This window comes from Neolewinella xylanilytica (genome assembly GCF_002934605.1).
Lineage (GTDB): Bacteria > Bacteroidota > Bacteroidia > Chitinophagales > Saprospiraceae > Neolewinella > Neolewinella xylanilytica.
In genome coordinates, this window is the sequence record NZ_PTJC01000005.1 from 1268774 (window position 1) to 1326444 (window position 57671).

A 57671-nucleotide genomic window follows, 5' to 3' on the forward strand; every position below is an offset into this window, starting at 1 on the left:
GGCTGGTCCGTAGCCCACAACTCCGATATCTGGGCCATGAGCAACCCGGTGGGGGAGAAGTCGGGCGGCGTCAACTGGGCCAACTGGAACATGGGCGGCACCTGGCTGGCGACCCACCTCTGGGAGCACTACCTCTATACCCTGGACACCGCTTACCTGCGGGAGGAAGCCTACCCGCTGATGAAGGGGGCCGTGCAGTTCTGCATGGACTGGGTGGTGCGCGACTACCAGGGGCACTGGGTCACATCGCCGTCTACCTCCCCGGAGGCGAAGTACGTGACCAAGTCGGGTTACGTCGGCTCCACCATGTACGGCGGCACGGCCGATCTGGCCATGATGAAGGAACTCTTCGATGATTTTATCGGCGCCTCGCTGACCCTGGGCATTCAGGATTCTTTCCTACAGGAAGTGTACAACGTCAAAGCGGAACTGCATCCCTACCGCCTGGGCCGGAAGGGAAACATCCGCGAATGGTTCTACGACTGGAACGACGAAGATCCCCGCCACCGGCACCAGACCCACCTTTTCGGAGTGCATCCCGGCCACCACATCGCTCCTGACCTGACGCCCCAGTTGGCACAGGCGGCCCGGGTTTCCCTGGATCTGAAGGGCAACGAGAGTACCGGATGGTCCAAGGGCTGGCGCATCAACCTCTGGGCCAGGCTGTGGGACGGCGACCGCGCCTACCAACTGTACCGATCCCTTCTGAAATACGTCCCTCCTAAGGGGAACGTACACGGCGGTACCTACCCGAACCTCCTCGACGCCCACCCGCCCTTCCAGATCGACGGCAACTTCGGCGGAGCGGCGGGCGTCATCGAGATGTTGGTGCAGTCGACCGAAGACCATATTCGGTTCACCCCCGCACTCCCCAAAGCCTGGTCCCGCGGCAGCATCAGCGGCGTGCGTACCCGCGGCGGGTTCGAGGTTTCCCTGGAATGGTCGGAAAACCGGCTGCGGCGAACCACCATCAAGGCCCTGAAGGACGCCCGGACGATCGTCATCCACGGCGACCGGGAACTGCCGTTACGGCTGAATGCGGGGGAGGAGCGGGTGATGAACTGGTAGGGCGAAATAGAGGGATACGATCAGGGCAGTTCGGCCCGGTGCTGCCAGAACACATTCGAAATGCCCCGCGCCAGGAGAGCCCCCAGTACCGCCGAAACGATCAACGCGAGCCAGAAACCGGGGTGCTCGGTGGAAGGTTGATAGTCGAGCAGGTATACGCCCAGCATCAATAGGGCCGGAAGGAGGATAAGCGCGGCGCCTATGTACAGACGCCGCAGCGTCGCATTCCGAAAGAAGGTGTCGCGCACCCGCCAGTCGAACAGGGCGGCGACAAAGCCGGCGACCAGGATCAGAAAAACGAATAGCAGGGTGATCAGGATCGGGTGGCGGTATGCGTAAACCCCCGTACCCGCTGCCAGCCAGGTCCGGTTCGGACTTACGTACACCAAGGTATCACTAGCCGGGGCGAATTTGCGTTGAAGGAGCGACCACAGTTCGGTGCCGGGCTGATCGTAGCCCAGGGCCCAGATCCCGACGCCGCCTAACCCTTCCTCCAGTACCCAGTCGTACTTCACGTTCAGGGTAAGGCTGTCGTCGCACCAGATGGTTTCCAGTAGCGGGTCGGTACCTTCGGGCCCGCCCCCTACACTGCTTCGGTCAAGCTTCACCGACCATCGCGTAGGATCGTAGGCGGTGTTGTCCAACCCGCGGAGGCGCGCGCGTACCGATCCGTAGGTGACGTGATCGAAATAGGTGGTGTCGCTTCCATCCGCCGCTTTGGCCCGCGTCCACTTTCCGCCGTAGTAGGGGAGTCCCACGACCAACTTTTTCCGGTCCACTCCCTCGTCCAGGTAGGCGTAGACGACCTCCTCGATGCTACCGTAGCCGGTCCGTTGGGCGCGCGGCGCATACAGAGGCGCGATGGGACCCGGCAGATCGCGGCCGGTGACGAAATCGTAGGCGGTAAGGATGAAAAAGTCAACGTGTGGTTGCAGGTCGTCCAGTCGGAATATAGGGCGCTGGCTCCGGTTGCGATTCATCTTCGGTAGCACGACCGATAGTTCTGCGGCGGCATTCGCGGTCCGTAGGCGCTCGCTCAACGCGACGATAAAGGCGGTGAAGTGGTCTTCAAAACCCTCGGGGATCAGTTCGAAGTCCACGTTGATGCCGTCCGCCCCCATCGCCATCACCCGGCCGACGATGTCCCCGATCAGCCGGTCCTGGAGGTCCAGGTCGGCTAAAAAGATCCGGTTGTTACGCGTTCCGAAGCTGGTCAGGGTGAGCTGGACCCGCGTTCCCCGCGCGTGGGCGCGATCGACCAGGTCGAAGTCGTCGGCTTCCCACCCCCGGACGACGTCAGGATTGGTATACAGAGCCCCGTTCTCTTCTACATCGATGTCGTAAGCAAACAGTCCCACGTGACTCAACAACTCGTAACGGTATTGCTGGTAGGCCGTGGCCATCCAATGGGGGTGCCATCCGAAAACGCGGATGTCCTTGGCCAGGACGACGGTGTCTCCCGCAGCATAAGCTACCGGCCGGTAATCTGCGTAGCGCAGTTGGTCCGGCGTCAGGAGCATGGAATCGCTTAGCCGCCGGTAGCGGGCGTGCTGTTCCCGGTGGACCAAATTGTACACGTAGCCGTAGCGCTCGGCCGGTTGGAGGTCCGGTCGGTCCGTATTGAAGGTGCCGGTGCTCGAATCCGCGGATGATTGGACGAACAGCTGCAGGAAGCGATCGATACGCGACGGCTCTTCCTGTCCCGTAACACTGGCAAGGGACGCGATCAGGAACAAGGTGAGGAGCAAGCGGGTGAAGCGCATAGGGCGATGACGTTCAGGGGTGGACCGACACCCACCGGATGCCCCGTCCCTCGGTTTGGTAAATGGCTACGACGAGAAGTTGCAGGGGATAGGTATTGCTCTCGTGGCGGTTCTCCAGGCGTAAAGTCAGGCGCAGATCGCCCTCCCCCGTTAGCCCCCTTAGCGCTTCGCCATCCAGCACCCCGAAGGGGTATCCGCCGTCGGAGGAGGTAATTTTCCGCTGGGAACTATCTTCCACCAGTTGGTAGGTGATCCGGTACCGGTCTGCCATCCCTCCCGGCGACCGCACCGCGGGTAAGACCACCGGGTGGCCGGAGGCAAAGGCCGCCAGCGGTGCGCTCACGCCGGGTTGGCTCCAGGCGGGTGGTATCTCCCCGGCCAGTGCCGCGTAGGCCGCCAGCAATTCCGGTCCGGCGCCGATCCAGTACGCCACCGCCAACAGGGAATCCCGGTTTTCGGGTGTTTCCTCCCGGATTTGCTTCGGTATCCGCACCGGGATCCGGACGCGGTGGCTACCCAGGGGATTGCGCAATCCCACCACCGTTTCGGTCTTATCGGCTGCCTGAAAAAGGAGGGTGTCTTCCACCAACCAGTCCGGGCGGGCATCGAACTCGTGGAGGCGAGAAAAATCGTAGGAGCCAGGACATGCCTGTCGCGAGAGGGTGTCCAGGCGCAGGGTCGGTACCGGGCCGAGGAGCGCAGCTTCCCGGAGGGTGTAAAGGATGGTCGAATCTTGCCGGAGGGCGGCGACGCGCAGGAGCGAAGACCGTTCGTTACCGACGGTGTCCAATTCCACCCGATTGACCAGGCTATCTATTGCCACCCGGTTGCTGCGGGGCGGCGGATCGTACCGTTGGTAAGGCCGGGGTTTTCGCACCACGGAAACGGTAGCGAACTGCTTTACCGGAAATACCAGGAACCTCCGCTGGGCCTGCATGGATAAGGCGAAGTATGCCGGCACCCCGGTCAAGACCTGCGTGAACTGCAAGGGAGCGGCGTCCTCCGCGGCCGCCAAAATCTCCCCCTCCCCCCGCAACAGCATCCGCCGCAGGGGGCGTTTGCCTACCGTCGAAACGGTAATTTCGACGGTATCGCCGGGGCGTGCGGGACTATCGGTAGCGCGGTTTCCGGTCCACTTTTTGCGCGGTGGGGTGAAGCGGATATCAGGGTCCGCGTCGTCGGACGGCGAAAAGGTGAAGCTCAGTGCGCTACAGCGGTCTTTCCTCCAGCCGGCAAGCAAAGGAATACGGGGAAGACCGAGAAACTCCCTACAGCTGCGCGAACTGATGCGCACGGGCGCGGTGGGCCCCAGCTCGACCGGTCGTTCCTGATACGTTCGTACCCGACGGGTAGCGGCGAAAGTGGTGACTTTACGGGCGGTACTATCCGTCCAAATCAGACAGGTGTCCGACCCGGAGGCAATAAGCGCGGGCCCCTGCGCGAGGAGGAGGTGTACGGGCAAAAGCGTCACCAATCCTACCGGTACCCAGGTCAGTGAAAGTCGCTGGAATAAATCGCCCATCATGCCGCTGGACCTTGCATTAGGATCGCCCATTAAACCAATATACTATTAATCACCCGAAATTGCGTGTATAAACTTATAAACTATTACCTTCTACCGCCGCTAGTTGCCGGCTCGTCACCTTATCGGGAAAGAATCGAGTATGAACACGAAAGCACCGGTGGATTCCAAGCTGGAACTTGCCCTGGATTTACCGCCCCAGTCGATCGATGTACCCCGGACGCAGAGTATTCAGGATTTAATCCGGCAACTTGGGGGCCCACGCCGTTTCGTACTGCTGCGGGGCTCGGGCAGTGTCGGTACTCGCTACTTTATTTTCCGGCAGTTCATTCCATACCTCCAGGATGCGGGTCCGGAATGGCGGACGGTGACGCTGGTGCCCCGGCAGGACCCCATCGGCAGTCTGGCGGAGGCCCTGGCGGAACCGGGTGTGCTACGGGCCAGAAAAGTATTTGAGCCCGCCTACGCCCGGGAAATCGAGCGGGAGCTACGGGCTTCGTACGACGGGCTTATCCGCCTGTACCGAAAAGCTAGGCAGCGGGATGGCAAGGCGTTTAAGTTGCTGGTCGTTGCCGATCAACTCGAGGAACTGTTTAGCTACCGGGAGCTGTCGGAACGCTGGCGGCAGCTCTTTCCACACCGCCAGCTTCCCGTGCGAGCCGGTGACGACGCTCTCTTCTTCGGGCTCCTGATGAACGCCCTACGGAGCGATCTCCCGATTTACGTCCTCTTCGGCAGCAATTCCGATCACGTTATCCGGCTCAACAATTATCCCGGCTGGGCGGAGATGATCACTACCCTTACCCAGCGGCTGCCCCCCCTCTATCCCCACGAGATCCGTTCGGCTTACGAACGAGCGTCCGCGGGGGAAATGCCCGCCGTGCTGGTGCGACAAATCAGCGAGGACTTCGCCGCAGCCCAGGGAAAGTTATCCAATCCGATCGCCCGGGTGAATATATCCCTCTACCTTCTGTGTCACTTTGGCGGGCAGTGGCTGAAACAGCAGCCGACGGACGAGCCGCTTACCCGCACCGCGTTTCACCGAGCATTACAACAGGAATACCAGCGCTTCCGGGGGCTGACGGGCTGCGCCGACCGCTTGTTCGAGCAGACCTACCGGGCGCTGTCGCCCGCCGATCAACTAGTGGCGAGGCGGTTATTCCAGTCGGTCACTACGAAGGATAGCCGGCCGGAGCGCGTCCTGACATCCTACCCGGATACGTTCGGGGAATGTCTGGAAAAATGCTTTCGCACCGGCGCGGAATACGCGGATACCCTGGCACTCTTCCCCCAGGCAGCAGCAGCGGAATCCGTGCCGACGGAGCTGAACGCGACGCAAAAAAGGAAACTTTTGCTGACGGTCATCGAGGCATTTTCGTTTCCGGGAACTTCCTTGCCGGCCGTGATTTTACCGGTTGGCAAGTACGGTGTAGTCGAATCGATGACGGACATCGACGACGCCACAATTCTGGATCTCGACCCGGGCTTGTTACTGACCGACTGGAAGCGGCTGCGAAGCTGGATCAACCGCGAAAGCGACGGGGCCACCCTCTACCGGTCGCTGATCGACGAAGCACGGTCGAGTACCGACCCCAAGGGGGAGGATGATGCGGATACACCGACCGCCAAAGCCCTCGCGCCCCACCAAAACGAGGTATTCGGCTTATGGGCAACGCTCAAAACCGTCAGGTTTTCGTTGCTGACCCTGCCGAAGGAGCCCGGTGCCATTGCTTCCCGGCACTATACCATGATCACGAGCCGCACCGAACTGGCCGGGCGATTTTTACACGAATGGTTACCCAACGAGGCCTGGACGCGGCGATACACCCCGCTTGCTGATCCCGTGGCGAAGGATGAAGCCGGATCCGTTCCAACGGAAGGCCCCAGCGTGCACCCGGCGGCCAGCCCATTGCAGCGGGTACTACGCCTGATCCGTCGCAGCAAGCAACACCACGATGCGGAAGCCGCGGCGAAAGCAGCCTTTCGCCAGGAAATGGGGCAAAAAGCGAAGTCGTTCCGCAGCCGGCTCATCATTGCCCTGCTAGCGATCGTCGTGGCCGTGATCGCGATGGTTTTCGGTACCATATTTTATCGGATGGAACGGGAAACCCAGAATAACCTGAGATTACTGGACTACGTCGACAATCTGAACAAGGCCAGGCTGATCCCCGCCTCGGTGTACCATAGTTCCGATTATCATGACCTCAAACAGGCGATACAGGACTCCTCCACCATTGCCGATAAGCAGGATGTAACGGCGTATCTCGCGGGAAGAGATGTCCTGCACATGGCGCCCCCGGGGTCCGCACACTACCGCGTATCCACCGCCGGGCTGCTGGCCCTCGACAACTTCGTTGACGGCGGGGACGACGGGGACTTCACCTCGGAGGAAGCCATCGCGACAACCTTCACCGCCTTGACCACCGCCTTCTCCGCCATGACGTCGGGCGGCACGGAAAAAAGCTACCAGTACCCCTTCGTGTATAGTGCCCAGCGGGAAGCCCGAACCGCCCTGCTGGCCCTGCGGGATGCCGATAACGTACAACAAAGATTTTCTTCGGCGATCCGCCAGGTAGTCTCCAATCCTACGGTCGAGGACCAGTTTGTGGTGGGAGATGCCAGCGGTAACCTGTGGTTTTACGACCAAACCTCCTTCGCGCCTTCCGATACGATAGAAGTTGGCAGCGAAATTTCCGCCCTCCGCTACGTCAACCGGGGCCGGGAATTGCTGGTGGGAACGTACGGTGGGAGCCTTTTTCGCTACGGCGTACCTCCCGATCGGGACCCTGGTCCGCCGACTTATCTACTCGGCACCTCGACGGTTCGGGGAGCCATATTATCGTTGGACCCCGTAGCCGACCGGGATGATCTCCTGGTAGCCCGTAGCGATCAGGCCTTTCTGTTGCTCCGGCAGGACGCAACGGGGCAATACCGGGAAATTAGACGGGTAGATTTGGCAGGCCGCATTAAATCCGTAGCGGCGGTGGCCGCCGCCGCCGATGGCCGGGTCTTCCTGTTGGGTGGCGCGGACGCTACGGCCATCGTCGAGCTGGACGCTGAATCGTTGCGACTGCGCATACGTTCCGTAGTGCACCATCCCGCCGTATCGGTTTCCGCACTGGCCCTTTCGGCCCCCACCACCGGCAACGAACAACGGGTAGCCATCGGCACCGAGATGGGAGACATTTGGCTTAGCACCCTCGGGGATATCGTGCGCCTGGGCGACGACCCGGAAAGGGCTACCGAAATCCTGGCCCAGATCAATCGGACGGAAGCATTTCAGGAAGCTAAGATCACCGGTCTGGTCTTCAATGACACCTACCGCGAAGGAAACCGGCAACTGATCTCCTCCAGCCTGGACGGGACCGTCTGGCTGTTCAATCTGGATCTGCTGCCACCTTGGGAAGACTACGTTCTTCAAAAGCACGATGGTTTCCCCAATTACGACCATATTGCCATCGAAACCGACGGGCACAGCATTACCGGGGTTACCCGCGTAAATGCCGATAGAATCGTGGCCGTCGAAAATAACCTGCTCTACAACTGGCCCACGAATATCCGGACATTGCAACGGGACATCGAAAGCCAGCTGGCGAAGCCGGAATGAATACCCGGCTACCGGCTTATTCTTCCAGCAGGTCGATACACGCTCGCAATTTGTTGAACTTGGGTTTCATTTGAACCTTAACAGTCGGGTCAGATAAGCGGCCGACAACCGCTTCCAATCGCTTCAGAGTAGCCAACAAAGCTTCAATTAATTGTCTTTTTTGGCCCATCTCGTAGGTTCCACCCATTTGGCCGGAAATGATACGGTGGTGAAGCTGAGCTAGCCAATCATCCAAATGGAATTTTGCCAGCAAAACTTCATAAAACAGGTAGCCTTCGGTCGTGTTCTTCAAATCGTTTTTAACGAATTGGTCCAGTACGTACAGTTGCTCGTTCATTTTTAGGATATCCCTTATAATATCGCTGGCTGCTGTTCGGACGATTTGCACCCACATCCGCAGAAATGACCTTCGCTGAGGGTCGTCGCCCTCCCTGATCTGCAGGCCTGCTCTCAGTTCGGAAGAAACCGCGCCGGGCACGGTTCTTTGCATATCTGTGGGAAGCTGAATTTGCTTGGTTTCCCGGAGGAAATTCGCGGTATAGTCATCATCCTTATGTCCTTCCGGTGCGGGAGTGGCGTGTAGCGTGGTTGGATCGGTAAAGGTTACGATATCCAGCGGGGCCACTTTTTCGCCCTTGATTTCGGGTTTTCCTTTCTTGTCGGGAGCTCCCCTTCTTATCCGCCTGATGTTGCGGGCCAGGCGGCCGGGAAATTGGTTCTCCCCACCGAAATGTTCGTCCAGCATATCCTGGTCGGTATCGGATAAAAAGCTCAGGTCGGAGATCGTTTCCGGTCCGAGTTTTTCCCGCTGGGCGAAGTCGTTGTAGATTAGGTTAGTAAAGAGCGTTTCGCCGGAAGAATCCATGTGGAAGCGGGTTCGCCCCCGGTCACGGCTGTAATAAAAATCGACGTCCACGATCACCGACCATTCCTGGTTGATCAGCAATTTCCGGTTCCTGCGCAGGTAATCCCACTGCCCGGATTTTTTGAGGACTTTTTCGACGAGCCGCACAACAGCCTGCTGTTCCGCCTCCGGCAACGGCTCCTCCAGTGGCCTCATCGCCCCGGCATCCCGGATTTTTCCGGTGGAATGCAACTCGATCCCGTCTTTACCTACCCGGATCGCCATGCTGAGAATGCCCTTGTTTGCGTCGCGTATACCCCTGCCTTCGAAAGTACGGTCCAGGCTACCGAATAAGGCGGCTTGCGATTCCCGCTCCGCACCATCCAAAGCGAATTTTTTCGGTCGGGTTAATCCGGCCCTGTGCAGGGATCGGTACGACGACTTCCTGCGGCGCCTGGGTTTTTTACTCCGCGCTCGATCCGGAAGCCGGTCCGCTACCTCCGGCCGCGGGGGCGCTTCCGGCGTGGCGTTTTCCGGTGGCGCATCCGATTCTTCCACTTTCCCCTTGTCCAGCCAGGCGACCAGCTCCGCCAGGGTACCGTAGGTCACTTCCCCGAAGGTATACGTATCTGCTTCCGGCGAATACGTGAATACGATAGAACCCGACGGAAGCTGGATGGAATACAACTGCTCCGTAGCGTTTTCACCGACGAAGTCGAACAACAGATCATCCTCCCGAAAGCGGTTGCCTTTCACCCGGATGGGGGCCCGCTGGACGACGCCAGCACCGCCGGAAATGCCGCTCCGCTCCAGCAGGCGGAGCTGGCCGCTCGATTCCGCGGAACGCAAACCGGGACGTTTAGGCCGTCCGCCCTGTCTTCCCGCAGCGGCGGCCTGAGCGTTACGCTGGCGGTCGATTTTCTTTCCTTCCATATGTTGGTTGTTGATCCGTTGTACACTTGGATCGGTAGATCCTTTTTGATTTAAATCGTTTTGCCTTCCTTCCGGTATTCCCGGCGGATGGCATACACGATATCCCGCTGGTGGATGCAGGGCTCGCTCCGTCGGAAGGCCAGCATGCTGCAGTAGCGGAGAATGTTGACGATGCTTCCACCCGTAAGCTCGTAGGTTTTACCCAGTGCGGCGAAATCTACATCTTCACCGAGGGGGAGCTTGTCGCCGAAGGCTTTCTCCCAGAGGCTGATCCGCTGCTCGACATCCGGAACGGGAAAGTGGATGATACTCTGGAAGCGGCGGGTAAAGGCTTCGTCCAGGTTCCGGATCTGGTTCGTAGCCAGGATCACCATGCCCGCGTATCCCTCGATGCGTTGCAGCAGGTACGAGGTTTCCTGGTTGGCGTAACGGTCCTGCGCGTGCCGCGCTGGGCTCCGTTTTCCGAACAGCGCATCGGCCTCGTCGAAGAACAGGATCCAGTCGCGGTGCTCGGCCATCGCGAACAGGGCGGATAAGTTTTTTTCCGTTTCGCCGATGTATTTAGACACCACCTGGCTGAGGTCGATCCGGTACACCGGCCGGTCCACTTCCTTGCCGAGCAGGCTGGCGCATAGGGTCTTTCCCGTTCCGGGCGGACCGTAGAACAACGCCCGGTAGCCCGGTTTCAGCAGCCATTTCAGGTCCCATTCCCCCAGGATCGTGCCTTCGTGGTTTATCCACAGGCAGAGGTCTCCGATCTCTTCCTGCAGCTGAGCGGAGAGGACCATGTCGTCCCATGTCAGACTCGTGTGCAGGGGTTCGGCCGGAAATTGCGTAGAGTAAGTGGGCGCGAAGGGCCGGTCGGTGGTGAGCCGGGTGAGGGCCTCGTCACTAAGCAGCAGCGCGCCACTGAGGGCGGGCTCCGGGCGCTGCACGGCCTGTAGTCGCAGTAAATTCCGTTGCGACAGCACGCCGTCTTCCCGCAAGTATTCGGTCACCGCCAGCCGCTTTGCCGTATCGGTTCCGGCCAGGAGGAAGGCAGCCGTCTCTCCGGAGGGAAGAAAGCCCCCGTGCTGTCCGCTGGTTAGTCCGCCGAACTCCGTAAAGCCCCGGTCGAAGAGCTCGTTCTTGGTGAAAAAAATATCGAGGGCGGCGGGGCGCAGGTGCGGGCAGAGGGCCAGGGCGATGAGTAAACGGTGGTCCGTCAGCTTCTCCCCTAGGTCCGACCGCCTGGCCGTTTCCCGTAGGGATGCCTCCAGCCGGCGTACGGCGCCCGTATAGGCCGCATCGGGATGGATCAGTTTCGGAGGGGCGGGCGCTGCCGTCGGCTCCCCCCGGAAGTGTACGGCAAAGCGCCATTCAATTCGCTGGCTTAGCCAGTCCAGTTCCCGGTCGATCGCCTGCGCGTGGTCAGTGCTTTTTCCCATTTATCCGTTTTTGGTGCCCCATTCCGTGGTGATCCGCATCGGCATCCAGGGGAGCTGGACGGTAGAGATCGTCCAGGGGAGGAAGCGTAGCAGAATATCGTAGCCCGCCGGGGCCACCGTCAGCGACCAGTCGGATTCCCGCTCGACGAGTACGCCCTCCCGTAGGAAAAAAGAGGCCCGCAGGTTCTCCACGGACGAAGCCCGCAGCGGTTCCCAGTTGTAGCGCACGCCGTCGAGCAGCTGACCGGAGATTTCGATCTCCTCCCGGGTCGGTTCGAATGACTCGGGTAGGGGCATTTCCGTTGGAAGGCCGCAAATCACCTTGTTGAGTACCGTATACGGCTCGGGGCACTCCGTCTGTCCCGTCACCAGGTAGTGGAGCAGCAGGCAGGCGCGGGAAGCATAACCGGGTTTCAGGAAGGCCGACCGCCCGGTCATGCCCAACCGGTTAAAGTACCGCCCGAGAAAGGGTGCCAGCAGGATCATGCCCGCGTTACCCAGGTAGTGCGCGCCATCGAGCGGGTGCCCGGCCTTTCCGCGATCGGTAGTCGGGCCGGGCGTGGCGTTGCCGGTAGAGCCGCCGGTGACCCGTAGTGGGTTAGCTAGTACCGGCAAGCGGTCGTCTCCCTGATTACTCCGCCCGCGCCGCCATTCCCGGTACAGGTCGCCCGCCGATAGATCGTGGTGCCTCACCAAGCAGCGGAACAAACCCGCCACGTACGCCCCCTCCTCGAAGCTTCCTTGGCGGTCGTTCAAATGCGTCAGGGCGGCAAGCACAGCAGTGCGTCCGTAGGCTGCCGGGGTCACGCTTTTTAGGGATTCGGTCAGCGCTTTTTGTACCTCCACCCATAGATTTACCACCCGGCGGTAGGCCACGGGAAAAAGCAGGTAAAGCAGGGTGCGGAGTTGCTTGGTCGGTGAAAGAAGGAACAAGTACCGCCGACCGCCGCGCAGCCCCAGCACTTCCCGGTAGATACCGATTGCCTGGCTGGCGTGCTCCCGCAAGACTTCCTCCTGGATGGCAATCAGTCGCGCTTTCGGGCGCATGTATTCCCCGGGCGGAGGGGCACCGAGCAACAAAAAATACCGCAGCGCGCGGAAGCGGGCGGCGAAAGAATCCTCCGTGTCCGTGGGGCCGTTGCTTCCGAGCAAGCGCGGCAGGGTGGGGGCTACCGCCTCCGCTACCGGTGGTTTTTCCGATGGCATATCCTCCAGTACGGTCACCAGTCGCATGAAGGTGACATCCCCTTCGCTGACAAGGGCCCGGGCTATTGCCGATAGACGCAATCGAAGTTGACCGGCAGCGGCTCCTGCGCTCGGCGCCCAATTTTGGATGCCGAAGCCGACAAACCCGCTGCTGCTATACGTCCCTTGCCGCAGCACGTAGTTCCAGCCGATGGCCAGTCCGGCGCTCCCGGCTTCCTTGTCCTTTTCCGGCTTCGGTAGGCCTCCCTCGGCTCGAAGGATATCCGCCACGCGGGCAAATTGAATAATGAATGCCGCCAGATCAGCCGTCCGACGCCGGATGAACTCCGTGACGACCTCCGGAGTAAGGAGGGAAAAAGCGGCATCCGCCAGTTGTGGCTGGTCGCGGAGCAGCCGGTGTACCGTATCGCTGTCCGCCGCCGTGGCCCGCCGGAAGAGTTGCTCCTCGGATAACGCTTCCCCCTCCCACCAGCCCCGTTCCCGACGGGCTAATCGGTGGCGGAATACGGCCATCAGGGCAATAGCCGCTGCCCTTTCGGGGTGCTCCCGGATACGCGCCACCTGCCGTAGCACGGGCTGCCTCAGTAACCGGACGCCCGAGGTTGGCAACCGGGATTCCAGGCAGGTCAGTAAAAGGCGAAGGGCGGTAGCTTCGTCCGACGAAACCGACGCAGCCAAATTCCGGAGCAGGGCGTGGGAAGCCAGCCCGTATTCGGCCGCCAGGCACTCCAGTACGTGCGCCAGCGCTCGAACGACCCCCAACCGGCCTGGCTCCGCATCATAAATTACCGTGAGGGTATACCAGAAAAACCGCTGCCGTATTCCGTCCCGGTGACCGACGGAGCTGGCCCGTTGCAGAAAGTGCAGGAAGTCGGTTACAACGGAAACCGGCACCCCTGCTTCGGAGTCCAGGGCTTGCGTGATCCGCTGCAGGAGCTCGGGGGCATCGTACTTTTTAAGCGTTTTCGCAACGCGCGCTGGCACACCCCCGTCCCCCCGGATCGGATGTTGCCGCTGGCTTTCCCACTTTCGCAGGTAGGCCGTCAGCCCCGCGGAGTCGAGCGTGGCCATATGTCGCAAGGCATCGTCGGTCCAGTATGCCCGCAACCGCTGGCGGCCCCCCGGCCGAGCTAGTAAGTCGCGGAAAAACTCCGCCGCCCCGGTACCGGATTCACCCAGCAGCGCCGTCAGCAGATCGGAGCGCCCTTCGACGGGCGGGGGCGGGAAACGCTCCGGTACCGGGGAAGCGACGTTCCCCGATAAAGTAGTTGCCACTGGCGTGCCGGCGCCTTCCTCCGACCGGAGCAACCGCCACGCCAGGCTGCCCACGGGGATGGCCGTAAGGGGCTTGTCTCCCTCGGCCTGCTGGACCGCGCGCCGTAGCCACCGAATGTGTTGCTCGGTAAATACCGGCCGTATTCGGGTAAATAGCTCCGCCGATAGCTGCAGGGTTGTCAACACCTCCAATGCTTCCCGCCCGCGGTAGGTAAGCATGAGGTCCAACCACTCCCGCTGCCGAACCGTCGGTGCCTCCCCCCGCAAGCCGGAGGCCAGGAATCGGTTCAGGCGCTCCGCACTCAGCCAATGCTCCCCGACCTTTCGGATGCGGTCAACAACGTGCCGCCCGGGCGTACCGGGACTACCCCGGTGAACGGAAGGCAGTACGTACTCCACCAAGGCGCCTATTTCCAAATCCGAAAGGGCGGCGAGCAACTTCGCCCGTCCACCCGGCCGGCCGAGGAACCCCACCATCCAGGCTAGCAGGGCGCGCGGACCGGACCGCGGCGGTGCGGCACCGTCCGTTTCCCCTATCAGGGCTTCGAGCCGACTTTTCCAGTCCGCCAGGTGGGTGACCCCGGCTTCATCCGGTGACCGGTTCCCAGCGGCTCCCTCCTGTACCGATCGACTAGAATCGGGCTCCGGCGGGGTGGACTCCGTTTTTCCCGCTTCCGGCTCCTGGCGGGGTGGCGCTAACCTTAGCGAATCCGTTTGTTTCCCCTCATCCGCGGTACCGACGGGCCAGGAGGTAGGCGTTACTCCGGTTTGCCCCCGCGGGGATGCCGCCTCGCCGGAGCCAGGGTGCCAACTGGTTTGCGGCCGTTCGATTGCCCCGCTTTCCGTGCCTTTTATTTTTGCGCCGGGGCGCGGGTCCGATGCCAACGGGTAAAACCAGGGGTAACTCCCCGTCAACAAATACTGCCGGTGGGCGGAGATATGCCGCGCTTTGGGAGCGATCGGCGTTAATTCAGGGAGCAAGTCCGTCAATTTTTTAATTAATGCACTGGCGATCCGCCTGACCAGCACCCGCTCGAAATCGTCGCGAGGTAGTTGACCGATGTCGAGAGAAAGGGATTCGATGCGGTAGTAATCCGCGCCGGGAAAAAGCCGATCCAGCGCTTCGGCGACCAACGGTATCAGTCGGTTGCGACATATTTCACCGGTATGCGCCAGGATGTAGTCCGCATCCCGTCGGGAGGAGACGGCGATCCTTATCCGTTGCCGGCCGATGACGTGGGTGCTCATTCCTTGGGGGGGTATTCTCCTGCCGCCCTGGCGCTAATCCACCGCAGCACGGCCTGGCGAAGGGGCACCTCCGCTGTGGGAGGGGGGGCTTGCCGATCGGCGTTGGTTCGCTGCAAGTCGAGGAGATCCTGCCAGGCTCCGCTGGCCGCTAGGGCCGCCTGGTTTTGCCAGTAGGTGAGCAGTGCCTCCGTAGGCGGTGGATCCAGGGTGCGCAACAGCCTGGTGATTTGGGGGAGGGTAGCGTGGCGGAGGTCTCCCCACGTCCGGATGCCTCCACCTCTTAAAGCTTGGGTAGCTTGGACGGGCATGCGGTCGAAAAAGGAGAAATCGGACCGTTGAAACATGAAGTCGTAGCCGTACAACCCACCGAGTCGGTCCAGCCACTCCGCCGGTAGTCGGTTTTGGTCGCGAGGGGCTGGGTTTGACTCCTCCGTTGTTTCGTTCGCCCGCCGCAGGAAAGTGATGAGGGCTGCGGAGTGGGTCAGCCGGTTCGTGTCGTCTCCCCTTTCCGAGGCGGTCAACCACGCTTTAAAATGATTTTCGAACCGAGCCATCTCCCCGGTATCCAGCCAGTAGTACGTGACGCGGAGATGGGCCGGGAGATGCTGGGCTACCAGGGTACGGAACACCCGGCGGAAAGTCGGCTCCTGGAAGGTTGCCGGCCAATCGGGGAGGACGATACTAAGCCGGAAATTGTAAAAATCCTTACTGACCTCGTGGTCGGGGAATCGCTCTTCCGTAAATTCGAGTAGATCGTAAAACCGTTCCGGACTTTCCTCGTGAAACCGCCGCATGATCGCCAGGATGCGTCCCTTAGCCCTACCCGCCGCGCGCCGGTTGGGAAAGGGCGAAGAAAGCAGGATCGGTTCGGTGCCCTTGGTGAGGATTAGCAACCATTGGTCTGCAACGATCTCCTTTACCTGCCAGCTCGTTTTTTGGGAGGCGAGCAGCAACAATTCATCGTGCATCTCCTGCAGGCGTCGTGTTTCCGTATAAAAGGGGCTACGGAAGGTAAGCTTCGTAGCTTCCGTGGGGTGTGCCTCATCCGTTTCCACGGTGAGCGAAAGCAGGCAACCGGAATCCCGGCACGGACGAAGCAGCAGGTGCTCCACCACGAAGAAATTCTCGCCTTCCCGGTTGGCGCGGCGGCTGTAATCCAGGAAGCGGTTTAGGCTATCCGTGACCGTTTTTTGGCTTCCCTTCCTCAGCAGGATGCCTTCGTTGTCGCCGCGGTGCTCCAGCATGCGCAACTCGGCCCCAGTATCGCTCTGCTTTATCCGGAAATTCTTCCGGTCGACCGCCATACGCAGTGCGGTCTTCAGCAGTATGGCCGGTGTTTCTACGGGATCCCCCGGTGGCAACTCCTCGTCCATACCCGGCAGACGAGCGATCGATCGATTCTGGGGCGGGGTGGGAGAGCCGCCGCTAAGCTGGTCTCCCCGTCCGAGGCCGAGCAGCACGAATAGCCGCTTTTTGAGCCCGGACACGTTGTCGGTCTCCCAAGCCGGGCGGGTGTAGTTGAAGGCACTCCCCCGGTTGCGGCTCAGGTCGGGGTATTGCCTGAGCATGGCGGCTTTACCCTCGATGATCGATTGCTTCCGCTCGCCCCGTTGGTGCGTGGTGTAGTGCTGCCGTAGCTGGTCCGGAAAAGTTTCCCCGAATCTGGCCAGCAGGTGATCCAGGAAGCGGTTCCGTCGGTCGTCGGCCGGGTCGAACGCTTGGTTAAGCTTGGTCAGGCTGGCCAGGATCGCCTCCTCCCGCGCACCGGCGCCCGCGGGGAAGTGAACCAGGTCGATAACGTCCGGAATACTGAATGGAAACTGCACGGCGTAGGTGCTCACGTGATCGTAGGTTCCTTCGGCATCGGTGGGTGCCGAAGCCGTGATCGAGAACAGCTGCCGCAGCGAGGACAACTGGGCCAGGTAGTTGGCCATGATCTGCTCGAAGAATAGCAGGTAGGCCTTTAGCTGGGACGCCTTCACCCGCTGTTCCCGCGTGGCGGTGGGGGGCAGACCGTAGGCGCCTACCCCGTAGATGGCCGGTAGCAACTCCTGAAAGGAATGGTAATCTTTCAGGTCGTCGATCCGCTTATTGGCGCGGATGGCGTCTTCCTGGCCGGGAGGCTGAAAGGGACGGGTTTTCATCTCCCGCGCGGTCAGGGTGTCGCTGAATTGCTGTGCCTGCCGAAAGTCGATGCGTACTTCGGTTCCGTTGCGGATCACTTCGATTTTCGTGAAGGGGTCGGCTTCCTGCAGCATTTTCGAGTCCAGGCTCAGGGCGGCGTTTTCCGAAGGAATGATCTCGTCACCGGTGACGGGCCTGCCGTCTTTCCAGACCCGTATGCCGTCCACTCCGCTCACTCCCTCTACGCCCTGGATCGTTTCCCGGATCGCGGACACCCGGGCATTCCCCGGGAGGGGGAGCAGTTCTTGCGGTTTGATGAAGCCGTGTATCGGTTCCGGTCCGTCGAAGATATCCGAGACCGCGTAGCCTTCCCGCTCCAGTTCTTCGCGGCTGTACTGCCTGACCCTCGGATTCAGCAGGTGCTCCACGGCGTGCATGACCCGGGCGAGCACCATCTCCCCGAAGGCATCGGGGGCAATGGTGATCCGCGCGGTGAAGGAAACGTACTCCGTACGCAGTACCACGATGTCGTACAGGTCTTCGCATAGATTCCGGTGGGACATCATCAGCTCCCGGGTCTTCCTGATGGCAGCGTGGGGGTTTGGGGCCCGGTTGAGTTCCTCGCCCAACTGAATCCTGATCCGGTAAAGCCCCCGGTACCCAAAGGGGTTATCCAGGATAGGCTCTACCCACGCATTGCGAATTTCCGGCACCCGATCGATGAGGAGGCGTCGATAGTCACTTTCGCAAACGGGGGTCGTGGGGAAGATCACCCGGGCGGGGAAGAAGGCGTTTTCTTTCTGAACTTTAGCGGTTTGGCCGGTCGCGTAGAGGATATCCTCGACGTCAAAATTGGCCCGGTACGATAGATCGGTAAGGGCGAAGCACAGGTACTCGAGTATGGTCACCCCCGGATCGTGGACGTTATAATCCGTCCAGATGGCACCGGCGAGTTGTTGTACATACGCCAGGCCCTTCAGCCGCAAGGCATGGTAGTCGAGGCCGGTGCGTAGGTGCTCCGTCTTGGGTATGCTGATGTGTTTTTCCACCGGCTAGTCGTGGTCGGCGAACAGGCCATCATCCCACAGTCCCGTAATGTGAAAGCGAATGTCGCTGGTCCGGTTCCCTTCGTCCAGGCCGTAGTGCGTGAAGGTGCGCACCTGTAGGCGGTACTGCTTATAGCCCCCCGACCAGCGCAGGTCGATCCGGTTGAAAAACCAGCCGAAGTAAGTGCGCGTTTGCCGGATGGCGGGTCGACTGCCTTTTCCACCGAAGGCATTCAGGGCGATCCCGTGGGTGACGGCGTACTTTCCTCGTCCCTTCGGACCGTCCGCCCGGGCCACTACTTCCAGGGCCTGGACGTCATCGTAAGGGTCGGTAATGTCGTGCCATTGGCCGTCGGCCGGCACCCGGCCCGTGTGGAGCGTCCCGACCCTTGCCGTGGCGCCCAGGGTGCCGGCGACCTCCACGGGTAAGCGGGGCCGGTCGGTATGCAAGCCCACGTGGTGGTCGTTGGCGAGGAAGAGCGCCGTGCTGGATTCGGTATCTCCGTTTCGGCCCCGGGTTACCCGGCTGAAGCCCAGGCCCCGGGCCCCGTTATTGCGCAGCAGTTTGACCTGCCAGGCGGGAAGCGGGTGATCCATGCGTTCGTAAAAGCTCAGCAACTGGTCGTGATCGCCGTGGGGGGCCAGTTGCAGCCCGTCCCTCGGTTCCTTGGCGATGCCGTCTTCCAGCCGGTTGACGGAGGAGTCGATCAGGTCCGCGAAGTGCTTCTCCGAGGGGAATTTACCCTTGCTGAACAGGGTTTTGAGGGAGTCTCTTTTGCGTTGCATAGGGATCTGTTGTCAGGAGGAGAGCCAATGGGCCAGGATAGCCGCGTTCCCGCGCGGAACGGCTGGTGTAGGTGGCTCCGGCTCGTCTTCCATCGGGTCTTCCGAGATGATAAAGTCGGTCTCCAGTCGCATCCGCTCGATGGCGGTGGGTTGGGGATGTTCGTATTCGTCCACGTCCAGGAAATCAATGGCGTGTTCCTCAGTCGGTACCAGCAGACTCCACGGGCGATAGGCGTGCACGGCATCCAGCGTATACCCATCGTGGGCGGTATCCGTCATTCCGTAAGCGCCCGCCTCCTGGTAGATGTGGACAATGGAGAAGCCGGTGACGTAGGTCACCTCCGGATGACGGCCGATCAGGGCCATCACGTCGTTTTTATTCACCGTGCCGCCGATCGGCAACACACCGCCGGTAAACCAGGGGCAAATCAAATCCCGCAGCCCCAGGTGTAGTTCCTTCCATATGCGCCCCCGTTCGCGCTCGGCTCCTTCTTTCAGGCGTACGCGGCAGTTGATTTTGACCCGTTCGTAGGTGGGATTGATCACCCGCAGGGAAACGAAGGGGCTTAGCCGGTTGCGGAGGTAATTGGTAATGTCGGTAAGCTGAGGGTGCCCGAGGCGGGGCGTGAGGGTTTCCCCCGTAAGCTCGGGTACGCACACTACTACCAATTCACCCGCTTTCACTTGCCCGTCAACGTCCGCCGGCCCGACGCACTTAACTTGGTGGAGGTAGGGGAATTTTCCCAAGACAAGGTGCTCGACGTCCCAACCGGTTACCGCCCGGTTCTTGTGTCGGAGGCGCTCACTACCGCGGATGTAAAAGGCTTCCCGCCCTTCCGGTTCCTTGCCTCCCGTGAAGGCGGTAAGTTGGCGAACGGAGTCGATGCCCGCGATCCGGTACGCCAGGTCGGTAATCCGGGGTCTGGCCAGCGGGGGGGTGGCCAGATGCAGGGGGTCGTCGCTCACCTCCCATAGTGCGGGCACGGCGTGGGGGGTGATGCCCCGGCACCGACCGAGAATCCGTACATCCCCCCGAACGGCGATCCGGAGCCAGTAGCAGTCGGTACCGTGTAGGGGATGCCCCTTCCGGACGTTTTCCTTGCAGTATAGCACCACGATTCCGGAGGTCGACAAATCAACCGTACTGTCGCTGATCACCTGCTCCTGGCCAAAGTCCGTCCACCCGTCACCGCTCCAGAACTGCCAGTTGATTTCTACCCGTCCTTCGGTCGAGGATAGTTGGCCGACCGACAGGTCGAAGAAGAGGCTTAGCGATTCCGGCGGGACTAAATTTTCGATCCCGATCAGGAGGTAGCCATCCGCGTGAAAACGGGGGAGGAGGGAGGTCGATTCCCGGGATTTCCCGGCGTATACGACTTCCGTACCAAAGGGATGTATGGTAAAGAAGCGGCTGCCGGTGGGCGTTGCTCCACTAGTAGCCGTGTCTTCACCAAGGTCCATTGTTTCGATGGCGGAATAGTCGATCCGAACCCGGTTCAGTAGGGGCGTGTGAGGCACCTCCGGCATGGCGGCCGAAGCATAATTGGATGGGGGGAGCAGGGAAAAAGGGCGGGGGCGGGCCTGCAGGGAAAGGCGTTCCGCGAATAGGCGGGGATAGATTTCATGGCCGAAGGCCATGGCCGGCTTGCGCAATACGAACCGGAAGTACCCGGCCCGGACCACGTTGGAATACGGCACCAATTCCCGGAGTGCGTAGTTGGGCCGCAGGGCTAATTTTTCCAGGTTTTCACCGGTCAGGGACAGGGTCGTTCGGGGCGCGATCCCATTAGCGGAGGTGGAGTCGTCCGTAAAGAGTCGCGCTTCGTCGGCGTCAGCGGGGGGGCGAAATTCGTAGTCGGAAAGCGCGCTGATGGCTACGGTGAAACTGTTGTTGTCGGTATCGCCGGGGTATTCCGCGTAGTGATCCGCGAACCCCCGCGGCCGTTGTGGCAGGCTGGCCCAGTCCAGATGGAAATCAACGGACAGGAGCTGGCGATTGGTCAATTCCGGATGCCCGACTAACAGATAGCTCCCGCTTCTCGGCTGGGGGCCGAAGGGCGGGAAGGGGGCGGAGGCATCCACCAGTCCGAGATCGTTGCGCGCGGCAACGGTACGTAGGCCCGCCACGGTCACCGACAACGTTATTTTTTCCAGCAAGAGTTCCCGGAGAAACGAAAAGGGGTACACTCCGTTTGCCGATCGCAGGGTGCACTCCAATACCGGAAAGTCGGTACGGTAGACCGCCCCGTGGACCTTAGGATCGATCCCGACTACCGGCGGTAGGTGGTGGGGGAGGACAAACTCGATGCAGATACCCGCCGCGCCCGCCCCGAGGGGGCTGATTCGGTACCGTTCGATCACCAGCCATGCTCCGGGCGTGGGCAACCGTAGCCGAAAGGCGCGACCGAGCACCTCGTGGAATACGTCCTCCTGGGTCCGGCCTGTTTCGGAGCGGTCGGCGATATCCTCCACCAGCGTTCGTAGAAAGCGAAAGGAGTCGGGGCGACAATGCAGCTCCACGCGTAGTTTGCGCTCCCCTTCCGCCAGTTGCAGGAGGCTCGCGGCAATGGCAAAGCCCATTTCGGCCTCCTGCATTCTTCGATCGGCCGGTCCGAGGTCGAACTGGTCTTCCCCGACCAGCGGCCAACTTTTGTCGGCACGCGCGAACGGCCCCCCGCGGCCATCCCCGGAATCGGCGACGGCCGCACTGTAGACGGCGGTAACCAGTTGGTAGGTGCCGCCGGTGGTGACGGTAGGATTGTGAGCCACGTAGAGCGTCTTGAGCCGGGCAACGCGGGCTTCCGAAACGGCCAACGCGGTCGCGGTGCGGTAGTAGACGGGGTCGCCGGTCGCGGTGTGCCCGGCCAGCAGGCGGGTTCCGGCCGGTATCCGGGTAGTTCCGGCCCCAGGGGTTAATTGAAAGGCGACGGTGGTCCGGTCGGGCTCGGTACCCTTCACCCGGCGGCGGAGAATTCGCTCGTAGTAGTAATCCAAATGCCGCCGGGAGTACTGGTTGAGTTCGTCCTGGGCGTAGACGAACAACCGCAGGAAGGCAATGAAAAGCGCGATATGTGGTTCGTGGTCGTTCCGGTCTTCGATCGATTCCCGGAACTCGTTTTCCGCGATTTCCTGCAGGTAGGCGACCGTAAAGTACAGGCGGCGGTATACTTGCTGCAGGCCCGGGCCCAGGCGTAATAGATAGGGGGATAGCGAATCATCCTCGGACGTTTCGCTATCGGGTGGGCCGTCCGGATGTTCTGCCGGATTTAACATTTGGCGTAGCTTTTCGACGCGCTGCTGATAAACCGCGGGCCGTTCACCGCGCTTTTCCCATACCGGATGCGTTTCGAAGTCCGCTCGCGTGAGTAAATCCTCGACGGTTGTGAGGAAGGCACTCAGCTCGTGGCCGAGTTCAGCCCGCATGGCCGCGTCTATTTCCGCGACGATACGGTAATCGGCCTCCCAACGGTTAAGTCGGTGCTTCAGGGCTTTCCACCCGGCGAGTTTTTCACTTAATTCGAGCAGGTTTCCGATCAGGCCGGTAAACAGGTCAACCAGTTCGGCCTCCTCCGATATACGATGCATATCCAGGAAGGCCTGCTGCACCTTATCGTCTATTTCGCCGGGCTCGTAGGCAATGACGATGGCCAGTACCACGCTGATATCCTGTTCGAAAAGATTTTTCCATGTATAGTGACTGGACGATGCCGGGTCGGTAACGGTTCCCCGGGCATCCACGTATTTAATTTCCGCGGCATAGCTGGCCGCGTAGGCGAGTAAATCGGACAGACTGCGTTCGTCGACACTAACGTATTCGGGGGCCAGAGCCGACCGTTTCCGCTGTTGTTGGGTCGTACCGTAGTGTATATCCGCCTGTGCTCCCTGTTCGCTGGTCATGGATTACATATCGGTGAGATTCGTTCCCTCCCGGAAATAGAATGGGTAGACGATATTGTCGCGGCTGTTGGTGATTCTCTCGGTGTAAACCACTTCGATGTCGATCCGCCCGTCCAGTTCTTCGTGGAAGCGCACTTCGATCCGGTCCACCGTTATGCGGGGTTCAAAGCGCAGAATGGCCGTAGCGATCATGTCTACGATCCGGCTTTCGGTGGAGGGGCCGAAACTTTCGAATACCACGTCGTGGAGATCGCATCCGTAGTTCGGCCGCATGAGCCGTTCCCCCGGCGTGGTGGCAAACAGGAGGAACAGGCTTTGCTTGATGTCCTCCTTGCCCTCCACCATGGCGAGGCTTTGGGCACGGTCTCCGAAGCTGGGCGGAAAACTCCAGCCGGTACCCAGAAACGATTTGAGGTTTAGTTCTTCCATGGGGTAGGGGGGTTATCCGCCGATCATTACGGTCGGCAAGCCGAGCACGACGGTCCCCCCGTGGGCGGTGGAATCGCCCATGCGTACCGCCGGCTTGCCCGTGATCAGTACGGTGGCCGATCCTTTGATCACGCTGTCGGGCGGACCAACGCAGGTGCACATGTCTCCCATGACGGACGCCGGTAGTCCGCCGATCAGCACCGTCGGTGCCCCGGGGCCCGTGACCGGTCCGCCTACGTGGGGGATTGGCGGCACCCCCGGTGTGACCATGGGGCAGGCGTGCATATCGGTAAGGCGGGCGGCGGGTGGCATGGTGGTAATGGGTTTAGTTAATTGATCATGACGATGGCTCCCTTCACGGTGGTTTGTCCGGAGGCACTGATTTCGGCCGAGGCCTTGCCCTTGAGGGTGGCGCCGATTTCCCCCTCCGCCGCGACGTTGAGTCCGGTGAGGGTTACGTCGCCTCCCGAACTGTCGGCGCTTACACCGCTGGTTCCCGCCAGTTTGACGGTCTTGTCGGCGGTGGCACTGATCTCGCCGGAACTCTTCAGGGTGATCCCGTTCGCATCCATGGTGAATGCGTTACCGTGCTGGTCGATCAGGCTGATCGACTTGTCTTCGTCGGAGAGCAGGAGTTTGTTTCCGGCCGGGGTTTCTAAGCGGAAGATTTCCTTCTCGTCGTCCATCTCCAGGGTGATGCCGCTCCGGGTTTGCAGTCCCTTCAGATTATTCTTGTCGTCGGCTACGGAATAGGGCGCCTCGCGCTGCGGGTTGTAGAGGCTGCCGAGTACGACAGCCTTGGACGGGTCATCGTTGATGAAGGATACGATCACCTCATCGCCCACTTCGGGAGAGAAGAAGGCCCCCTTGCCGGTCGTTGCATAAAATGCGGATTGCCGCGCCCACACCACCGTATGCAGCGCCGGAATGGTCACTTGGATGTGCCCTTTGTTATCGTTGCCTTCGTAGGTGGTCACCACCTGGCCGTTGAAAAGGCCACGAACGGTGGGTAGCACAGTGGTTTGCCCCCGGCCCGGGAGGTCGGGGTGCCGTTCGCAGAACAGCTCCGGCGACAACCCGAAACCGATCTCCGTACGCCAGACACCTTCCCGTACGGAATGGCGAATCCGGGACGTGATCGTAAGCCCGTCGAAACGGTCTCCGAAGCCCTCGAGCTCCAGGAGGGTATTCAGTTCAGGCGCACTCGTGCCGAAGCAGGTCACCGACCCGCGAAAGCTGGAAAGCCGGGATCTGGTGAGGAGGGCCTCGGCGACCCCCGTCAGTACCGTTTTATCGGTCGACCCGGTGGTCTCCAGCAGGCGTTCGCGGTCACCGAGCATCCCGGCGATCTTGGTCGGGGATAGATTGCCTAGCACCTGCGCCCCGGCGCCCGATTTGCTGGTTTCCACGTAGTCCTGGGTGGTAAAATCCCAGTCACGGGCGACGACCGAGGTATACTGACCTGTCGTATCGAAATCACCCCGAAAGTCGAGAACGTCGGTCGAGAAGTTCAGGGAGAGCCGCGCGGAGCCGCCGTCAACCGGCTTGGCGATGGCCACCTTCCCGTCGGTATTACTGACGACCATGCCGTTTCCCTCGGCTCGGGTGACGAGAAAGTCCCAGTCGGAGAGCGCATACTGTAGCAGTTGTCGGTGCTGGTACGGCGTGGTTTCCACGGTAGCGTCCAGACCCGCCGCGGAGAGAATTTCCTTCATGGCCGCACTGTCCGAAGTGTCGGTGAAGCTTTTCCGCTTAGGGATGCCGGTGAGGGCAATCGCCTTATCCTGGCAGCGCAGCATTAGGGTAGGTCGACCCTCCCCGCTGGCCCGCAGCGACTGACCGACGATGATGCCCGAAAAGATAGATGCCTCCGTCTCCGTGTATCCCATTTGCAGCTCAACCGCCGCGCCGGGGAGAAAAGCCGGGTCCGTGAGCTCCTCGAAAGCCGCGCTGTCGGAATCCGCGCGGGGTAGTAACAGGGTCAAGGTAGCCTTGCTGATTTGATTGATCTCCCGGTCCACCTCCAGGGAAAGCAGGTCGTAGGTATCGCGGAGGGGCCTGCCGTCGAGGAGCACCGTTATGGTGAGAATTTGACCGGACCGGGCGTCATTGGATAGTTTCACCGGCATCCAGTTGAAGGGGTGGGAAAAGGATTTCCTGGCCCGGCCGCAGGGCCATGACGTTGCGGAGGCCGTTGACGCGGGCCACCTGGATGTAGAAATCGGGCTTCCCGTAGATGCGGTTGCACATCAGGGGCAGGGTGTCGCCGGCTTTTGCGATGCGGATGTGGGAAAGATCGGGGGAGTTTTTTCGCCGCAGGCTGGAGCGGGTAGCCGCGTCGATGTACTGGGTAAAGGTGGCCGTCGCCCTGGCGCGAAGGGGCTTGCCGCTGCGGTCGAATAGCTGGTAGTCGATGGACAGATCGGTGAGTTGACCCTTGAACAGCAGGCCGCTCGCCCCGCCCCATTCCAGCTTGACGAAGTTGATGGAGTGGATGTCTCCGTTGTACAGCAGGACGTACTTCCGCAGCTTTTCGATCTGGGTGGGTACATCGGGCCCGGGGATCACCCCCGTGCCGTCGAACCAGATATCGAGAGCAAAGCTTTCCGGGGGCGGGTCCACCACCCGCTGTTCGACGAGTTGACCGTTGGCCAGTTTCGTTTCGGCCGGGCCCAGGGAAAGCGGGCGGTATTTCCGTTTGTAGCTACTGGGGTTGACGGTGAGTTCGAGGGGGGCTTTGAGACCGTCGACCAAGGAGGTAAAGGTCGCGTCCTTGTAGGCCCAGATGCGAAGTTTACGGTCGGCTTTGGATGAGGTGGGCATAGCTTTCGTGTCTTATCTTAAGCGGCGCTCCTCCTCGAGCAGGCGGTGTATGTTCCGCATACATTCATCAATCACTTGCCGGCGAAACCCCTTTAGCATGGCGCCGTTGTCATTGCTTACCAGCTGGATGATCTCCCGGCGAAGTTCGTCGACGTCGCTCGGGGTGAGTAGCGTATTCTCCTCCGTGGTACCGGTTGTTGTCGGCTGGAGGCTTGCCTGAATGACCAGTTCCTTGATTTCAACGGGCATGGGATCGGGTTAGCTGGGGGAGGAATGCGGGTAAGACTTAGCGGCGGGCTGGTGGTCGACGTCGAAGTAGCCGTAGGCAAAGGAGATGGTCTCGATCACCAGTTCACTGCGCTGGGCGGTCAGCCCCGACAACTCCCACTTTACGGGATAGGCATTCGTGAAAATCCAGCTGACGAGCGATTCTCTGGCCTGATTCCGTTGCCCGCCGCCCGCGTCGAGAAGGGAAACTTTGAGCAGCTTCGGTTTGATCGCTTTGGCCATGCCGCCCTGCAGGGTAGCGATGCACCAATCGGCCAGGGAGGAGGAGCGGAGGACGAGGCCCCGTTTCAGGACCAGGTTGTCGTAGGTCGTGCCGGCCGGGACTTTGTGCGCGAAGCGGTTTTGCCCCCCTTCGGAGATGGATGTCACCTCCATGGTCACGTTGATGCCCGATACTTCCTGGAAGCTGGCGTCGATGGGGGGGAAGGGCGATTCTCCTTCGCCGAGGATCTCGACGGAGTAGAAAAACCCTACCGGTGGCTGGTAATTGGCGGTGCCCGGTTTCATGCGATCGGTTTAAACTTTGGCGAAGGTGAGCCCCTCGTGCGCCAGTACGATCTCCTCCACGGCGACCTCGCTGTTCTGGGCGTTCAGGTCGGTGCCGGAAACCTTCATCGGCCAGGCGTTTTTGAGCGTCCAGGTGAAAAGCGGGTCGTGTTCCTCGTTGAGCAGGGAGATGGTGACGGTGGACCGGATGATGGTATTCATCTTCACCTTCATGAAGTAGTCGAAGAGACTCGTATCGCTGAGGAACATCCCCTTTTTGAGGGTGACGTCCGACGATTTGCGGAGCCCCGGCATCTTGATGGTCGAGAAGTCGATGCTGTCGCCGGAGCGGTATTCCATCATGTCGTATTCCGTGTCCAGGCCGGATACTTCCTGAAACGACACCTGCTCGTCGAGTCCGTCGATGGTGACCTGAAAGTGAAATTTGGGTACGGGCCAGGGGTTTTCCTGTTTTTCGCCTGCCATGGGAGAGGGTATTTATGCGTGATGGAGGAAAGAGGTAAGCGGGTGCTTAGGATTGCTGCATTTTTTGCTCGAAGGTGATGACGATGAATTCGGCGGGCCGGGTAACGGCGAGCTTGACGCTCATCCGGAGGTATCCGTCCAGGATGTCCACCGGGGTCATGGTCACGCCCAGGCCGATATTTACCTGGAAAGCATCGGCGGCCGTGGATCCGGCGAGCGCTCCGGATTGCCATACGTTCGTGAGGAAGTTCACCACCACGGCCTTTAAGTTTACCCAGGTGGAGGAGGTATTGGGCTCGAAGACGTAGGGTTCGGCGGCGTATTTGATGGACTGCTCCACGAAGATCACCGTGCGCCGGACGCTGATGTACCGCCAGTCCATGCTGTTGCCATCCAGGGTGCGGGCACCCCACACGAGCGTTCCTTTTCCGGGAAAGCTGCGGATGGCGTTGACGGCCTTGCCGTTGATGGGGATGTTGAGGTCCTCCTGCTGGTCGCTGCTGATCGTGACGGCCGGATCAATGACGGATCCCACACTTACGTTAGCGGGAGACTGGTGCACGCCAACGGTGTTATCCACCATCGAGTAGATTCCCGCCATCGCCGCGCTGGGTGGCAGCAGGTTCAGCTCCCGGCGGATGTCCCGCAGTACGGATTTGAACATGGGGCTTACCGCCACGAGCCCTTGGTTGGCGGTTTTTAGTTTTTCCTCGTCCGCCACCATGCTAGGCAATTCTTTGAACAGTTCCTCCTTCACCTTCTTGGCGAAATCGGGCTTGGCCAGTCCGTTGTAGACGTCTTGGTTAAGCGCCCGGTCGAGCAGGGAGAGGAGGCTGGTGACCGGTACGTCGATGAAATTCGTTTTGAAGTCATCGCGCTTTTCGATTTCGCCCTTTTCCGTAAAGGTGCCATCCGGAAATTCCCGGACATCCCCCACCGCGCCGATATTGGTGATGTTGCGGAGGCTAACGGCATCGGCCGAAACCGCCAGCGTATTGAGGTAGGGGAAGTAGGCCGCGCCCCACTGCAAATTATTCGAGCCGATGGTGCCGCGGTACCGGTCAATGTCATCCTGCATGTTGTAATCCGGATCCTGGTATGCGGCCCGGTTCATCCATACGTCCGTGATGGCGAAGCGGCTGCGCATATCCGTGCCGCAGTGTTTCAGCACCGCTGCGTACAGGCTGTTCATGGCGGTGACCATAGCCGTTTCCTGTCCGGCATCGACTTTGACCGTGGTGGCTTCGGGAATGACCACCATGGTGGGTTCCATTTCCTTGAGCAGGGGATCTATCCCTTTTTGTAGTGTTTCTAGTTTGACCGCCCCCCCATCATCGGTGTATCCTCCTACGGACACGATGTAGCAGTCGGAACCCCCGTTGGAGAAGAACATTTTCATCTGCGCGTACAGGGTAAAGTAGCTTTCCCTGATCTCCACGGTGTAGGGGATCGTCGGATTTGGGGAATCGCCCAGCTCCACCTTCGTAGTCGGCGCGCCCCCGAAGAACTGCAGATATTCCCCGAAGGAGGAGATTTTGGTTGGCTTCAGCAGCAGGGATTGCTTGCTCCGCTCCGCCCGCTCCGTATACCCGATAAAGGCGGGTACCGCCGTAGCGACCGGCACCGCGGAGCTGGGGAAGGCGCTTCTTTCTTCAATGTAGACCCCCGGGGTCTGATAAACTCTGGCCATAGGTTGGTGGATTTAATAGCAAATGGGAGGAAGTATCACAGGTAGATGAAGAGGTCGGAGAAATAGGTCTCCTTTCCGGGGTCGGGAATGATCCGGGATGGGCCGGCGGATGGCAGCGGCAGGGTCATGGTTTCGGTTCCCGACCCGGAAGTGGCCGATCGGTTCAACTGGAATTGCCGCTCGGGGCGTTGACGCAGGGCGACCGGCGTATCCGCTACCAATTCCACGGCTTCCTGGCCGTTGGCCAGGCGGCGGGTTTCGGGCGCCTCCACGAAAGCGACGGCGGAGGCACCGGCGGGTGGCGATGCTTCCTTGATGCTAAAGGTGACCGTTTCCGATTCTTCGGTCGCCGAATCCACCACGAGGTACCGCCACCGGGTGGACCGGGCGGCAAACGACAGGGTCAGGTCGGTCACGGCGGTGGGGTGGGTCTCCATTGAAACCAGGCACTGTAGGAGTCCGATCGCCCCGGGGGGTAAGGAGTGGCTACCGCCTATGAAGGTCAGGTAGGGGGTTCCGGCTTGGAAAAGGATGTAGCGCCCGGGCGCCGATTGGCTCAGGTCGATCCGTACGCTTTCGTCCTCCGTCCCCAGTATCGTGCCCTCGTCGTGGGCGTTGCCGGCTGCATCGCGCAGCGTGAGCTCGTCGGGCGAAAGGTCGGGTAGCAGGAAGGAGGGGGGGAAGACGGGGTGCCGGTTGGACGCCGCCGGGCTCAATTCACCATTCACTGTTTCCCAGCTACTGAAATAGTAGCCCGACGCGGCAGGATCGTCGATGGGCAAATCGGTGTAGTTGGAGAACAGCGGGTCGCCGGAGCGCAGGAGGAACGTGAGCAGTACCGAAACGGGGGGATCCATAAGCGGTGGTGTCCGATTACCGGTGGTTCCGTAGTAGAGGGTGTACCCGTAATCCCGCCGGTGCCAGCGGAGTTGATAGTGGCGCAGCAGACCCTCGGTGGGTCCGAAGGGAACGACTTCGATGGCCGGGTTTACCCCCGTAGTAAAGTACGGATGGTGGAGGTAGATATTCAGCAGCGGCGAGAAGGCGATCTCCATACGGCGGTCAGTCTTGGGGCGTTGGGCTTAGTCCGGTAGTGACGCCCACGCCGCGTACCTCGCTGATCTCTTCCAGCACCCGATCGTGTTGAATGGGTACCGTCCGGATGCGGATGCATAGAGACGGGACCAACTTTGCCCCGATGGCGCCCCAAAGTTCGTTCAGTTCCCGCTGCTCCTGATTCTCGATTTCAACGGTGAGCTTATCGATGCCCGCCGGAAAGTCGGGGGTGTTATTCGGAGTGAAGACCTGCTTGTTCTGGAAGTAGCCGACCAACAGATCCAGGAACTTTAGCGCTTCCGGGTAGTTTCCCGGAAAATTGGCGGATAGCAATAGCCGCAAATTCAGGCAGATGGGTGGATTCACCTTCGCGCCGGCCCGCGGCGGCCGGTTGAGATTGTGCTTGTCTTGCTCTAGCCCCGTCAGCGTACACACGATCCGGTTTTCGATGCCCGTGGCGGGATTGCCGTCCAGATCCACCAGGCCCGATAAGGCCGCCAGGGTGCGCGCTTCGCTGATCGACCGTTGCAGGTGCCGATTGAGGTCTTCCACCAATGCGGTTAATACGGTGTAAATCATTTACTGAGGTTGGGATACTAGAGTAGTGTTCTGACGATGCCGTCAGTTACGAAATAATTATATAGGGGTATGACAACCCTAAAAGGGCGGGCCGAAAAAAGGGAGTGAATGTTTTAACATAAGTAATATAGGAGAAAATATTTAATTCTGTCCTGTATCACGTTATTTATCTTTTATGCCGGGATGGCTACTTGTTTGATCGCCATCATCACCAACCGGAAAAGGTAAACGCCAATGAAGCAGACGGCATAAGCGATAACGAACAGCTCCGTCACGAATACTTTTTCGTCGGGGCTGTAAGCGGGGGCGGGCGATACGAGATCCACCGCGGACAGCCAAATAAAGGCGAGGGGGAAAGCCAGCACCAGCGTAGCCAGCAACCAGACAAATTCACGGGCGATAAATGCTTTCATATAGGCTGGCGTAGTATTTCTCTAATCCGTCCGATCGGTGTCCTGAGGTGGAGTAAAATCCGGAATATCAGCAATACCGGCTATGGCAATCCCGTATTTGAGAAAGCATTCATACCGTCTATCTTAATATACGGGATAATCGCGATTGATCGAATAAGACACCCTGCAATCGCGCCCGGTCGGTATCTTGTTTATTAGATCCGTACTTCTGACCGTTACCCATAGGATTCAGCCCGCCACCATCACTATTCGATGGGCGAAATGAATAAGAATGCCGTACACGGTACCGGGAGGGTGAAAGCCGGGGGGGCTATACGATAAAGTTCACCACCCCGCCGTCTACCCGCAGCGCGGCCCCGTTGGTCGCAGAGGAGAGGGGGCTTGCCACGTAAGCCACCATATTCGCCACTTCCTCCGGCTCCGCCCAGCGGTGAATCAGGGAGGTGGGGCGTTTTTCGTCGATGAAGTCCGCTTTGACCCGGTCGAGCGATTTGCCATTTTCCCTGGCCTGTTTTTCGAGCGAGGCTTCGTTGGCGCGACTCAGGGTCGGGCCGGGGAGCACCGAATTAACCGTCACCTTGGTCCCCTTGGTGAGGCGGGCCAGTCCGCGCGACAGGGCCAACTGGGCCGTTTTGCTCACCCCGTAGTGGATCATTTCCGTGGGGATGTTCTCGCCCGACTCACTGGAAATGAAGATGATGCGGCCCGCGTTTTTCTTCAACATCCGCGGGAGGTAGTGGCGGGCCAGGCGAACCCCACTCATCACGTTCACGTCGAAGGTCGTAAACCACTGCTCGTCGGTGATTTCGGCGAAGGCCACCTCGCCGAAAATGCCGACGTTATTGATCAGGATGTCGACTTCCGGTAATTCGGCGAGTAGGTTGTCGATGTCCGTAGGTTTGGAAAAGTCGGCGGCAATGCCCCGCACCCTGGAATTCCCGGTTTTCTCCCGGAGTGCGGCGGCAGCCGCTTTGACGTCCGCCGGCTTGCGGCCATTGACGATCACTTCGGCCCCTTCGGCAGCGAGCAGGTGGGCAATGGCGGCACCGATCCCCGCCGTCGATCCGGTGACCAGGGCTACTTTTCCGTTCAACTGTAAGTCCATCTTCGATAGGTTTCCCTCACAACCACCCCCGTGGCGGGAGGTTGTCCCTAACCGCCAGCCTCCGGATCAAATAATCAGAAAAGGCCCGGCAAACTTTTGATTTGCAGGGTACCGGTGTACTTTTGTCGTTATCTATAGTTAGTCTAGATAAAGATGTTGGCCGATCCACGTGGTTCTACGCTTTCCTTTCCTACCGGATTTGCCCGCCCGGTCCGACCCTTCGCAGTCCGCCGCAGATCGGGTGCCCCGGCGCCCACCCCAACGATTGTACCCTAACAAAATTCCCCATGGCAAAAACGCATTCCTACGGCTTCCGTGAGCTGACCAACGACATCCACCTGTGGCTGGGGCTGGCGAGCGGGATCATCCTCTTCCTGGTTTGCCTTAGCGGCACCATCCTGACCTTCGAGCACGAGATCAAGGATGCCACCCGGGAGGAGATGACGGTGACGCCGATGGGGGAGAAACTGGCCGTTTCCCAACTCGTGACCTCGTTGGAGGAGGGCGGGGAAGGCACCGTGACCGGTATCACCATTCCGGCCGCTTCCGATGCGCCGTATCGCTTCTCCGTCAAGAAGGATCCGAGCGAGCGCCGGGGCACCACGGTACTGGTCGACCCCTATACCGCCACTGCCCGGGAGGAGGGGGCCTCTTCCGCCGACGATTTTCTCTTCGTCATGTTCCGGCTGCACCGCTGGTTGCTATTGGATTCCGCTATCGGACGGCCCATCGTGGGCGTAGCGACCATCATCTTCATGGTGCTCGCCGTTTCCGGCATCGTGCTCTGGTTCCCCAGGAAAGTGCGGTGGAAGTCCGTCAAGCAGGGCTTCAAGATCAAGACCGCCGCCGGCTGGAAGCGAATCAACCACGACCTGCACAACACCCTCGGCTTTTACGCCAGCATCTTCATCGTGATCATGGGACTCACCGGGCTTTGCTGGTCGTTCGAGGGCTACCGCGAAGGACTCAGCGCCGTCATCGGAGCTAAGGTGTTCGACCGTAGCGGACCGGAGTTCGAAGCGGGCGCCGGAGCGCAGGAAACCACCATCTCCCTGGACGAAGCCATCGCCAGCGCCCATGCTACCTTGCCCGGGGCCGGCGATTTGTCGGTGAACCTGCCCGCCGAACAGAACGCCTTTTACACCTTCCGGAAATACGATGCCAGCGCCTGGTCGCCGGTTACCTACGACCAGCTGTACCTCAGCGAGCAGGGCCAGGTACTGGCTACGGTCCGCTTTGCCGATAAGGGGTTGGGCGAGCGAATCGCCGGCCTGATCAAGCCCCTGCATACGGGCGAAATCTTCGGCACCTTTTCCAAGATCCTATACTTCCTGGCCTGCCTCATCGCTACCACCCTGCCCATCACCGGTACGCTGATCTGGTGGAATAAGCTGCAGAAGAAACGGCGGCGCGTCTCGGCCTAAAGCCCTACCTTTATTCCGGATTGAATAGCTACCCGAATTTTTTCGGATAGCCGGACACTAGGATACGACACACATGATCACTTGCCCCCGACGGCTGCTTTTTGGCGGCCTGTTTCCCCTGCTATTTCTTTATTGGTCGCCGCTTTGCGGTCAGGACAGTATTCCGCCGTCCGGGCATTTCGAGGTTGAGTTGGAACCGGCCGCTTTCATTTTTCGGGGGTATACCCTCAATATGGGCTTTCAGTCCGGTCCCTTCCGGGTCAGCGTGAAATCCTTCGCCGTCAATCAGCCCCGGCTCTTCGTGGGGAACCAGCACGTTGCCGTCCAGAGCTCCGGGATCGGCTTCGAGGTCAATTACCTTTTCCGGCCAGGGCGTACCCCCTTCGTAGGGGCACTGAGTGATTTCTACAGCGACCAACTCTTTGCCCGCTCCACCCACGGCAACGGCTTACAGAAGTCGGTCAGCGCCGGCGTACGGATCGGATACCGCCACCTTTTCGGCGAGATGGCTACGGACTACCGCGGATGCTATTTGTCGGGCTCGCTGGCCGCCTTCCGCAAGTTGGATGCGGGCGACCTGGTAATCGCCGGAGAGCATTACGCCCCCCGGTCGCTGTACCTCATCCCGGCGGTGAACGTGGGCTACCGTTTCTGATCCGCCGCACCACCCGTGAGCGAACTTTCCGCCCGCCCCGCCATTGACGGTGAAGAACCAGGTATATATACACTATGCAACACGTACTCGTCATCGGGGCCCACGGTCAGGTAGGCTCCCTCCTCACCGACAAACTCCACGCGGCTTCCGACTTCACCCCGGTAGCCCTTATTCGCAAACCGGAACAGGCCGACGACTTTGAAAAGAAGGGCGTCGAAGCGCGGGTGGCCAGCCTCGAAGACACCGTCGAAAGCCTCGCCAGGCACATGAAAGGGATCGATGCCGTAGTGTTTACCGCCGGTTCCGGGGGCAATACCGGAGCGGATAAAACCCTCACCATCGACCTGGACGGGGCCGTCAAGGCCATGGAGGCGGCCAACTCGACCGGGGTCAATCGCTTCGTGCTGGTGAGTGCCCTGTTCACCGGCGACCGCGACAAGTGGCCCGATGAAATGAAGCCCTATTACGTGGCCAAACACTACGCCGATCGTATGCTGGAGCAATCCGGACTGGACTACACCATCGTCCGCCCCGGCACCCTCAAGAACGAGGCCGGTACCGGTAAGATCGACACGGCCCGACCCGGAGCGGAACCCCGCGACGTACCCCGCGAAGACGTGGCCAGTGTAATCGTGGAGGTGCTTGGTAACCGGACTTCAATCGGTAAGGTGATCGAATTTTCCCGGGGAGAGACGCGCATCGCGGATGCAGTGGCCGCTTTATAGGAGGTATGCTTTGCTCCCGCGCTCCGCCGCCCAAAGGGTAGGCGGGGGGGGTACCCGTAACGCTTAGGCGGGGGGAATGAAACGATTGTCCGCAAACGGGAAACAACCGCCTTCGCGAACGGGAATCACAGGGTAGATTGCTTGTATGGTACCGGGGACGCTTACCCTTACCCGGTCGACCCTGCACTACTAACCCATACCTCGATGATGCATAACCCCCGCCTCCACCTTTTTATTCCCCCCCTTGCTAGGGCCTTCCTCCTGCTGCTGCTTAGTGGCTCCGTGGGTGCGCAATTGCCCACCGCCGCCGCTGTAGCCGCCGAGATGACCGTAGGCTGGAACCTCGGTAACTCCCTGGAGGTGCCCGATGGCGAAACGGCCTGGGGTAATCCCGCCACCACCAAGCGGCTCGTCGATTCGGTTAGCCGCGCGGGTTTTAACGTACTGCGCATCCCCTCGGCCTGGAACAGCTACGCCGACCAGGAATCGCTTGAAATCGACGCCGACTGGCTGGCGCGGGTGAAGGAAGTCGTGGACTACGGCATCGCCAATGATATGTACATTATCCTCAACAGCCACTGGGACGGCGGTTGGCTCGAGGAGCAACCCGTCTACACCATGCAGGCAGCCGTCAACGAAAAACAGCTGGCCTACTGGACGCAGATCGCCAACTACTTTAAGGATTACGGCGAACGCCTGCTCTTTGCCGGCACCAACGAAGTGCGGGCCAATTACGGGACCCCCACCGTGGAAAACATCGAGGTACAGGAGTCCTACAACCAGACGTTCGTGACCGCCGTCCGCGCCACCGGGGGCAACAACGCCTCGCGCAGCCTCATCGTGCAGACCTACAATACGAACATCGGGCACGGATTGGCATACTTCACCCTCCCCGAAGATCCGGCGGAAGACCGGCTGTTCGTGGAAGTACACTACTACGATCCCTACAATTTTACGCTCGATCAGGATCCCGCCAGCGCCTGTACGGTCTGGGGGCAGCCCTGGGCGGACGGCGACGTTTGCACTTGGGGGCAGGAAGCGTACACCGATGACCTATTCGGTCAGGTGAACGCGGAGTGGGTAGCCGAAGGGGTACCGGTCATCCTCGGTGAATTCGGTGTCGGTCGGCGAAGCTCCCTCACCGGCAGCGAGCTTACCGATCACCTGGAATCGCGGGAGTACTATTTGGAATACGTCGTCGCGTCCGCCGTTGAAAACGGAATGGTACCGATCTACTGGGACAATGGCTACTACGGCGATAACGGCTTCGCGCTCTTCAACCGCACGAGCGGGGCGGTAGTGGACGCCGGGGCACTCAATGCCCTGCTGGATGGAGCGGGCGGTACGGTAAGTACGGGAAACACCCCGCAAGACGTCGACCTGGGGGTAGCGCTCTTCCCCAATCCCTTCCCGGCGGCCCTTACCCTGCGCATTGCCGATCCGGCACTGGTCTACGGACTCCGGCTCACGGATGCCTATGGCCGCAACGTCGGTTACTGGCCGGCCACCGCGGTACGGTCCAGTATGGAAATTGGTGAGGGGCTGCCGGTGGGCGTGTACCTGCTGAGTGTGCTGGATGTCAGGGGTACCCGCAGTCTCAAAGTAGTCAAGAGCCGGTAATGGAGCGTGGTTACCCGACGACCGATATAACTTACCTTTTCCGCATGCATACCTTCGACGTTCTTTGGCCGGCCCGCCGTTGGCAGACCCTTTGCCTGCTGCTTTTTTCGGTAACGGTCCGCGCGCAAACGGGCCCCTTACCGCTTTTCAAAGCCGACCGACCGGCGGTCGTTTACCTGGAGGCGGGGGCCGACAGCCTGTTGGAATGGGCGGCGGCGGATTTAGCCGGCGATCTGGAAACGCTGGCCGGACGCGAGGTGGACGTCGTAGCGGCAACGACCTTCGATCCGGAAAAGCCGGGAATTTACATCGGGTTGGGCGCCGGAGCGCTGGTGCAAAGCTTTCCGGAGAAACACCGAATTAACTTACCTACGGAGTGGGAGGCCTTTTCCATCCGGCGGACGGGCAGCAGCCTGTTGATCACCGGCGGGGATCTCCGGGGAACGGTCTACGGCGTCTTCGACCTGGCCGAGCGCCTCGGCGTTTCCCCCTGGAAGTGGTGGGCGGACGTGCCCGTGCTGCCCCGGGAACCCCTCGAACTTGACTTGCCGGAAGCGGGCATCACGGAATCGCCTTCCGTACGTTACCGGGGCATTTTCCTGAACGACGAGGACTGGGGGCTGCAGCCCTGGGCGGCGAAGACCTTCGAGCCCGAAGTGGGGGACATCGGACCGAAAACCTATGAGAAAATTTTCCAATTGCTGCTGCGCTTGAAAGCTAATACGATCTGGCCGGCTATGCACCCTTCCACCCGGGCCTTCTTCACTGTTCCCGGCAACCGGGAGATGGCCGAACGCTACCATATTTTCGTCGGCAGCTCCCACGCCGAGCCCATGCTCCGGAACAACGTGGATGAGTGGGACCACGACCGTTGCGGCGATTACAATTTCCAGACTAACGCAGACACCATCCTGAACTACTGGCGCCAGCGGGTAACCGAAACTCAGGCCGATAACTATCTCTACACCGTCGGCATGCGCGGCATCCACGATTCGGGGATGGAAGGTGACGCCACCTTGGAGGAACGGGTGGCCCTGCTTGAGACGATCATTACCGAGCAGCGAAGTATGCTGGAGGAGGAGAAGGGGGTGCCCGCCGATGAAGTCCCACAGGTCTTCGTTACCTATAAGGAAGTACTGGATCTGTACGACGCCGGCCTCGACGTACCCGAAGACATTACCCTGATGTGGACGGACGACAACTATGGTTACATCCGCCGGCTGAGCGAAGGAACCGACCGCGAACGGAGTGGTGGGAGCGGGGTCTACTATCACCTCAGCTACTGGGGCCGCCCCCACGATTACCTATGGCTGTCTACTACCCAGCCCGGATTGATCTGGTACGAAATGCAGCGCGCCTATGCCAACGGGGCCCGCGACATCTGGATCGCGAACGTGGGCGATATCAAGCCCGCGGAGTACAACATGGAGTTCTTTCTCGATCTGGCCTGGGATGTCGAGGCGATCGGCCGGGAAGGTATCGACCGCCACCTGACCGAGTGGGCCAGCCGGGAATTCGGAGTCTTCGCCGCCCCGGAGATCGCACCCCTCCTCCGTGAATACTACCTCCTGGCCATGCTCCGCAAACCGGAATACATGGGCTGGAGTCAGACGGAGCCGACCACCGCTACCCGCCCCGCGGCCTTTACCACCGCCAACGACAACGAGTTCCAGCGCCGGATAGATGCCTACCGAGAACTATACGCCCGGTCGCGTGCGATTGCCGCCCTGCTGCCGGTAGCCCGCCGGGATGCGTACTTCGAGCTAGTCGACTACCCCGTCCGCGGTGCTTCGCTCCTCAATCAGGTTTACGGCTACGCTACGCTGGCCGCGCGTACCGCTGACCCCGACCGACGCGACAGCCTGCGCCGCGCCGCAAGCAACGCCTACGGGGAAATCGGGGTGTTGACCAACTATTACAACGATGTGCTGGCCGGTAGCAAGTGGAACAACATGATGGATTACCGGTCGCGGGGCCTGCCGGTCTTCGACCTGCCCGACTTTGGCGACGCGGCAACAGCCGAACCATCGGAACCGATCCCCGGCGCACCGCAAACCATACCCGTTGCGGCCTACACCACCGCCGAAGCGACCGACTCCTTCCGCTGGCAAACCATTCCGGGGCTCGGCTACGGTGGGGAAGCCCTGACGTTATTCCCCCTCGACATTGCCCGCTTTACCGATCGGCCCTCCGTGGATTACACTTTCGAGGTCGACGAACCAGGCACCTACACCATCGAGGTGCGGTGCTTGCCTACCCACGCCAATGACTTCGGTCACGAGCTTGCCGTAGCGGTTAACGACCAACCGGCCACGGATTACCCGCTCAATACCCGCGGCCGTAGCGAAGCTTGGAAAGAGGGCGTACTCGGTAACCACGTCGAGGTGACCCATTCCGTCAGCCTGGATGAAGCCGGCCCTCATACCCTGCGCCTCTCCGTCAACCAGACGGGGATCGTCATCGACCAGATTGCGGTATATCCGGCGGACTATCCCGAGTTTTATGAGCTCCGGCGATAGGGTGGGGCGATTCCCGACCAGTAGTAGGGCCAGGGGGGCAGCGGAAAGCTTTCTCGCTTATCATCAGCGTATTCGAAGCTAGCCCTTATTCTCCGTTTCCCGGGGGCATCGGATTCACCCCTCGCTACGCTCGGATAGGGTCGCGGGCGGGAGCTCACGAACCGGTTCCGGAGCGTACAAACCCAGCAAACGAAAAACCCCCACCCGGCATCGCCCGGTGGGGGTTTTAAAAACGAAACGGATCACCCTCAGGCACCCACCACCTCACCGCGGGTAGGCTGCTCGATGCTCTCGGCATCCGGCTCGCCACCGGCTACCTCGGTGTGGAGCGATTCCATATCGATCACGTGGCGGAAGGCGTGGTCCGTCGTGTCGCCGCGTAGCTTGGTAAATACGTCGTTGATCCGGTCCATCCCGATGACCTCGATCTGGGGTCGGATACCGTGCTTGGCGCAAAGATTCATCACCTCCTGGGTCTCCTTGACGCCGCCGATCAGGGAACCGGCAACCTCGATCCGGTTGAATACCAGGTCGGCCGGGACGAATTTCGGGATCTCGATGAAGTTGCCCACCATCACCAGGCTGGAGTTCTTCTTCATGAGGGGAATGAAGATCGACAGGTCGAAGGGATAAGGGATAGTATTGATCAACAGATCGATGCTCATCGCTTTTTCCTGCATGGCGTTCTCATCTCCGGTCACGACTACCTCGTCGGCACCCAGTTTCAGGATCTCATCGCGCTTGCTTTCGTGGCCGGTGAAGGCGATCACTTTCGCGCCGAGGGCCTTGCCGAGCTGTACGGCCATGTGCCCGAGTCCGCCGATACCGGCTACACCGAGCGTCTGGCCTTTTTGCAGGTTCCAGTGCTTCATGGGGGAGTAGGTGGTAACGCCGGCGCACAGGATAGGGCCCGCATACTCCGGCTCCATGCCGTCCGGGATCGTGATGGCAAATTCTTCCCGTACCACCATGTGGGTGCTATATCCACCGTAGGTATTCGATCCGTCGGGTACGGTGGGGCCGTTGTAGGTCAGGGTCGCGCCCTTCGGACCGGTGCAATACTGCTCCATGTCGCTTTTGCACTCCTCACACTGCTGGCAGGAGTTCACCATGCAGCCAACGCCGATGAGGTCGCCCTGCTTGAACTTGGTGACCCCTTCGCCGATGGAGGTTACGCGACCGATGATCTCATGGCCCGGTACGCAGGGGTAGACCGAGTTGCCCCAGTCGTCGTTCACCTGGTGGACATCCGAGTGGCAGACGCCGCAGTAAATCACTTTGAAGCCGATCTCGCCGGCGCGGACCTCTTTTCGGTCGAAAACGACCGGCTTCAGGGTATCGTTGGCGGAGATAGCGCCGTATCCATACACTTGCATAAACGTTGGTTTTGGTTGGGTTAGCAGATTGTTTGGAACGTGTAGGGAATACCACGCCCCAAAGCACGCTCATAAGGAGTAAGGCCGGTCCGACGCGGCAAACGACAATTCCTGTACGTACCGGTGGGTACGTAAGGGAGAATCGGACGGATCACCGAAACCCGGACGGGAGGGACGGAAGAATCTAGATTGCCGTCGGTACCGGAAGCTAGGCATCCGGGACATAGTTCACCACGCTACCGGTATATTCACCGAAAAGCCCCATTTTGACCGGTACGTACTTTGTTAGGAAAATTCAGGCAGCTTTCCGGGCGTAACCGGCGATGGGGAAGGAGCTTATTCGCGCACCCGAAACCGGGACGCCCCGGCTGCTTTTCCGTAAGTTGGGGTTTCGGTCGGGCCCCTGGCCTTGGCTGCCCCCCGTTTAAAGTCGCCGAATCATGAACCGAAAAGAATTTATGAAAACCACTTCGATGATCGTTACCGGCGGCCTGGTCGTACCCTTCTCGGCCTGCGGGCGGCAGGTCTTACCGGGGCTGGTCGAGGACCCGGGAACCCGGCAAAACTGGGCCGGCAATTATACCTACCAAGCCGAGCGCCTCTACCGCCCGGGCACCGTGGAGGAAGTGCAGGAGTTGGTCCTGGAGCTTGGTAAACAGAAAGCCCTGGGCTCCCGCCACTGTTTCAATAACATCGCCGACAGTCCCGGAAGTCAGATTACTACCTCCGGCCTGAATCGGATGCTGTCCGTGGATGAAGCGAATATGACGGTTACCGTCGAGGCCGGCGCCCGCTACGGTGACTTCGCCGAAGAGCTGCACGACCGTGGCTACGCCCTCCACAATCTGGCGTCTTTGCCCCACATCACCGTGGCCGGAGCCTGCGCGACCGGCACCCACGGTTCCGGCGTGGAAAACGGTAACCTGGCCACGGCAGTGGTGTCCTTCGACCTGGTCCGGCCGGACGGGGAACTGGTCACCATCGACCGCCAGCACCCGGATTTTCCAGCCGTCGTGGTCGGTCTCGGCGCCTTCGGTATCGTCACCCGGATGACCCTGGAGGTACAGCCCACCTTCGAGGTCCGTCAGCATATCTACAATAATCTTCCCCTGACTTCGGTGGTCGATCACTTCGATACCATCATGTCCGCCGGTTATAGCGTCAGCCTGTTCACCGATTGGCTGGACGGGAACGTCAGCGAGGTTTGGATCAAGCGTCGTACGGACCGCCACGCCGAGGAGCTGGGGGGGGAGTATTACGGCGCGCTGGCCGCTACGGAGAACATGCACCCCATTGCCGGGCTGTCCACCGAGGCCGTCAGCGACCAGATGGGCCGCCCGGGACCCTGGTACGATCGGCTGCCCCATTTCCGGATGGGCTTCACGCCGAGCGCCGGAGAGGAGCTGCAATCGGAATACTTCGTTCCCCGGGAGAATGCGGTGGAAGCCATCTTAGCCATTGAGGCCCTGGCCGATGAGGTAAATCCCCTGCTGCTGATCTCCGAGATCCGCACCATCGCCGCCGACGGTCTTTGGATGAGTCCGGCCTACCAGCGCGACAGCGTTGCCCTCCACTTCACCTGGAAACAGCAGGAGCCGGAGGTGCTGGCCCTGCTGCCGAAAATTGAAGAAACCCTGGCGCCCTTCGCCGTCCGTCCACACTGGGGTAAACTCTTCACGATCAATGCCGCCACCCTCCGCCAGCGTTACCCGAAGCTGGACGATTTCGTAACGCTGGCCAAGCGCTACGACCCGGAGGAAAAATTCCACAATACTTATCTGGACAACCGGGTCTGGTAACCTGCTTGTTTCGGGCGACGGGGCGCAGGAAAGTAGAATCCCTCAAACTAGCGTTTATGGCAACTCGCTGACTGCTGACTGCTTCGGCCATCATTTTCGCGTTGGCCGGCGTCTTATTCACTTTCCTGCCCGAGGAGGTAGCCGGCCGGTTGCACGCAAATCCCGACGGGGCTGCGGTTCCGATCTATCAATTGCTCGGGGCTGTTTACCTGGGGTTTGCCGGGCTGAACTGGCTGAGCCGCCGCAGCAAAATCGGGGGTATGTATGGTAGGCCGGTGGTTGTTGCCAATTTCGCCCATGCCTTCGTAGCCGTATTCGCGGTTGGTCGACTGGCGCGTCTAAGCGGGATGACCATCCCCTGGATGGCCACCGTGGTCTACGGCATCTTCGCCGCCACCTTTGCTTTCCGGCTCTTTCGAAAAGCTTAGCGACCGCCTTCCCCCTCGATCGCGCCGAGAAATTCCTGGGGCACTTGGAGAATGGTCATGTTGTGAATGTCGTCGTAGCGCTCGTTTACGAAGTTCTCGTTGGGGCTGTCGAAGTTGGCGATGAAGAGTTTGTTGCCGACTAGTAGCGGCTCGCATGGCTGATCCATCTTACCGTCGGCGCCCGTGGTGTTCCCGTTTTCGGCGAGGGTGTGCAGGGTGCCGTCGGCTTCGACGAGGCGGAGCGCGTTGGCCTGGGAGTCGGCGATGTAGAGATTATCGGTGTTCCGGTCGATGAAGATGCCGTCGCAGCTGGGAATCGTGCCGTATTCGAGAAAGACTTCCCGGGATTGTACGGTTCCGTCCAGGTTCATGGCATACTTGAATACCCGCCCGTCACTGAACATGCCGACGAACATATTTCCCTGACTGTCGAAATCCATACCGTCCGCCCCGAAGGCCATACCATTCGGCTGGCGGATGGCGTGGAGGGTATCGATCAGGTATTCCGCGTCCATGGTGGAGGCTACGTGGATAGAATCCTGCAGTTCCGCTTCGGGGAAGCGCCAGATACCGCTGGTGTTGGTGGAATCTTCCACTTCCCATTTGGTATCGGTGACGTACAGTGCCCCGTCGTGCCAACGTACCGCGTTCGGGTGTTTCAGGCCGGTGACCAGCACGTCCACGCCGGTGGGTTGGCCGTTCTCCATGTTAAGGCGAAGGATTCGGCTGGCGTAGTCTTTATTAACGTAATACTGGTTGTCGGCGATGTAGAGATTGCCGTCGGTGCCGAAGGTGATGCCCATCGGCCCGGCTTTCCGGGTTTCCGGGTGAGCGGGGGTGGCGTAGAAGACACTCCATTCGTAGTCCGGGGTGATCTTGATAAGCAGGCCGGGGTATTCCGGATTGTTGAAATTCGGATTGGAGACATATACGTTCCCGGCCCGGTCGAGCGCCATGCCATCGGGCTGAGCCAGGAAATCGGGGAAACTGAACAGCATGTGCTGTACGCCGGGCTCCAATTCGGTTCCGGCCGTCATGTCGGGGTCGACTTCCTGGGCGGAGGAAACCGAGGATAGGGCCAGTATGGCCAAGAGGATTGCGATACGCATCATACTATTGGTTAAGGGGTAGAACAATATAGGTCGGTGGAGAGGGGGTGGGTTCGAAGTTGGCGGGGTGCTCCACCCACTGTTGCTTTTGAATGACATGGCTGTGGCCGTGGTATACCTTCGGCCTGAGCTTGGTGGTGCTCGGGCACAAAAATCCAAGGTGGAGACCCTCGGGGTCGAAAGGCTAAACGTGAAAGCCTCGGGTCGGAGACCACCCGACCTTATACTATCACCGACCGATGACCAAACTCTACGAGCTCGAAGAAGGCAACCGACCTAAGTGCACCCAGTGGGCGCGCCCGCTACAGCAAGCTATCTCCCACCCGCCCCACGATCTCCTCGCAAAGCCGGTGGCTCTCCAGCACCCCGTCCAGGTAATCGGGGGGCAACGGCTTTCCCCTTACCACCGCGATCCAGTGGTCGATCATGGCCCCGAAACCCCGCTGCTCCAGGGTCGGGGTCCAGTTTCCGAAGCCGAGGCGGTCGGTTTGGTTACCGTGGTAGTGGTAGCCCCGGTGCAGTTCCTCGATCTGCCATTTGTGGCCCGGGGTATAGTATTCCACGGTTTCCTCGGTGATGCCGCTGACGCGATTCATGCCGCCGGTCAGTAGGCAGTCCCCCTGCAGCCAGCGGACCTGCACGTTCGCCAGCCCATCGCCCCGCATGCGCGTATGCACGGTGAAGTGCCTCACTGGCCCTTCGCCCAGGAAGCGGAGGCTGTCTACCACGTGGATAAAATCATCGAAGACGAAGCGCCGGGGATCGCCCGGCAGGTCCACCCGGTTTTTGTGCCAGGTCATCTGGATGGCTGCATCTTTGGCCTTCAGGGCGCTGATCAGAGGGGCATACCGCCGGTTGAAGCCAACGAATAACGGGCAATTTTTTGCCCGGGCGAGGTCGATCAGCCCGGCGGAAGCGGTCAGCGAATCACTCAGGGGTTTGTCTACGAACGTCGGGATCCCCGCCTCCAGCAGGGCCGTGACGAGCGCGGCGTGGCTCTCCGTCGCGGAATGCACCATCGCCGCGTCGGGGCGATGGTCGAGCAGGTCGCTCAGATCGGTATAGGTTTCGGCAATGCGGTAGCGTGCCGCCAACTCACTGAGTTTGTCTGCATCACGTGTACACAGTACGGGCTCGACGCCCGGGTGGGTGGTCATGAGCGGGAGGTAGGCCTTGTCGGCAATGTCGCCCAGACCGATAAGGGCGATCCGGAGTTTGGAAGTAGGGGGCATGATCAGGGCAAGATAAGCCCGGCGGACCGACCGGCACCCGTTCCCGCGCCCCGGCGCCCAAACCTACTTTAACGTTGTCGCAACGGACCGCGTATTGCCCAAGCCGAACTTTTAACCGATCTTTACGGTTGCATTGATACTTCCCGGATATTTCCGGAGAAGCGACACTATAGAAACGACACGATGAATTTTACACGGATTGTCCGCTATTGCGGGCTCACCCTGCTGGCTTTTTGCCTGCTCCCCACCTTCCTTTCCGCCCAGTCCAGTTCCTCCGGTCGCCTCGAGGCACACTTCGACGCCCTGACTATCCCCCGGGGTGGCTACGCCGTCGGGTTGGCGTACCAGCACAACCACCTGCGGCTCGGCGTGACCACCTTCAACCACCGGCAAGCCGGTATGGTCGTGGCGGAACGTAACGTAAGCATCCGTACCTCCGGTCTCGGCTTCGGTGCGGATTACTTCCTGCGTCCCGGGCGTGGTTTCTTCGCGGGTCTCCATACGGCGTTCCACGAGGAAACCCTGAGCCGCACGATCAACGAAGACCGGGCCACGCAAAAAAGTATCGAAGCCAGCCTGCAGACCGGATACCGCTGGGCCTTCGGACGGGAGGAAGAAAACTTACGGGGGCTCTACCTGGAAATGGTCGTGGCCGCCGGTACCCGCCTGGGCGCCCAACCGGTCAGCCTGGGCGCCGGCACCTATACCCCGAAAGCGATCGCCTTTCAGCCGGCGCTGCGGATGGGCTACCGCTTCTGAGGCGACGGGCTTTTATTTATTGCCGTTTCAGGGTATTTTCGGTCTTACCCAAAAGACTGACAATGCGAAATCCGTACCTGCTGCTCATCTTCACCCTGATCGGCTTGCCGCTGACGGCCCAGCTTAGTTCCGAGGAAACCACCGTGGTGGAAGGCATCGACCGCCGGGCGGAGGCGTACTTCGGCGTGGCCAAGCAAATCTGGGACTTCGCCGAAGTCGGCTACCAGGAGCAACGGAGCTCGGCCCTGCTCCAGGAGCTTCTCGAAGGAGAAGGGTTCACCGTCGAAGCGGGGGTAGCCGACATCCCCACCGCCTTTACGGCTACCTACGGATCCGGCGGACCGGTCATCGGCGTGCTCGGTGAATTCGACGCCCTGCCCGGCATCACCCAGACCGCCAGTCCCGACCGGGAAGAACGAATCGACGTGAACGCCGGCCACGCCTGCGGCCACCACCTCTTCGGTACCGGCTCGGCCGCCGCGGCCATCGCCGTCAAGAACTGGCTGCAGGAGAATGAGCTGGAGGGCACCATCCGCTTCTACGGCACCCCCGCCGAGGAGGGTGGCGCCGGCAAGGTGTATATGGTGCGGGCCGGACTCTTCGACGACGTGGACGCCGTGATCCACTGGCACCCTTCGGACGGGAACTCCGCCGACGCGGCCTCCTCGCTCTCCAACAAATCGGCCAAATTCCGCTTCTACGGCATCTCGGCCCACGCCGCCGCCGCGCCCCAGAACGGCCGCTCCGCGCTGGACGGCGTGGAGGCCATGAATCACATGGTCAATATGCTGCGCGAGCACGTGGAGATGGAATCCCGCATCCACTACGTGATCACCCGCGGCGGGGAGGCCCCGAACGTAATTCCCGACTTCGCCGAGGTGTTCTACTACGTCCGCCACCCGGAAATGGCCCTGGTGGACGCGAACTTCGAGCGGGTGGTCAAATGCGCCGAGGGCGCGGCACTGGGTACCGGCACTACGATGGATTACGAGGTGATTCACGGCGCCTATAACCTGCTGCCTAACGTCACCCTGGGGGAGGTGATGCACGAAAACCTGCGCCAGATCGGCGGGGTCGAATACGACGCGGAGGAACAAGCCTTTGCGGAGGGCATCGCGGCCACCTTCGAGAACGCGGGGGAAGCCGATCTGTCGACCGCCGCGGTAGTGGAGCCCTTTCAGGTGATCCGCAAGGGTAGCGGGGGCTCTACCGACGTGGGGGATGTCAGCTGGGCGGTGCCGACCGTCGGGCTACGTACGGCCACCTGGGTGCCGGGTACCTCCGCCCATAGCTGGCAGGCGATCGCGGCGGGGGGCACCTCGATCGGTAAAAAGGGGATGGTCGTGGCGGCCAAAACGATGGCGTTGACCGCTATGGACCTCTTCCGCCAACCCGAGCTCCTCGAGCGGGCCCGGGCCGAGCTGAACGAGCAGCGGGGGACCGACTTCGTGTACAAGGCGCTGCTCGGTGATCGCGAGCCGCCGCTCGATTACCGCAATTAAGCTATGCTGGCGGAAGCCTCCTACTGGGTCATCCTTCCGTTACTCGCCGGATTGGGCACCGGAGCATTCCTCCTTTCCACCGTAGCCGGCGGCGGCGGGTCGCTGGTGCTGGTTCCCGTCCTGAATTGGCTGATCGGAATGGGGCAGACGGCCCCGGTGCTCAACTTGGGTACCCTCATCGGCCGGCCCGCCAGGCTCGTCATCTTTTGGAAGCATATCCACTGGCGCATCGTAGCCTATTACGCGCCGGCGGCCATCATCGGGGCGTGGTTGGGGGGCTACCTGTTCGCTACTTTCCGGCTGGAGTGGCTGCAGCTCCTGGTGGGGGTTTTCCTCATCAGCACCGTCTGGCAGTACCGCTTCGGCAAGCGGGAGCGGTCGTTCGCGATGCAGCGGTGGTGGTTCGTACCCTTAGGGCTGCTCGTCTCCGTACTCGGCACCATCATCGGGGCACTCGGGCCGGTGCTCAACCCCTTTTATTTGAACACCGGCCTGGATAAGGAGGACCTGGTCGCCACCAAAACGGCCAATTCTTTCCTGATGGGGCTTAGCCAACTTGGGAGTTACACCTTTTTTGGCCTCCTCACGGGCGAGCTGTGGACCTACGGGCTCGCGCTCGGCATCGGGGCCACGGTCGGCAACCTCATCGGAAAGCGGTTTCTGGCCGGCATGAAAAGCCTCACCTTCCGGCGGATTCTGCTGGCCTTCACGTTCGTCAGCGGCGTGCTACTGCTTTACGGCCAGCTCGGGGGAAGGTAATTGCGCCGGGGCGCGGGAGCGGAAAAAGCATCGTAACCGAAAAGCCTACCGGTACACCGCGTCATTTCCCGCGTACCGATACCACTCGAAGGAGGCCGTATTGTCCGATTCCTGTCCGTCGGAAGTGGCGTAGGGGGCGAGCACGACGCCTACGAACCCGCCGGCATCGTCGGTGCTCAGGTATTTTCCGTCCAGTCCCTCGGCCAGCGTTTGCCAGTCTCCGTCTGCACCGGCGAAAGACAGCGCGTAATCCGCACCGTCGAAGCTGATGCGCAGCTGCACCGGACCCTCCGGCGCCGGAGCGCTTTCGATGACCTCGGTGCCGCCTTCCCGGCTATCCACCGACTTTTTGAACTGGATCACCGGTTGGCCGTCGGCCATGGTTTTGGCGATGTAGAAGAAGCGTCGCTCGTTCTGGAAGGCGATCAGTCCGGCCGACTCGTTGTCGGCCGAGGGTTCAAAATCCAGCAGGACGGATGCTTCGCCGGTCATGTTGTGCTGGCGGTGGCCGACAAAGCTCGGGTTGCCGCGACCGGAAGCCGTTTCGGGGCGCAGTTCCAGGGTAAGTTCGCCATCGGAGAGGTCGTACCATTTTTCCTGGGGCGTGCGTAAGAAAAGGTAGCGCAGGTTGAGGCTGTCCCCCTCGAATTCGTCGGTAAAGACGATGTTGCCGGAAAAGCGGTCGCCTGTCGCATCAACGGTGGTGCCGAGGGGAGTCGGGTAGCTGAACTGTACCTCCTCGAAGTCGGGGTTGATGACCGGCCAGCCATCGTCGGTCCAGCGCACCGGCGCCAGCCAGGTATCGCGGCCCGTATTGAAGTAGTTGCCTTCGTAGGGGCGGACGGCGAGAAAGACGGCCCACCAGTCGCCGTTCTCCAGTTCCACCATATCGGCGTGGCCGGCGTAGGATACGGGGTGCTCCCGATCCGGATCGAGGTGGCGCTGGGTGAGAATGGGGTTCTGATCCCAGGGCTCGTAGGGCCCGCGCACGCTGTCGCTACGGAAGATTACCTCCGAGTGCTGGGGCCCGGTACCGCCCTCGGCACACATCAGGTAGTAGTAGTCGTTGATGTGGTAGATATGCGGGGCTTCGATCCACACCGGCTCCTGGCTGAGATCCGTACCGCCGTTGACGAGCAGGGTTTGTTCGCCGGTTACGCTGAGGGACTCGCGATCGATTGCGTAGAGGCGGATCGTCCGGTGGCCGCTGTACAGGGAGCTATCGCCCGGGGGAATGCTGTTGTAGACGATGTACATACTCCCGTCCTCGTCGAAAAAGAGGGAAGGATCGATCCCGTTCACCTCGGGGAGATAGGTCGGTTCCGACCAGGGCCCCGCCGGATCGGTGGCCGTGATGATGTAGTTGCCGCCGCCACTTACGTTGGTGCAGGTGATGTAAAACACCCCGTCGTGGAAGGTCATCCCCGGGGCAAATAGCCCGCCACTGACGCCGCTACCCATCGTGTTGAGCTGGCTGGGGCGGTCCATCGCGTGGCCGATCAGCTCCCAATTGACCAGATCTTCGCTCTCGAAGATCGGCAAGCCGGGGAAGTAGGCGAAAGTGGACGTCGTCAGGTAGAACTTCCCGTTCGCCTGGCAGATCGTCGGGTCGGGGTAGAAGCCGGCCAGGATTGGGTTCTGGAATTCTGGAGCGGACGTTTCGGCGGTGGTGACCACGTTTTCGCTACAGCCGGCGCAGATCAAGAGCGAGCAAAGAAGGAGTAGGGGAAATCGCATGAAGTTGACTTTAGGCTTGTCGGATCGATGTAAGATAATAGTTATGTTGACACTTATCCCCGGGCCCCGGGTGCTTTACCGGCTTGCACCATAATTTGCCGGAAAGGGGGCGGCGGCGGAGCGCGGGAGCAACCACCCTTGCGAACCTAACCGCTACCTGGCTATCTTTAATTTTCCACCCGACGGATATTCCATGGCCTGCCTCCTGACGCTCCTCATCATGCTCGTGCTTTCCTCCCTCGACGCCCAGGTTCCGGAAGTGCTGGATTTTGTCCGGACCGATGTCTTCGACGAAGGCCCGACGCCGGCCTGCCACGCCGCCACGATCGTGGAAACGACCCCCGGCCGGTTGCTGACCGCCTGGTTCGGCGGCAGTTACGAAGGGGCGAAGGACGTCGGTATTTACCTAGCCCGGTCGCGGGGGCAGGACTGGTCGGAGCCCCGGCAGCTGGTCGCTGCGCCGGTTGTGGACGGCGACACGCTGCCCTGCTGGAATCCGGTGCTGTTCCAAAGCCAAAGTAAACGCCTCTACCTCTTTTTTAAAGTAGGTCCTAACCCCCGGGAATGGCGCGGTGCCGTGGTCACCTCCGACGACGACGGGGCTACCTGGACCAAACCGGCCTATCTACCCGAAGGCTTCCTCGGCCCCGTCCGCAACAAACCCGTCGAAACGGAGCCGGGCGTGATCCTCTGCGGCAGCAGCACGGAGAGCCCCACCACCGACGCCTGGCGGGTACACCTGGAACGGTACCGCGAAGCCACCGATACCTGGGAAAAGGTGGCCGTTCCTAATTCCCGGGATTTCGAAATCATCCAGCCCGCCATCCTGCGCCACGGCGGCGATACCCTGCAAATACTCTGCCGCAGCAAGCACGATCGGCTGATCGGGAGCTGGTCGTACGATGGGGGTGCCAGCTGGACCGACGCGGATAGCCTGCCCGTACCCAACGCCAATTCCGGCGTCGACGCCCTCACCCTTTCCACCGGAAATTTCCTCCTCGTCAATAATCCCCTACCGATGGGCGACGACTGGTGGAACGGCCGCAACGTGCTGGACGTAGCTTTTTCCACCGACGGCGTTGACTGGCTACCCCTGGTCGACCTCGAACGCCACGAGGAAGGAGAATACAGCTACCCCGCCATCATCCAGGCGGCGGATGGTACCGTCCACGTCGTCTATACGTACGACCGGAAGAAGATCCGGCACGCCCGCTTCCGGCTGGTTACCGCCCGCTAGCCCGTCCGCTGAGTCGAGGATTCTTAATTTGCCGCTCTATGCCACTGCCCCCCGCCACCGTCCGCTTCTTCGACCGCTACGCCGCTTACTTCACCGCTTCCGATAGCCTGCAGGTGGCGGCGATGTACGCCTTTCCCGCCAGCATTTTTTCCGCTACCGGCCAATCGGTGATCATGGACCGGCCCGCTTTTCTCCGCGACTGCGAACTCACCTTCCGGAAGTACGACGCGGTGGGCGTCAAGCGCATCACCCACCGCCTGGTCGGAGACAGCCCGATCAACGGGGTCATCCGGCTGGTGGAAATGGAATGGATCTTCCTGGATCAGGCCGGGGAGCGGCTGACCGACTTCCGTACCCGCTATATCGTCCGCGACTTCAACGGCCACCTCATCATCCTCGGCGTGGTGGAGGTGGACGAGACGGAGCGGCTGGAGCAATTGCTGGATACGGAAGCCTAGCCAGGCTATCTTGCGGAGATGGGATGGAATTGCCTGGCGCCGATCGCCGTACTACTGTTTTTCGCTACCGCCAGACTGGCTGCCCAGGAGGCTACGTGTACCCTAATCACGCCCCGTTACGTATTCGATGGCACTGACCTTTCCGAAGGCCTGTCGGTGCTGGTGCGAAACGACACCATCGCGGCCATCGGAGCGGTCACCGACCTGGAAACCTCCGGCTGTGCGGTTCGGGAATTTCCGGAGGGTACCCTCCTGCCCGGCATGATCGAGGGCCACGCCCACCTGCTGCTGCACCCCTACGACGAAGTGGACTGGAACGATCAGGTGCTGAAGGAATCCCACGCCGAGCGGGCCATCCGGGGTGGGTTGCACGCCGGAGAAACGCTGCACGCCGGCTTCACTACCGTCCGGGACCTGGGATCCGAGGGGGCGGGGTACGTCGACGTAGGGCTAAAACAAACCATCGACAAGGGCATCATTCCCGGGCCCCGGCTGCTGGTAGCCGGTAAAGCGATCGTCGCCACGGGGAGCTATGGTCCCGGCGGGTTCAACGAACAGGTCCGGGTGCCATTGGGTGCCGAGGAGGCCGATGGCCGGGACGAGCTGATCCGGGTAGTCCGCGACCAGATCGGCCACGGTGCCGACCTCATCAAGGTGTACGCCGACTACCGCTGGGGCCCGAACGGGGAAGCCCGGCCCACCTTCACCCAGGAGGAACTGGCGCTGATCGTGGAAGTCGCCAACAGCAGCGGCCGCCCGGTAGTCGCCCACGCCGCCACCGCCGAAGGCATGCGCCGGGCCACCCTGGCCGGGGTCGCCACGATCGAGCACGGCGACGGCGGCACGGCGGAGGTCTTCGAGCTGATGGCGGAGCGAGGAGTAGCCCTTTGTCCGACCCTGGCGGCCGGCGACGCTATTTTGCAGTACCGGGGTTGGCGGAAGGGGACCGATCCCGAGCCGGAACGAATCCGGGAAAAGCGGGCTTCCTTCACCGCCGCCCTCGCGGCCGGGGTGACCATCGTAGCCGGCGGCGACGTCGGCGTATTCGCCCACGGCGACAACGCTCGGGAACTGGAGATGATGGTGGACTACGGGATGGAGCCGCTGGCGGTATTGCGGTCGGTGACTTCCGGAAACGCGGACGTTTTCGGACTTGCCGATCGGGTAGGGCGGATAGTACCCGGCTTACTGGCCGACCTGGTGGTGGTGGATGGGGATCCTACTCAAGATATCTCTCTGTTGCGGGAGGTGCGTTGGGTGATGCTCGGGGGCGAGGAGGTTGACTTGGATTAGGCGTTCTTCCAGCGCCCCGGCGCCCTGCTTACCACTGATACCGTACGCCCAATCCCAGGTCGATGCCGGGGGCGGCGATCCCGCTGGCAAATCGCCAGTAAAAACGGTCAAGGAGGTTTTCGGCCTTGAGCTGGACGGATACGCGCTCGGAGAAATCGTAGCCGGCGTAGGCATTGAAGGTGTACCAGCCGGGGGCGCCTTCGCTGTCCGGGGTCAACTCGATGTTGTCGGCACTGCCTACCCGATCGAAGGTGTAGCCGCTGGCAGCGGTGCCGTCGATGGCATTGACGGCGTAGTCTTCAAACTCCTTGCGGACCTGGAAATCGACCCGCCCCCGCGCCCACCACGGACCGCGTTCGTACCGCAGCCCGAACTGGCCGTAGGCCGGGGGGATGTGGTCCTGCGGAAGCGTGAGCAGCTCGCCGCCGGGAGCTTCCTGTCGCCGCTCGCCCCGCAGCCAGTTCAAGCGGCCGTGTAGCTCCCAGCCGGTAGCGAAGTTCCAGGCGGTGGCGAGGTCGAAGCCGTAGACCCAGGCGCGTTCGGCGTTGACGTTGGTGTCGGTGTAGAGGGTGTCGCCGCGGCTAACGAAGGAGGTGCGGCCGTCGGGCAGGGCGCCGGCGCGGCGGATGACGGCGTCGGTGAGGACGGTACCGTAGGCGGTGACCTCGAAGCGGAAGGGGCCTTCCAGCCGTCCGTAGGCGAGCTCCAGGGTGTGGGACTTTTCGGGGCCGAGGTCGGGATTGGGTACCTGTACCCGTCCGTTCTGCTCCCGGAATTTGCCGAAGTCGTCGACGTTGGGCGCCCGGAAACCCTGGGCGAAGAGCAGGCGTACCGAATTACCGGCGCGGCGGTAACGCAGTCCGATGGCCGCGGTGAGCGCATCCGAATTACCGCCGGTTCCGTCGAGGTAATCTTCCGGCCAGGCGACGATGTCGTTGGGGGTGAAGGTGGCGCTCAGGCGCTGATAATTGTAGCGGAGGCCGCCCCGCACCCGCCAGTAATCGGCGAAGCGGTGGCTCAGGTCCACGTAGGCACCACCGGCGGCGAGGGTGCTGCCCCCGCCGGGATACCGGGTGGGTTCGCCCGCCGGGGTGGCGGTGGAGATCACCTCGTCGTAACGCCCGTCAAGGCCGTAGCGCAGTTCGGTGCCGGTGGCGAGGTGTTTGGCGAAGTCTACTTGCAGGGTGTAGGCGTGGACGCCTTCGAGGTTCTCGGTAGTGACGGGACTACCGAGCCGGCGCTGGATGCGATCCTCCTCGGTGTACTGGTAGGCGAGTAGGTAGGTGGCCACGTCGTAGAGGGAGGTAGGGCGGCGGTCGGAGAGGCGCAGACTGCCGAGGGCGCGGGTTTGGGGGCCGTAATCCCACCGGGCCCAGCGGAGGTTGCCGTCGCGGCGTTCGATGAGGGCGTCGTAGCGCGGGATATCGGAGGTCGTGGAAAACTGGAAGTTGGCGTCCAGCTCCATCTTTTCCGCCAGGCGGAGCCGAAATTTCTGGAGGAGATTGTACTGATCGTAGCCGCTGCCGACCTGGCGTTGGGGATTATCGTTGTCGAGGACATCGTCGCCGTCGACGTACTGATCGCGGAGGCCGAAATCGCCGTAGGCGTCCGGCCGGTTGCCGCCGGCGCGCAGGTCACCGATGGCGGTAACGGAATAGCTGCTGAGCCCCGCCCAGTTGGCTCCGCCGAATTCGAAACCACCGGCGTAATTAAGGGCATTGGCGGCGGTGGCGAAGTTGGCTTGCTGATAGCCGCTCCAGCCACCGTCGGGCCGGAAATCGGGCTGGCGGGTACGGAAGTGGACGACCCCGCCGATGGCATCGCTGCCGTAGGTCAGGGCTCCGGCGCCGTAGATAACCTCGATGCGTTCCAGTACGTTGGGGTCCACGGTGATGGCGCTCTGTAGATGGCCGTTCCGGTATATGGCGTTGTTCATCCGAACGCCGTCCACGACTAGCAGTACCCGGTTTGCTTCGAAGCCGCGCACCACCGGGCTGCCGCCCCCCAGTTGGGACCGCTGTACGTACACCCCGCTGAGGGCTTCCAGGGCGTCTGCCGTGGTTAGCGACTGAATCTTCGCCTGATTTTCGCGGTCGATCGTTTCCACCTGGTAGGGTAGGGTGTTTGCCCGTTCATCGCGGCGTCCCACGATGGTGGCCGTCATCAGGCTGATGCCGGAGCTCCATTCCAGCATGCTGAGGCGGTTGATGCCGGCTTGTAGTCGGTCGCCGGTGACCGTGAGTGGTTCGAAACCGAGAAAGTCGATGCGGAGGCTGTCGTCTTCGGCGAGGTTGACGGCGAGCTGGCCGGCATCGTCTGTGTAGCCGAGTTGCTCGTCCGGTAGGCGGATGACGGTGGCGCCGGACAGGGGGTCCCCTTCTTCGTCGAGTACCTGCAGGACGGTCTGGGCGGAGGTGACCGCGGGGCACAACAGTAAGCACAGAAGCAGAAGACGCAGCAACGGAACCATACCGCTAAGGTACCACCGGCTTGGGAACTATAAACTCACTCCTTCGGAATCAGTACGTAGCCCGTCTGTGCCAGTTCGCCAAAATCCTCGTAGCTGATGGTGACGTATCCGCCGGCACCCCAGTTGCGGCCGAGCGAGCTGCGGAGTTCGAACGTCTCGGCCTCGCCGTCGTAGCCGATGACGGTCATGAAATGCTTTTCGGTGGCCGGACCGTCGGGTTCGTAGGTGCCGGACTTCAGGCCCGTGAAACGGTCGTCGGTCGACAGTTCCACGATGACCGGGTTGCCCCGGCTGAGGGCCTTCCGGGCTTCGAAGACACGGTTGCGGGGCTTGGTTTCGGGGCGGAACAGGTAGCCGAAGTTCTCGATGCCGAAGCGGGCCACGGAGTAGACTGAGTTGGGGATAGTACTGCTGTTATAGGGCACGATGGCGGCCGATACCGTGCCGGCGTTCATGAGTAGCCCGAGTCCGTCGACGAGGTTGGGGCGGGTGCCGGCGTTGGCCAGGCTCATCGAGATGTAATCCGGACTCATATTGTCCTTGAAGTTGCTGTTCAGGTTGACGTAGTACTCCAGGGCGTCGGCCAGGGCGTAGGCCCATTCCATACCGGTCTGGGGCACCTGGCGGATGGGCATCATGTAGGGCTTGATATTTTGGCGCAGGAGGTCTTCCCGGGAGGAGCTGCCGATCCCGGGGATATAGTACATCATCTGGTCGATGGTCTCGAGATCGCTGAGGCCCTGCAGTTTTTCCGCGCTTTTGGCGGTGCCGTAGGGTTGTTGGGCGAGGGCGCAGGAGCAAAGGAACAGGGCAAACAGGAAAGCTGTCTGGCGGAGAATCGTCATACTTCAGGGTACTTAAAAAGCTGTGGGGTGCTAACGCTGGGCTGACGGGCTAACGTATACGAGGGGTGCCGGTCCGCCGAGCTACCGGTAAAGTTTTTGGTGTTGAGGAAAAGCGTGTCTGCTCGTCGGCCCGGCTCCGGGGGGTGCTGGTCCGCCGAGCTACCGCGACAAACTTTGCGGTCGGGGGGAAGGTAAGCTGCTCGTCGGCCCAGCTCCGGGGATAAGGCTCATGGCTGCGACCCGTCGGCCGACCAGCAAGCTGTGCGGACGACTGGCGTATTTTCACCCCAATGCACCGTATAGCGCCCACCCCCTCCGGCTACCTGCACCCCGGCAACGCGGCCAACTTTGCCGCTAATGCCCTGCTGGCCGACGGCGGGCCGCTCCTCCTGCGCATCGACGACCTGGACCGCGAGCGCTTCCGCCCGGAGTACCTGGAGGATGTCTTCGAGGTACTGCACTGGCTCGGCATTGATTGGACCCACGGCCCGAAGGACGCCACGGACTTCGAGCGGCACTGGTCCCAGGAGTATCGGATGACATTGTACCTCGAAGCGTTGGAGGAGCTACGCACCCGCGCCCCGGCGCAAGTATTTGCCTGTCCCTGCTCGCGAAAGGAACTGGCGGATGGTGTTCATGTACACGGCTGTCTGCGGGGAAGCATCGCCTTCAACCGGCCAGCGGTGGCCTGGCGGGTGGATACACGCGGTACCATACTACACGAAAGCATGCCCTGGTTCGCGGTACGCAAGAAAGACGGCCGCCCGAGTTACCAGCTGGCCTGTACGGTCGACGACCTCCACTTCGGGATTACGGAATGTGCGCGTGGGGAGGACCTGCGGGATAGCACGGCGGCGCAGGCCTTACTCAGCGATTTGCTGGGTTATCCGCCGTTGCTGGAACGGATCCGGTTCGTGCACCATCCGTTGATCCTAGAAGGGGGGGAGAAGCTTTCCAAGAGCCAGGGGAGCCGCGGGGTGCGGGAGTGGGGCGTCAGCGCGAAGGAGATCTTTCAGATTGCCGAAAACTGGTTAAGGGTCACACCTTCAAACCATCCACCTTGCGCACCTCCTTGATCACCCGCACCGCGTTGTGATCCGGCCGGATGGGAAAGCCCCGCCGCTTGGCCCAGGTGAACGTGAACTCCGCTCCGAGGAAGAGAATGAGGCTATTGTAAAAGGTCCAGACTAGCAGGGTGACCAAGGCTCCCGCGGCACCGTACGTATTGCTGAAATTGGAGTTGCCGATGTACAACCCGATCAGGTAGCGGCCGAGCCCGAACAGCAAAGCGGTGAAGATCGCGCCGGCCCAAATATCCTTCCACCGCGCCTTCGCGTCGGGTAGAAACCGGAAAAGCAAGGCGAAAATGATCGCCGTTACAATGGTCGCCAGTACCCAGCTGGTGATGCCGAGTACCGCCGGTCCGAGGGCGGGCAGGTAGCTGGCAATTTGGTCCATGAAACCGATAATCAGGGCATTCACGATGAGCGTGATCATCAGCAGGAATCCGAGCCCTACCACGAAGCCGAAGCTAAGCAACCGGGTCACCAGAAATCCGATGATGTTATTAGCCGGCCGGGCCTCGATCTGCCAGATTTTATTCAGGCTCATTTTCAGGGTCGC

At 61.0% G+C, this 57671-nt stretch carries 43 protein-coding genes (2 of these 43 running past the window's edge); 16 read left to right on the forward strand and 27 right to left on the reverse strand.

Annotation, left to right across the window (positions count from 1 at the left end):
* A protein-coding gene (locus CLV84_RS05020; RefSeq protein ID WP_104418632.1) for a glycoside hydrolase family 95 protein crosses the window boundary here: on the forward strand, window positions 1–1068 show its end. It extends 1317 nt beyond the left edge of the window; the window shows 1068 of its 2385 coding nt (coding positions 1318–2385); its start codon lies off the left edge, out of view; the stop codon is at window positions 1066–1068.
* A 20-nt stretch (window positions 1069–1088) separates the two neighbouring features.
* Here CLV84_RS05020 and CLV84_RS05025 read toward each other — a convergent pair whose 3' ends face one another.
* Both CLV84_RS05025 and CLV84_RS05030 read right to left on the reverse strand, forming a co-directional pair.
* Window positions 1089–2831, reverse strand: coding sequence for a glycosyl hydrolase family 18 protein (locus CLV84_RS05025; RefSeq protein ID WP_104418633.1), 1743 nt, complete (start codon window positions 2829–2831; stop codon window positions 1089–1091).
* Between the two features lie 13 nt (window positions 2832–2844).
* Window positions 2845–4386, reverse strand: a complete 1542-nt coding sequence (locus tag CLV84_RS05030) for a hypothetical protein (protein ID WP_104418634.1) — start codon at window positions 4384–4386, stop codon at window positions 2845–2847.
* A gap of 109 nt (window positions 4387–4495) precedes the next feature.
* Between CLV84_RS05030 and CLV84_RS05035 the strand changes: the two genes are divergently transcribed.
* Window positions 4496–7960: an nSTAND1 domain-containing NTPase gene (locus tag CLV84_RS05035; protein ID WP_104418635.1), complete on the forward strand. Its 3465-nt coding sequence runs from the start codon at window positions 4496–4498 to the stop codon at window positions 7958–7960.
* 16 nt (window positions 7961–7976) lie between these two features.
* On the opposite strand, the gene CLV84_RS21740 is transcribed toward CLV84_RS05035, so the two are convergent.
* The 18 genes from CLV84_RS21740 to CLV84_RS05125 form a co-directional block, all read right to left on the reverse strand.
* Entirely contained in the window at window positions 7977–9737 is a 1761-nt protein-coding gene (locus CLV84_RS21740; protein ID WP_104418636.1) for a hypothetical protein, read from the reverse strand.
* 50 nt (window positions 9738–9787) lie between these two features.
* Window positions 9788–11164: an ATP-binding protein gene (locus CLV84_RS05045; protein WP_104418637.1), complete on the reverse strand. Its 1377-nt coding sequence runs from the start codon at window positions 11162–11164 to the stop codon at window positions 9788–9790.
* The gene (locus tag CLV84_RS05050) at window positions 11165–14893 is read right to left on the reverse strand and encodes a contractile injection system tape measure protein (protein WP_146088720.1); all 3729 of its coding nucleotides are present in this window, start codon (window positions 14891–14893) and stop codon (window positions 11165–11167) included. It lies immediately after the preceding gene.
* A complete protein-coding gene (locus CLV84_RS05055) occupies window positions 14890–18066 on the reverse strand; it encodes a hypothetical protein (RefSeq protein ID WP_104418639.1) in 3177 nt (1058 codons plus the stop codon). The genes CLV84_RS05050 and CLV84_RS05055 overlap by 4 nt, the downstream gene beginning before the upstream one ends.
* Before the next feature lie 3 nt (window positions 18067–18069).
* On the reverse strand, window positions 18070–18849 hold the full coding sequence (locus CLV84_RS05060) for a hypothetical protein (RefSeq protein WP_104418640.1): 780 nt from the start codon (window positions 18847–18849) through the stop codon (window positions 18070–18072).
* A 12-nt stretch (window positions 18850–18861) separates the two neighbouring features.
* Window positions 18862–22746 carry a baseplate J/gp47 family protein gene (locus CLV84_RS05065; RefSeq protein ID WP_104418641.1) on the reverse strand — a complete coding sequence of 1295 codons (3885 nt, stop codon included), beginning with the start codon at window positions 22744–22746 and terminating at the stop codon, window positions 18862–18864.
* Between the two features lie 3 nt (window positions 22747–22749).
* On the reverse strand, window positions 22750–23175 hold the full coding sequence (locus CLV84_RS05070; protein ID WP_104418642.1) for a GPW/gp25 family protein: 426 nt from the start codon (window positions 23173–23175) through the stop codon (window positions 22750–22752).
* A 12-nt stretch (window positions 23176–23187) separates the two neighbouring features.
* On the reverse strand, window positions 23188–23487 hold the full coding sequence (locus tag CLV84_RS05075) for a PAAR domain-containing protein (RefSeq protein WP_104418643.1): 300 nt from the start codon (window positions 23485–23487) through the stop codon (window positions 23188–23190).
* 17 nt (window positions 23488–23504) lie between these two features.
* A complete protein-coding gene (gene vgrG / locus CLV84_RS05080) occupies window positions 23505–25298 on the reverse strand; it encodes a type VI secretion system tip protein VgrG (RefSeq protein WP_170067579.1) in 1794 nt (597 codons plus the stop codon).
* Window positions 25282–25998, reverse strand: coding sequence for a CIS tube protein (locus tag CLV84_RS05085; protein WP_104418645.1), 717 nt, complete (start codon window positions 25996–25998; stop codon window positions 25282–25284). Before CLV84_RS05085 ends, vgrG begins: the two co-directional genes overlap by 17 nt.
* Window positions 25999–26010: 12 nt before the next feature.
* Complete coding sequence (locus CLV84_RS05090) at window positions 26011–26247, reverse strand: DUF5908 family protein (protein WP_104418646.1); 237 nt, start codon at window positions 26245–26247, stop codon at window positions 26011–26013.
* 9 nt (window positions 26248–26256) lie between these two features.
* The gene (locus tag CLV84_RS05095) at window positions 26257–26793 is read right to left on the reverse strand and encodes a phage tail protein (protein WP_104418647.1); all 537 of its coding nucleotides are present in this window, start codon (window positions 26791–26793) and stop codon (window positions 26257–26259) included.
* A 9-nt stretch (window positions 26794–26802) separates the two neighbouring features.
* A complete protein-coding gene (locus CLV84_RS05100; protein WP_104418648.1) occupies window positions 26803–27258 on the reverse strand; it encodes a phage tail protein in 456 nt (151 codons plus the stop codon).
* A gap of 46 nt (window positions 27259–27304) precedes the next feature.
* Entirely contained in the window at window positions 27305–28948 is a 1644-nt protein-coding gene (locus CLV84_RS05105) for a phage tail sheath family protein (protein WP_104418649.1), read from the reverse strand.
* A gap of 35 nt (window positions 28949–28983) precedes the next feature.
* Window positions 28984–30003, reverse strand: a complete 1020-nt coding sequence (locus CLV84_RS05110; RefSeq protein WP_104418650.1) for a hypothetical protein — start codon at window positions 30001–30003, stop codon at window positions 28984–28986.
* Between the two features lie 7 nt (window positions 30004–30010).
* A complete protein-coding gene (locus CLV84_RS05115) occupies window positions 30011–30583 on the reverse strand; it encodes a DUF4255 domain-containing protein (RefSeq protein WP_104418651.1) in 573 nt (190 codons plus the stop codon).
* 173 nt (window positions 30584–30756) lie between these two features.
* A complete protein-coding gene (locus tag CLV84_RS05120; protein ID WP_104418652.1) occupies window positions 30757–30996 on the reverse strand; it encodes a hypothetical protein in 240 nt (79 codons plus the stop codon).
* A 310-nt stretch (window positions 30997–31306) separates the two neighbouring features.
* The gene (locus tag CLV84_RS05125; protein ID WP_104418653.1) at window positions 31307–32101 is read right to left on the reverse strand and encodes an SDR family NAD(P)-dependent oxidoreductase; all 795 of its coding nucleotides are present in this window, start codon (window positions 32099–32101) and stop codon (window positions 31307–31309) included.
* A gap of 287 nt (window positions 32102–32388) precedes the next feature.
* Between CLV84_RS05125 and CLV84_RS05130 the strand changes: the two genes are divergently transcribed.
* From CLV84_RS05130 to CLV84_RS05150, 5 genes are all read left to right on the forward strand, one after another.
* Window positions 32389–33525: a PepSY-associated TM helix domain-containing protein gene (locus CLV84_RS05130; RefSeq protein WP_104418654.1), complete on the forward strand. Its 1137-nt coding sequence runs from the start codon at window positions 32389–32391 to the stop codon at window positions 33523–33525.
* 73 nt (window positions 33526–33598) lie between these two features.
* Complete coding sequence (locus CLV84_RS05135; protein ID WP_104418655.1) at window positions 33599–34180, forward strand: hypothetical protein; 582 nt, start codon at window positions 33599–33601, stop codon at window positions 34178–34180.
* A 74-nt stretch (window positions 34181–34254) separates the two neighbouring features.
* On the forward strand, window positions 34255–34905 hold the full coding sequence (locus tag CLV84_RS05140; RefSeq protein WP_104418656.1) for an SDR family oxidoreductase: 651 nt from the start codon (window positions 34255–34257) through the stop codon (window positions 34903–34905).
* A gap of 204 nt (window positions 34906–35109) precedes the next feature.
* Window positions 35110–36525, forward strand: a complete 1416-nt coding sequence (locus CLV84_RS05145; RefSeq protein ID WP_104418657.1) for a cellulase family glycosylhydrolase — start codon at window positions 35110–35112, stop codon at window positions 36523–36525.
* A 44-nt stretch (window positions 36526–36569) separates the two neighbouring features.
* Window positions 36570–39044: a glycosyl hydrolase 115 family protein gene (locus CLV84_RS05150; protein WP_170067580.1), complete on the forward strand. Its 2475-nt coding sequence runs from the start codon at window positions 36570–36572 to the stop codon at window positions 39042–39044.
* A 248-nt stretch (window positions 39045–39292) separates the two neighbouring features.
* Here the strand turns inward: CLV84_RS05150 and CLV84_RS05155 are convergent, their stop codons facing one another.
* On the reverse strand, window positions 39293–40420 hold the full coding sequence (locus tag CLV84_RS05155; RefSeq protein ID WP_104418659.1) for an NAD(P)-dependent alcohol dehydrogenase: 1128 nt from the start codon (window positions 40418–40420) through the stop codon (window positions 39293–39295).
* 440 nt (window positions 40421–40860) lie between these two features.
* On the opposite strand from CLV84_RS05155, the gene CLV84_RS05160 reads away from it, so the two are divergent.
* Together CLV84_RS05160 and CLV84_RS05165 are read left to right on the forward strand one after the other, a co-directional pair.
* Window positions 40861–42219: an FAD-binding protein gene (locus tag CLV84_RS05160; RefSeq protein WP_104418660.1), complete on the forward strand. Its 1359-nt coding sequence runs from the start codon at window positions 40861–40863 to the stop codon at window positions 42217–42219.
* 101 nt (window positions 42220–42320) lie between these two features.
* Window positions 42321–42647 carry a hypothetical protein gene (locus CLV84_RS05165; protein WP_104418661.1) on the forward strand — a complete coding sequence of 109 codons (327 nt, stop codon included), beginning with the start codon at window positions 42321–42323 and terminating at the stop codon, window positions 42645–42647.
* On the opposite strand, the gene CLV84_RS05170 is transcribed toward CLV84_RS05165, so the two are convergent.
* Window positions 42644–43759, reverse strand: coding sequence for an SMP-30/gluconolactonase/LRE family protein (locus CLV84_RS05170; RefSeq protein WP_104418662.1), 1116 nt, complete (start codon window positions 43757–43759; stop codon window positions 42644–42646). The two genes, CLV84_RS05165 and CLV84_RS05170, sit on opposite strands and share 4 nt — an antisense overlap.
* Window positions 43760–44058: 299 nt before the next feature.
* Window positions 44059–44988, reverse strand: a complete 930-nt coding sequence (locus CLV84_RS05175) for a Gfo/Idh/MocA family protein (protein ID WP_104418663.1) — start codon at window positions 44986–44988, stop codon at window positions 44059–44061.
* A gap of 183 nt (window positions 44989–45171) precedes the next feature.
* Between CLV84_RS05175 and CLV84_RS05180 the strand changes: the two genes are divergently transcribed.
* From CLV84_RS05180 to CLV84_RS05190, 3 genes are all read left to right on the forward strand, one after another.
* Window positions 45172–45747 (forward strand): hypothetical protein, encoded by a 576-nt coding sequence (locus tag CLV84_RS05180; protein ID WP_104418664.1) that lies wholly within the window; start codon window positions 45172–45174, stop codon window positions 45745–45747.
* Window positions 45748–45809: 62 nt separating this feature from the next.
* A complete protein-coding gene (locus CLV84_RS05185) occupies window positions 45810–47249 on the forward strand; it encodes a M20 family metallopeptidase (protein ID WP_104418665.1) in 1440 nt (479 codons plus the stop codon).
* 3 nt (window positions 47250–47252) lie between these two features.
* Window positions 47253–48008 carry a sulfite exporter TauE/SafE family protein gene (locus CLV84_RS05190; RefSeq protein WP_104418666.1) on the forward strand — a complete coding sequence of 252 codons (756 nt, stop codon included), beginning with the start codon at window positions 47253–47255 and terminating at the stop codon, window positions 48006–48008.
* Between the two features lie 45 nt (window positions 48009–48053).
* Here the strand turns inward: CLV84_RS05190 and CLV84_RS05195 are convergent, their stop codons facing one another.
* The gene (locus CLV84_RS05195; protein ID WP_104418667.1) at window positions 48054–49745 is read right to left on the reverse strand and encodes a glycoside hydrolase family 43 protein; all 1692 of its coding nucleotides are present in this window, start codon (window positions 49743–49745) and stop codon (window positions 48054–48056) included.
* 193 nt (window positions 49746–49938) lie between these two features.
* Here CLV84_RS05195 and CLV84_RS05200 point away from each other — a divergent pair, with 193 nt between their 5' ends.
* Genes CLV84_RS05200 through CLV84_RS05210 form a run of 3 tightly spaced genes read left to right on the forward strand, consistent with a single transcriptional unit; the run spans window position 49939 to window position 52733 of the window.
* Window positions 49939–50982 carry a sialidase family protein gene (locus tag CLV84_RS05200; RefSeq protein ID WP_104418668.1) on the forward strand — a complete coding sequence of 348 codons (1044 nt, stop codon included), beginning with the start codon at window positions 49939–49941 and terminating at the stop codon, window positions 50980–50982.
* Window positions 50983–51020: 38 nt separating this feature from the next.
* Window positions 51021–51440 (forward strand): hypothetical protein, encoded by a 420-nt coding sequence (locus CLV84_RS05205; protein ID WP_104418669.1) that lies wholly within the window; start codon window positions 51021–51023, stop codon window positions 51438–51440.
* Window positions 51441–51458: 18 nt separating this feature from the next.
* Window positions 51459–52733: a metal-dependent hydrolase family protein gene (locus CLV84_RS05210; protein WP_104418670.1), complete on the forward strand. Its 1275-nt coding sequence runs from the start codon at window positions 51459–51461 to the stop codon at window positions 52731–52733.
* A 28-nt stretch (window positions 52734–52761) separates the two neighbouring features.
* Here CLV84_RS05210 and CLV84_RS05215 read toward each other — a convergent pair whose 3' ends face one another.
* A complete protein-coding gene (locus tag CLV84_RS05215; protein ID WP_104418671.1) occupies window positions 52762–55203 on the reverse strand; it encodes a TonB-dependent receptor plug domain-containing protein in 2442 nt (813 codons plus the stop codon).
* A 35-nt stretch (window positions 55204–55238) separates the two neighbouring features.
* The gene (locus CLV84_RS05220) at window positions 55239–56048 is read right to left on the reverse strand and encodes a C1 family peptidase (RefSeq protein ID WP_104418672.1); all 810 of its coding nucleotides are present in this window, start codon (window positions 56046–56048) and stop codon (window positions 55239–55241) included.
* A 290-nt stretch (window positions 56049–56338) separates the two neighbouring features.
* Here CLV84_RS05220 and CLV84_RS05225 point away from each other — a divergent pair, with 290 nt between their 5' ends.
* Window positions 56339–57124, forward strand: coding sequence for a glutamate--tRNA ligase family protein (locus CLV84_RS05225; RefSeq protein ID WP_104418673.1), 786 nt, complete (start codon window positions 56339–56341; stop codon window positions 57122–57124).
* Here CLV84_RS05225 and CLV84_RS05230 read toward each other — a convergent pair.
* Window positions 57087–57671 carry the 3' portion of a YihY/virulence factor BrkB family protein gene (locus CLV84_RS05230; protein ID WP_170067581.1) on the reverse strand. 339 nt of this gene lie beyond the right edge of the window, so 585 of the gene's 924 nt are visible here — the last part of the coding sequence; the start codon falls outside the window, past its right edge; its stop codon occupies window positions 57087–57089. The genes CLV84_RS05225 and CLV84_RS05230 overlap by 38 nt on opposite strands.

What these genes read in the sequence shown, in the direction of transcription:
- CLV84_RS05025 (WP_104418633.1), bottom strand. Translation starts at nt 2,831, where the DNA reads ATGCGCTTCACCCGCTTGCTCCTCACCTTGTTCCTGATCGCGTCCCTT.
- CLV84_RS05030 (WP_104418634.1), bottom strand. Translation starts at nt 4,386, where the DNA reads ATGGGCGATCCTAATGCAAGGTCCAGCGGCATGATGGGCGATTTATTC.
- CLV84_RS05035 (WP_104418635.1), top strand. Translation starts at nt 4,496, where the DNA reads ATGAACACGAAAGCACCGGTGGATTCCAAGCTGGAACTTGCCCTGGAT.
- CLV84_RS21740 (WP_104418636.1), bottom strand. Translation starts at nt 9,737, where the DNA reads ATGGAAGGAAAGAAAATCGACCGCCAGCGTAACGCTCAGGCCGCCGCT.
- CLV84_RS05045 (WP_104418637.1), bottom strand. Translation starts at nt 11,164, where the DNA reads ATGGGAAAAAGCACTGACCACGCGCAGGCGATCGACCGGGAACTGGAC.
- CLV84_RS05050 (WP_146088720.1), bottom strand. Translation starts at nt 14,893, where the DNA reads ATGAGCACCCACGTCATCGGCCGGCAACGGATAAGGATCGCCGTCTCC.
- CLV84_RS05060 (WP_104418640.1), bottom strand. Translation starts at nt 18,849, where the DNA reads ATGCAACGCAAAAGAGACTCCCTCAAAACCCTGTTCAGCAAGGGTAAA.
- CLV84_RS05065 (WP_104418641.1), bottom strand. Translation starts at nt 22,746, where the DNA reads ATGACCAGCGAACAGGGAGCACAGGCGGATATACACTACGGTACGACC.
- CLV84_RS05070 (WP_104418642.1), bottom strand. Translation starts at nt 23,175, where the DNA reads ATGGAAGAACTAAACCTCAAATCGTTTCTGGGTACCGGCTGGAGTTTT.
- CLV84_RS05075 (WP_104418643.1), bottom strand. Translation starts at nt 23,487, where the DNA reads ATGCCACCCGCCGCCCGCCTTACCGATATGCACGCCTGCCCCATGGTC.
- CLV84_RS05085 (WP_104418645.1), bottom strand. Translation starts at nt 25,998, where the DNA reads ATGCCCACCTCATCCAAAGCCGACCGTAAACTTCGCATCTGGGCCTAC.
- CLV84_RS05090 (WP_104418646.1), bottom strand. Translation starts at nt 26,247, where the DNA reads ATGCCCGTTGAAATCAAGGAACTGGTCATTCAGGCAAGCCTCCAGCCG.
- CLV84_RS05095 (WP_104418647.1), bottom strand. Translation starts at nt 26,793, where the DNA reads ATGAAACCGGGCACCGCCAATTACCAGCCACCGGTAGGGTTTTTCTAC.
- CLV84_RS05100 (WP_104418648.1), bottom strand. Translation starts at nt 27,258, where the DNA reads ATGGCAGGCGAAAAACAGGAAAACCCCTGGCCCGTACCCAAATTTCAC.
- CLV84_RS05105 (WP_104418649.1), bottom strand. Translation starts at nt 28,948, where the DNA reads ATGGCCAGAGTTTATCAGACCCCGGGGGTCTACATTGAAGAAAGAAGC.
- CLV84_RS05110 (WP_104418650.1), bottom strand. Translation starts at nt 30,003, where the DNA reads ATGGAGATCGCCTTCTCGCCGCTGCTGAATATCTACCTCCACCATCCG.
- CLV84_RS05115 (WP_104418651.1), bottom strand. Translation starts at nt 30,583, where the DNA reads ATGATTTACACCGTATTAACCGCATTGGTGGAAGACCTCAATCGGCAC.
- CLV84_RS05120 (WP_104418652.1), bottom strand. Translation starts at nt 30,996, where the DNA reads ATGAAAGCATTTATCGCCCGTGAATTTGTCTGGTTGCTGGCTACGCTG.
- CLV84_RS05125 (WP_104418653.1), bottom strand. Translation starts at nt 32,101, where the DNA reads ATGGACTTACAGTTGAACGGAAAAGTAGCCCTGGTCACCGGATCGACG.
- CLV84_RS05130 (WP_104418654.1), top strand. Translation starts at nt 32,389, where the DNA reads ATGGCAAAAACGCATTCCTACGGCTTCCGTGAGCTGACCAACGACATC.
- CLV84_RS05135 (WP_104418655.1), top strand. Translation starts at nt 33,599, where the DNA reads ATGATCACTTGCCCCCGACGGCTGCTTTTTGGCGGCCTGTTTCCCCTG.
- CLV84_RS05140 (WP_104418656.1), top strand. Translation starts at nt 34,255, where the DNA reads ATGCAACACGTACTCGTCATCGGGGCCCACGGTCAGGTAGGCTCCCTC.
- CLV84_RS05145 (WP_104418657.1), top strand. Translation starts at nt 35,110, where the DNA reads ATGATGCATAACCCCCGCCTCCACCTTTTTATTCCCCCCCTTGCTAGG.
- CLV84_RS05150 (WP_170067580.1), top strand. Translation starts at nt 36,570, where the DNA reads ATGCATACCTTCGACGTTCTTTGGCCGGCCCGCCGTTGGCAGACCCTT.
- CLV84_RS05155 (WP_104418659.1), bottom strand. Translation starts at nt 40,420, where the DNA reads ATGCAAGTGTATGGATACGGCGCTATCTCCGCCAACGATACCCTGAAG.
- CLV84_RS05160 (WP_104418660.1), top strand. Translation starts at nt 40,861, where the DNA reads ATGAACCGAAAAGAATTTATGAAAACCACTTCGATGATCGTTACCGGC.
- CLV84_RS05170 (WP_104418662.1), bottom strand. Translation starts at nt 43,759, where the DNA reads ATGATGCGTATCGCAATCCTCTTGGCCATACTGGCCCTATCCTCGGTT.
- CLV84_RS05175 (WP_104418663.1), bottom strand. Translation starts at nt 44,988, where the DNA reads ATGCCCCCTACTTCCAAACTCCGGATCGCCCTTATCGGTCTGGGCGAC.
- CLV84_RS05180 (WP_104418664.1), top strand. Translation starts at nt 45,172, where the DNA reads ATGAATTTTACACGGATTGTCCGCTATTGCGGGCTCACCCTGCTGGCT.
- CLV84_RS05185 (WP_104418665.1), top strand. Translation starts at nt 45,810, where the DNA reads ATGCGAAATCCGTACCTGCTGCTCATCTTCACCCTGATCGGCTTGCCG.
- CLV84_RS05190 (WP_104418666.1), top strand. Translation starts at nt 47,253, where the DNA reads ATGCTGGCGGAAGCCTCCTACTGGGTCATCCTTCCGTTACTCGCCGGA.
- CLV84_RS05195 (WP_104418667.1), bottom strand. Translation starts at nt 49,745, where the DNA reads ATGCGATTTCCCCTACTCCTTCTTTGCTCGCTCTTGATCTGCGCCGGC.
- CLV84_RS05200 (WP_104418668.1), top strand. Translation starts at nt 49,939, where the DNA reads ATGGCCTGCCTCCTGACGCTCCTCATCATGCTCGTGCTTTCCTCCCTC.
- CLV84_RS05205 (WP_104418669.1), top strand. Translation starts at nt 51,021, where the DNA reads ATGCCACTGCCCCCCGCCACCGTCCGCTTCTTCGACCGCTACGCCGCT.
- CLV84_RS05210 (WP_104418670.1), top strand. Translation starts at nt 51,459, where the DNA reads ATGGGATGGAATTGCCTGGCGCCGATCGCCGTACTACTGTTTTTCGCT.
- CLV84_RS05215 (WP_104418671.1), bottom strand. Translation starts at nt 55,203, where the DNA reads ATGGTTCCGTTGCTGCGTCTTCTGCTTCTGTGCTTACTGTTGTGCCCC.
- CLV84_RS05220 (WP_104418672.1), bottom strand. Translation starts at nt 56,048, where the DNA reads ATGACGATTCTCCGCCAGACAGCTTTCCTGTTTGCCCTGTTCCTTTGC.
- CLV84_RS05225 (WP_104418673.1), top strand. Translation starts at nt 56,339, where the DNA reads ATGCACCGTATAGCGCCCACCCCCTCCGGCTACCTGCACCCCGGCAAC.